General features: G+C 63.9%; 49 protein-coding genes (2 of these 49 cut by a window edge). 19 read left to right on the forward strand and 30 right to left on the reverse strand.

The genetic code is table 11. The annotated features are described in order from the left end of the window. Positions 1–1,815, reverse strand: the 5' portion of a protein-coding gene (locus ABIB95_RS11985; RefSeq protein WP_354239508.1) for a maltotransferase domain-containing protein. 132 nt of this gene lie to the left of the window's left edge; 1,815 of the gene's 1,947 nt are visible here — the first part of the coding sequence; its start codon is at positions 1,813–1,815; its stop codon lies beyond the left edge, outside the window. A 204-nt stretch (positions 1,816–2,019) separates the two neighbouring features. Here ABIB95_RS11985 and malQ point away from each other — a divergent pair, with 204 nt between their 5' ends. Together malQ and ABIB95_RS11995 are read left to right on the forward strand one after the other, a co-directional pair. Continuing rightward, positions 2,020–3,981 carry a 4-alpha-glucanotransferase gene (malQ, locus tag ABIB95_RS11990; RefSeq protein ID WP_354239510.1) on the forward strand — a complete coding sequence of 654 codons (1,962 nt, stop codon included), beginning with the start codon at positions 2,020–2,022 and terminating at the stop codon, positions 3,979–3,981. 30 nt (positions 3,982–4,011) lie between these two features. Continuing rightward, complete coding sequence (locus tag ABIB95_RS11995; RefSeq protein ID WP_354239512.1) at positions 4,012–5,814, forward strand: glycoside hydrolase family 15 protein; 1,803 nt, start codon at positions 4,012–4,014, stop codon at positions 5,812–5,814. 56 nt (positions 5,815–5,870) lie between these two features. Here the strand turns inward: ABIB95_RS11995 and ABIB95_RS12000 are convergent, their stop codons facing one another. The 6 genes from ABIB95_RS12000 to ABIB95_RS12025 are packed head-to-tail and all read right to left on the reverse strand — an operon-like array spanning position 5,871 to position 13,387. Next, positions 5,871–6,683 carry an HAD family hydrolase gene (locus ABIB95_RS12000; protein WP_354239514.1) on the reverse strand — a complete coding sequence of 271 codons (813 nt, stop codon included), beginning with the start codon at positions 6,681–6,683 and terminating at the stop codon, positions 5,871–5,873. A 25-nt stretch (positions 6,684–6,708) separates the two neighbouring features. Beyond that, entirely contained in the window at positions 6,709–7,239 is a 531-nt protein-coding gene (locus ABIB95_RS12005) for a gluconokinase (protein ID WP_354239516.1), read from the reverse strand. Then, the gene (pgl, locus tag ABIB95_RS12010; protein ID WP_354239739.1) at positions 7,226–7,975 is read right to left on the reverse strand and encodes a 6-phosphogluconolactonase; all 750 of its coding nucleotides are present in this window, start codon (positions 7,973–7,975) and stop codon (positions 7,226–7,228) included. Before pgl ends, ABIB95_RS12005 begins: the two co-directional genes overlap by 14 nt. After that, positions 7,975–9,486 (reverse strand): glucose-6-phosphate dehydrogenase, encoded by a 1,512-nt coding sequence (gene zwf, locus ABIB95_RS12015; RefSeq protein ID WP_354239518.1) that lies wholly within the window; start codon positions 9,484–9,486, stop codon positions 7,975–7,977. The genes pgl and zwf overlap by 1 nt, the downstream gene beginning before the upstream one ends. Before the next feature lie 40 nt (positions 9,487–9,526). Continuing rightward, the gene (gene gnd / locus ABIB95_RS12020; protein WP_354239520.1) at positions 9,527–10,525 is read right to left on the reverse strand and encodes a phosphogluconate dehydrogenase (NAD(+)-dependent, decarboxylating); all 999 of its coding nucleotides are present in this window, start codon (positions 10,523–10,525) and stop codon (positions 9,527–9,529) included. A gap of 12 nt (positions 10,526–10,537) precedes the next feature. Further along, complete coding sequence (locus ABIB95_RS12025) at positions 10,538–13,387, reverse strand: bifunctional transaldolase/phosoglucose isomerase (protein ID WP_354239522.1); 2,850 nt, start codon at positions 13,385–13,387, stop codon at positions 10,538–10,540. A 303-nt stretch (positions 13,388–13,690) separates the two neighbouring features. Here ABIB95_RS12025 and ABIB95_RS12030 point away from each other — a divergent pair, with 303 nt between their 5' ends. From ABIB95_RS12030 to ABIB95_RS12045, 4 genes are all read left to right on the forward strand, one after another. Then, on the forward strand, positions 13,691–14,365 hold the full coding sequence (locus tag ABIB95_RS12030) for an STM3941 family protein (protein WP_354239524.1): 675 nt from the start codon (positions 13,691–13,693) through the stop codon (positions 14,363–14,365). Positions 14,366–14,664: 299 nt separating this feature from the next. After that, positions 14,665–16,608 (forward strand): PrkA family serine protein kinase, encoded by a 1,944-nt coding sequence (locus ABIB95_RS12035; protein ID WP_063981411.1) that lies wholly within the window; start codon positions 14,665–14,667, stop codon positions 16,606–16,608. Between the two features lie 28 nt (positions 16,609–16,636). Continuing rightward, on the forward strand, positions 16,637–17,914 hold the full coding sequence (locus ABIB95_RS12040) for a YeaH/YhbH family protein (RefSeq protein ID WP_354239741.1): 1,278 nt from the start codon (positions 16,637–16,639) through the stop codon (positions 17,912–17,914). Next, positions 17,911–19,446 carry a SpoVR family protein gene (locus ABIB95_RS12045; protein ID WP_028147051.1) on the forward strand — a complete coding sequence of 512 codons (1,536 nt, stop codon included), beginning with the start codon at positions 17,911–17,913 and terminating at the stop codon, positions 19,444–19,446. Before ABIB95_RS12040 ends, ABIB95_RS12045 begins: the two co-directional genes overlap by 4 nt. Before the next feature lie 226 nt (positions 19,447–19,672). On the opposite strand, the gene ABIB95_RS12050 is transcribed toward ABIB95_RS12045, so the two are convergent. From ABIB95_RS12050 to ABIB95_RS12070, 5 genes are all read right to left on the reverse strand, one after another. Further along, positions 19,673–20,113: a DUF1801 domain-containing protein gene (locus tag ABIB95_RS12050; protein WP_354239526.1), complete on the reverse strand. Its 441-nt coding sequence runs from the start codon at positions 20,111–20,113 to the stop codon at positions 19,673–19,675. 2 nt (positions 20,114–20,115) lie between these two features. Then, entirely contained in the window at positions 20,116–20,334 is a 219-nt protein-coding gene (locus ABIB95_RS12055; protein WP_071910157.1) for a hypothetical protein, read from the reverse strand. Between the two features lie 44 nt (positions 20,335–20,378). Beyond that, positions 20,379–20,810 carry an SRPBCC family protein gene (locus ABIB95_RS12060; RefSeq protein WP_354239528.1) on the reverse strand — a complete coding sequence of 144 codons (432 nt, stop codon included), beginning with the start codon at positions 20,808–20,810 and terminating at the stop codon, positions 20,379–20,381. Next, the gene (locus ABIB95_RS12065; protein ID WP_028147048.1) at positions 20,807–21,130 is read right to left on the reverse strand and encodes an ArsR/SmtB family transcription factor; all 324 of its coding nucleotides are present in this window, start codon (positions 21,128–21,130) and stop codon (positions 20,807–20,809) included. The genes ABIB95_RS12060 and ABIB95_RS12065 overlap by 4 nt, the downstream gene beginning before the upstream one ends. 87 nt (positions 21,131–21,217) lie before the next feature. Then, a complete protein-coding gene (locus tag ABIB95_RS12070; protein WP_354239743.1) occupies positions 21,218–21,652 on the reverse strand; it encodes a DsrE family protein in 435 nt (144 codons plus the stop codon). Positions 21,653–21,878: 226 nt separating this feature from the next. Between ABIB95_RS12070 and ABIB95_RS12075 the strand changes: the two genes are divergently transcribed. From ABIB95_RS12075 to ABIB95_RS12085, 3 genes are all read left to right on the forward strand, one after another. Beyond that, positions 21,879–22,463, forward strand: coding sequence for an STM3941 family protein (locus ABIB95_RS12075; RefSeq protein ID WP_071910161.1), 585 nt, complete (start codon positions 21,879–21,881; stop codon positions 22,461–22,463). A 262-nt stretch (positions 22,464–22,725) separates the two neighbouring features. Further along, on the forward strand, positions 22,726–24,357 hold the full coding sequence (locus ABIB95_RS12080; protein ID WP_354119416.1) for an SUMF1/EgtB/PvdO family nonheme iron enzyme: 1,632 nt from the start codon (positions 22,726–22,728) through the stop codon (positions 24,355–24,357). A 17-nt stretch (positions 24,358–24,374) separates the two neighbouring features. Next, the gene (locus tag ABIB95_RS12085) at positions 24,375–24,821 is read left to right on the forward strand and encodes a DUF4399 domain-containing protein (RefSeq protein ID WP_354239531.1); all 447 of its coding nucleotides are present in this window, start codon (positions 24,375–24,377) and stop codon (positions 24,819–24,821) included. Here ABIB95_RS12085 and ABIB95_RS12090 read toward each other — a convergent pair whose 3' ends face one another. The 10 genes from ABIB95_RS12090 to pqqA form a co-directional block, all read right to left on the reverse strand. Then, on the reverse strand, positions 24,822–25,877 hold the full coding sequence (locus tag ABIB95_RS12090; protein WP_063981419.1) for a 2-oxoacid:ferredoxin oxidoreductase subunit beta: 1,056 nt from the start codon (positions 25,875–25,877) through the stop codon (positions 24,822–24,824). After that, positions 25,874–27,721, reverse strand: coding sequence for a 2-oxoacid:acceptor oxidoreductase subunit alpha (locus ABIB95_RS12095; protein WP_354239533.1), 1,848 nt, complete (start codon positions 27,719–27,721; stop codon positions 25,874–25,876). The genes ABIB95_RS12090 and ABIB95_RS12095 overlap by 4 nt, the downstream gene beginning before the upstream one ends. Then, positions 27,691–29,490, reverse strand: a complete 1,800-nt coding sequence (locus ABIB95_RS12100) for an FAD-dependent oxidoreductase (RefSeq protein WP_063981421.1) — start codon at positions 29,488–29,490, stop codon at positions 27,691–27,693. The genes ABIB95_RS12095 and ABIB95_RS12100 overlap by 31 nt, the downstream gene beginning before the upstream one ends. A 235-nt stretch (positions 29,491–29,725) precedes the next feature. Continuing rightward, the gene (locus ABIB95_RS12105) at positions 29,726–30,403 is read right to left on the reverse strand and encodes a hypothetical protein (protein ID WP_354239535.1); all 678 of its coding nucleotides are present in this window, start codon (positions 30,401–30,403) and stop codon (positions 29,726–29,728) included. Between the two features lie 143 nt (positions 30,404–30,546). Further along, positions 30,547–31,533: a prolyl aminopeptidase gene (gene pip / locus ABIB95_RS12110; RefSeq protein ID WP_354239537.1), complete on the reverse strand. Its 987-nt coding sequence runs from the start codon at positions 31,531–31,533 to the stop codon at positions 30,547–30,549. Continuing rightward, complete coding sequence (gene pqqE, locus ABIB95_RS12115) at positions 31,523–32,716, reverse strand: pyrroloquinoline quinone biosynthesis protein PqqE (RefSeq protein WP_354239539.1); 1,194 nt, start codon at positions 32,714–32,716, stop codon at positions 31,523–31,525. The genes pip and pqqE overlap by 11 nt, the downstream gene beginning before the upstream one ends. Next, positions 32,713–33,024: a pyrroloquinoline quinone biosynthesis peptide chaperone PqqD gene (gene pqqD / locus ABIB95_RS12120; RefSeq protein WP_028147039.1), complete on the reverse strand. Its 312-nt coding sequence runs from the start codon at positions 33,022–33,024 to the stop codon at positions 32,713–32,715. Before pqqD ends, pqqE begins: the two co-directional genes overlap by 4 nt. Before the next feature lie 12 nt (positions 33,025–33,036). Further along, positions 33,037–33,792 carry a pyrroloquinoline-quinone synthase PqqC gene (gene pqqC, locus ABIB95_RS12125; protein WP_249143149.1) on the reverse strand — a complete coding sequence of 252 codons (756 nt, stop codon included), beginning with the start codon at positions 33,790–33,792 and terminating at the stop codon, positions 33,037–33,039. Between the two features lie 20 nt (positions 33,793–33,812). After that, a complete protein-coding gene (gene pqqB, locus ABIB95_RS12130; RefSeq protein ID WP_354239543.1) occupies positions 33,813–34,742 on the reverse strand; it encodes a pyrroloquinoline quinone biosynthesis protein PqqB in 930 nt (309 codons plus the stop codon). A gap of 124 nt (positions 34,743–34,866) precedes the next feature. Further along, entirely contained in the window at positions 34,867–34,947 is an 81-nt protein-coding gene (gene pqqA, locus ABIB95_RS12135) for a pyrroloquinoline quinone precursor peptide PqqA (protein WP_007595659.1), read from the reverse strand. A 248-nt stretch (positions 34,948–35,195) separates the two neighbouring features. Between pqqA and ABIB95_RS12140 the strand changes: the two genes are divergently transcribed. The 5 genes from ABIB95_RS12140 to tarD all read left to right on the forward strand — a co-directional run bounded on the left by ABIB95_RS12140 (position 35,196) and on the right by tarD (position 39,106). Beyond that, a complete protein-coding gene (locus ABIB95_RS12140; protein ID WP_063981427.1) occupies positions 35,196–35,453 on the forward strand; it encodes a DUF6894 family protein in 258 nt (85 codons plus the stop codon). Between the two features lie 212 nt (positions 35,454–35,665). Then, positions 35,666–37,066, forward strand: coding sequence for an amidase family protein (locus ABIB95_RS12145; RefSeq protein ID WP_354239545.1), 1,401 nt, complete (start codon positions 35,666–35,668; stop codon positions 37,064–37,066). A 2-nt stretch (positions 37,067–37,068) separates the two neighbouring features. Further along, complete coding sequence (locus ABIB95_RS12150; protein ID WP_166343961.1) at positions 37,069–37,545, forward strand: glutathione peroxidase; 477 nt, start codon at positions 37,069–37,071, stop codon at positions 37,543–37,545. Further along, a complete protein-coding gene (locus ABIB95_RS12155; protein ID WP_015684132.1) occupies positions 37,542–37,799 on the forward strand; it encodes a DUF3297 family protein in 258 nt (85 codons plus the stop codon). The genes ABIB95_RS12150 and ABIB95_RS12155 overlap by 4 nt, the downstream gene beginning before the upstream one ends. A 137-nt stretch (positions 37,800–37,936) precedes the next feature. Further along, positions 37,937–39,106 (forward strand): D(-)-tartrate dehydratase, encoded by a 1,170-nt coding sequence (gene tarD / locus ABIB95_RS12160; protein WP_354239547.1) that lies wholly within the window; start codon positions 37,937–37,939, stop codon positions 39,104–39,106. Positions 39,107–39,402: 296 nt separating this feature from the next. Here the strand turns inward: tarD and ABIB95_RS12165 are convergent, their stop codons facing one another. From ABIB95_RS12165 to ABIB95_RS12180, 4 genes are all read right to left on the reverse strand, one after another. After that, positions 39,403–40,548, reverse strand: coding sequence for a DUF418 domain-containing protein (locus ABIB95_RS12165; protein ID WP_354239549.1), 1,146 nt, complete (start codon positions 40,546–40,548; stop codon positions 39,403–39,405). 189 nt (positions 40,549–40,737) lie between these two features. Then, a complete protein-coding gene (locus ABIB95_RS12170; protein ID WP_354239551.1) occupies positions 40,738–42,186 on the reverse strand; it encodes an MmgE/PrpD family protein in 1,449 nt (482 codons plus the stop codon). A 208-nt stretch (positions 42,187–42,394) separates the two neighbouring features. Further along, entirely contained in the window at positions 42,395–43,747 is a 1,353-nt protein-coding gene (locus tag ABIB95_RS12175) for a malonyl-CoA decarboxylase (RefSeq protein ID WP_354239553.1), read from the reverse strand. 268 nt (positions 43,748–44,015) lie between these two features. Continuing rightward, positions 44,016–44,822 carry an AraC family transcriptional regulator gene (locus ABIB95_RS12180; protein WP_502917815.1) on the reverse strand — a complete coding sequence of 269 codons (807 nt, stop codon included), beginning with the start codon at positions 44,820–44,822 and terminating at the stop codon, positions 44,016–44,018. Between the two features lie 53 nt (positions 44,823–44,875). On the opposite strand from ABIB95_RS12180, the gene ABIB95_RS12185 reads away from it, so the two are divergent. Then, positions 44,876–46,048 carry an MFS transporter gene (locus ABIB95_RS12185; RefSeq protein ID WP_354239557.1) on the forward strand — a complete coding sequence of 391 codons (1,173 nt, stop codon included), beginning with the start codon at positions 44,876–44,878 and terminating at the stop codon, positions 46,046–46,048. Positions 46,049–46,328: 280 nt separating this feature from the next. Here ABIB95_RS12185 and ABIB95_RS12190 read toward each other — a convergent pair whose 3' ends face one another. Then, positions 46,329–49,487, reverse strand: a complete 3,159-nt coding sequence (locus ABIB95_RS12190; RefSeq protein WP_354239559.1) for an efflux RND transporter permease subunit — start codon at positions 49,485–49,487, stop codon at positions 46,329–46,331. Positions 49,488–49,500: 13 nt separating this feature from the next. Further along, positions 49,501–50,694 carry an efflux RND transporter periplasmic adaptor subunit gene (locus ABIB95_RS12195; protein WP_354239561.1) on the reverse strand — a complete coding sequence of 398 codons (1,194 nt, stop codon included), beginning with the start codon at positions 50,692–50,694 and terminating at the stop codon, positions 49,501–49,503. 238 nt (positions 50,695–50,932) lie between these two features. Between ABIB95_RS12195 and ABIB95_RS12200 the strand changes: the two genes are divergently transcribed. Both ABIB95_RS12200 and ABIB95_RS12205 read left to right on the forward strand, forming a co-directional pair. Next, a complete protein-coding gene (locus ABIB95_RS12200) occupies positions 50,933–51,724 on the forward strand; it encodes an ABC transporter substrate-binding protein (protein WP_354131752.1) in 792 nt (263 codons plus the stop codon). Positions 51,725–51,737: 13 nt separating this feature from the next. Next, positions 51,738–52,256 carry a GNAT family N-acetyltransferase gene (locus ABIB95_RS12205; protein WP_354239564.1) on the forward strand — a complete coding sequence of 173 codons (519 nt, stop codon included), beginning with the start codon at positions 51,738–51,740 and terminating at the stop codon, positions 52,254–52,256. A gap of 39 nt (positions 52,257–52,295) precedes the next feature. On the opposite strand, the gene ABIB95_RS12210 is transcribed toward ABIB95_RS12205, so the two are convergent. Next, positions 52,296–53,471, reverse strand: a complete 1,176-nt coding sequence (locus ABIB95_RS12210; protein ID WP_354239566.1) for a lactonase family protein — start codon at positions 53,469–53,471, stop codon at positions 52,296–52,298. Between the two features lie 268 nt (positions 53,472–53,739). Here ABIB95_RS12210 and ABIB95_RS12215 point away from each other — a divergent pair, with 268 nt between their 5' ends. After that, on the forward strand, positions 53,740–55,479 hold the full coding sequence (locus tag ABIB95_RS12215; protein ID WP_354239568.1) for a phospholipase C: 1,740 nt from the start codon (positions 53,740–53,742) through the stop codon (positions 55,477–55,479). A gap of 16 nt (positions 55,480–55,495) precedes the next feature. Next, positions 55,496–56,839 carry a cytochrome-c peroxidase gene (locus tag ABIB95_RS12220; RefSeq protein WP_354239570.1) on the forward strand — a complete coding sequence of 448 codons (1,344 nt, stop codon included), beginning with the start codon at positions 55,496–55,498 and terminating at the stop codon, positions 56,837–56,839. Positions 56,840–56,952: 113 nt separating this feature from the next. Here ABIB95_RS12220 and ABIB95_RS12225 read toward each other — a convergent pair whose 3' ends face one another. Then, positions 56,953–57,671 carry the 3' portion of a hypothetical protein gene (locus ABIB95_RS12225; RefSeq protein ID WP_166343939.1) on the reverse strand. It continues 64 nt past the right edge of the window, so 719 of the gene's 783 nt are visible here — the last part of the coding sequence; its start codon lies beyond the right edge, outside the window; the stop codon is at positions 56,953–56,955.

A 57,671-nucleotide genomic window follows, 5' to 3' on the forward strand; every position in this document is an offset into this window, starting at 1 on the left:
GCCGACGTCGATGGTGAGGTCGCCCAGCGGCAACCAGACTTCGCGGACATGGCCCGAGAGGGCGATGACCGCGACGACGGTGTTGGCTGGACCGGCCGCCTCCTTGGCAAAGGCGATCGTCTCGTCATCCTCGACGCCGAGGAAGCGCAGATTCTCCGTTTGCTGAAGCGCGGCGTTATCGTTGCGGATGCGGTTGAGCGCGGCGATGTAGGGCTTGACGTTGCCGGGCCGGTCCCAGTCGCGCGGCTTGATCTGGTATTTCTCGGAATCGAGATATTCTTCGTGGCCGGGAATCGCGTCATGCTCCAGCAGCTCGAACCCGCTGTAGATGCCATAACTGCCGGACAGCGTCGCGGCCAGCGCGACCCGCGACTTGAACGCCCAGGGCTCGCCGCCCTGCAGATGATAGGGCAGCAGGTCGGGCGTGCTCACGAACAGGTTCGCCCGATAGAAATCGCGCTCGGGATAGCGGGTCAGCTCGCCCAGATATTGCTCCAGCTCCCACTTCGCCGTGCGCCAGGGGAAATGGCTGAAGGACTGTGCAAAGCCGAGCTTGGCGAGGCCCTTCATCAGCTTCGGCCGTGCAAAGGTCTTGGAGAACAGGATCACCTCGGGATGGCGGCGGCGGATGTCGCTGATCAGCCACTCCCAGAACGGCAGCGGCGCGGTGTCGTGATTGTCGATGGCGAAGATGGTGACGCCGTGGTCGATCCAGAACAGCATGGCATCGCGAAACGCGTTCCACAGCCCGGCCCGGTCGACGGAGGCGAAATCGGGGATGACGATGTCCGAATAGGGATCATCCGCAGTCCGCACCGAGCGGTCCGGCCGCCATTTGAACCATTCCGGATGCTGCCTCAGCCAGGGATGGTCCGGCGAGCATTGCACGGCGAAGTCGAGCGCGAGCTCGAGGCCGTATTCGAGACAGGTCGCGACCAGCGCGCGGAAATCCTCGATCGTGCCGAGCTCGGGATGCAGTGCATCGTGCCCGCCCTCGGTCGTGCCGATCGCATAGGGCGAGCCGGGATCGCCTTCGGTCGCCACCGGCGCATTGTTGCGGCCCTTGCGGCGGGTGCGGCCAATGGGGTGGATGGGCGTGAAGTAGAGCACGTCAAATCCCATCGCGGCGATGTCGGGCACGCGCGCGATGCAGTCACGGAGCGTGCCATGCTGGCCGGGGCTCTGGCTCTGGCTGCGCGGCATCATCTGATACCAGCCGCCGAAGCGCGCTCTGTCGCGGTCGACGATCAGCGGGAAGTTCTGCGAGCGGGTCAGGTCGGGCCGCGACTGGCTCTCAGCCATGGCCGCGCCGAGATCGGCTGCCAGCAGCGAGCCGACATCGCCGGTCTGAAGATAGTCCTCGCATTGCTTCACGATGACCGCCGCGGCGTCCTGCCGGGCGCCATGTGCCTTGGTCAGGAGGCCGGCGCCCTCGATCGCGTCGAGGCTGACGTCCGCGCCGGCGCGCCGCTTGCGCTCGACCCCGTGCGACCAGGTGGCGAATTCGTCGGTCCATGCTTCGATCGCATAGACATATTGGCCGGGCTCGACGGGGGTGAACGCGCCGGACCAGCGGTCATTGCCGTGATGGATCATCGGCTCGCTCCGCCATTCCCGGTCCTGTTCTCCTCGCCAGATCAGCGCAGCACCGATCACCGCGCCGCCGTCGCGATAGATGTCGGCCCAGACGTCGACCCGTTCGCCTGCAATCCGCTTCACGGCGAAACGGCCGCTGTCGATCGAGGGATAGATATCTTCGATGAGGAAAGCGCCGCCGGCTGCGGCACTCTCGACAGTTTGAATTGTCTTGTTCACGGTGATGCCATTGACAAGAAAGCAGGAGCCCGTTTCCCTTGTCGGGAACCTACGCTTGATACCAATATAGAAAGCCGCTTGTGTGTCATTGGTTCCCTTGGGAACGGCAGGCACGGTCTGCGAGTTAGCCCTGACTAACCTCTTCCACGACCTCGTTAAATTCCCTGCCCCCGGCCGGATGACGGCCTGCAAGCTGCGTGCCGAATGGATCTTTTAGCTCAAGCCCGGATCAAGGGCGTTCAGTCCGAATTCGTCGATGCCCTCGGAAAGCTGCGGGTCACCGATCCCGTGGCCCTCAAATCCATCCTCGAGGCCCTGCCGGAGAAGCGGGTTTACCGCTTCGTCGGCGGGCCCGTGGTGGTGCGCGCCCTGGGACATCCGCGTACCGAATTGACGACAATCGGCGCGCCGCCGCTGCAATGGACATTGCGCGCAAACGGCAATGTGATCGCGCAAGGCGAGACCCACGAGCCCGTGATCGCCTGGCCCGCCGGCCTGCCGCTCGGTTATCACCGGTTGACGCTGACCGATGCCAAGGGTGTTGCGGAAGAGGTGCCGATGATCGTGGCGCCCGAACGCGCCTTCGGCGGCGATTTCGCCCGAGGCTGGTTGCTCGCCGTGCAGCTCTACAGCGTCCGCTCGGACCGCAATTGGGGCATTGGCGATTTCACTGACCTTGCCGATCTCGTCCGCCTCGCCAGGCAGCTCGGCGCCGATGGCGTCGGGCTCAATCCGCTGCATGTCCTGTTCGACAACCACCCCGCCGATTGCAGCCCCTATTCGCCGAACAGCCGGCTGTTGCTCAACCCGCTCTATATCGACGTCGAGGCCATCCCGGAGTTTGCCGCCGACCTCGTCCCCGACGCGGCGGCGACCGCCGCGCGGCTGCGCGAAGGCGACCGTGTGCCCTATGCGGACATGGCGGCGCTGAAATGGCTCGGCCTGCGCGCCGCCTACAACAGTTTCGTGACGAGCGCGAGCGAGGCGCGCCGCAAGGAATTCGACGCCTTCCGCGCGGACCGCGCGCCGCTGTTGTCCCGCTTTGCCTGCTTCGAGGTGCTGCGGCATCGCTTCTCCGGGCCTTGGTGGGAGTGGCCGCAAGAGTGGCAGCAGCCGGATGAAGCCAAATGCGCCGAGCTCCGCAACGGTCCCGACAAGCGCGAGGTCGAGTTCGTCGAATTCGTGCAATGGACGGCCGATAGCCAATTGCAGGCCGCCAAGGAATTGGCCGGCCAGCTCGGCATGCGCGTCGGGCTCTATCTCGACGTCGCCGTCGGCGTGCAGTCCAACGGCTTCGACGCCTGGAACGAGCAGATGGCGATTTCGCGCCATCTCGCCGTCGGCGCGCCGCCCGACGTGCTCAACACCGTCGGACAGGATTGGGGCCTTGCCGGCTTCAATGCCGGTGGTCTGGAGGCGCAATCCTTCGTGCCATTCGCCGACATGCTGGCCGCCTCGATGCGCCATGCCGGCGCGATCCGGCTCGATCACGTGCTGGGCTTGAAGCGGCTGTATCTGGTGCCGCGCGGCTTCAAGCCGGACAACGGCGCCTATGTGCAGATGCCGTTCGAGGCGCTGCTCGGCGCCGTGGTGCGCGAGAGCGCGGCGCACAAATGCATCGTGATCGGCGAGGACCTCGGCACCGTGCCGGAAGGTTTCCGCGAGACGATGCAGGATTTCGGCATCTGGTCCTACCTCGTCATGATGTTCGAGCGCGACGATGCCGGCCGCTTCCGCAATGCCGACCATTACCGGCCCAATGCGCTGGTCACGCTGAACACGCATGATCTGTGCACCTATGCCGGCTGGCGCTCCTTCAGCGATCTCAAGATGAAGCGCTCGCTCGGGCTCGACCCCGGCGAGAACGACCAGGCGCGCTGGGATGCGCTCGGCAGGCTCGACGAGATCCTGCGCCAGAACGGCATCAACGCAAACGATCTCTATTCGGTGCTCGCGTTCCTGTCGCGGACGCCGTCGCGTCTTCTGGCGGTGTCGCTGGAGGATCTGCTCGGCGTGATTGACCAGCCCAACATTCCCGGTACGATCGACGAGCATCCGAACTGGCGCCAGCGCCTGCCGGTGGCGCTCGACAAGATCGCCGCCAAGGTCGATGTTACGGCCTTGAAGGCGGCGACGCGGGAACGTTCGTTGACCGGCGGGAGTTGAAACGGCGGATTTTCCGGGGCTCGTAACACATTGGCTCAGAGGATCGAGGACTATGCGCTGATCGGCGATTGCGAGACCGCAGCGCTGGTCGGGCGCGACGGCTCGATCGACTGGCTGTGCTGGCCGGCCTTCGATTCAGATGCCTGCTTTGCCGCGATCCTCGGCACGCACAAGAACGGCCGCTGGCTGATCGCGCCGGGCGAAGACACGACCTCCATCTCGCGCCGCTATCTCGGCAACACCCTCATCCTAGAAACGCGCTTCGAGACCAGGAGCGGCACCGTTGCGCTGATCGACTTCATGCCGCCGCGCGGCAAGGCCTCCGACATCGTGCGGCTGGTCCGCGGCCTCACGGGCACGGTGAAGATGCGGATGGAGCTTGTCATCCGCTTCGGCTTCGGCGTCGACATTCCCTGGGTGCGACGCATCGACCATTCGCTGCTGGCGATCGCCGGCCAGGACATGACGGTGCTGCGCACCCCGGTGGAGACCCGCGGCGAGGATCTCACCACGGTCTCCGACTTCGACGTGAAGGCGGGTGAGACCGTGCCGTTCGTGCTGACCTACGGCCCCTCGCATCTCGATCCGCCCGCGCCGATCGATCCGGAGATCGCCTTCCAGGAGAGCGAGAAATTCTGGAACGAATGGTGCAGCCGCTGCACCCGCGACGGTGATTATCACGATCTGATCGTACGCTCGCTGATCACGCTGAAGGCGCTGACCTTCGGCCCGACCGGCGGCATCGTCGCGGCGCCCACCACCTCGTTGCCGGAAAAGCTCGGCGGCGCCAGGAATTGGGATTACCGCTTCTGCTGGTTGCGCGATGCGACCTTCACGCTGCTGGCGCTGATGAACTCGGGTTACACCGAGGAAGCGTTGGCCTGGCACAATTGGCTGCTGCGCGCGGCGGCAGGCTCGCCGGCGGACATGCAGATCATGTACGGCATCTGGGGCCAGCGGCGTCTGCTGGAATGGGAAGCGGGCTGGCTCGACGGTTATGAGGGCGCCCAACCGGTGCGCGTCGGCAACGCCGCGCATGCGCAGCTCCAGCTCGACGTCTACGGCGAACTGATCGACGCCTTCCACCAGTCGCGCATGGCGAAGCTGAAGCTCGACGACGAGACGACCTGGGCGCTGGAATGCGCCGTGCTCAACCATCTCGCCGAGGTATGGGACCATCCCGACAACGGCATCTGGGAGCTGCGTGGACAGCCGAAGCACTACGTGTTCTCCAAGGTCATGACCTGGGTCGCCTTCGACCGCGGCATCAAGAGCGCCGAGACCTTTGGCTTCAAGGCGCCGCTGCTGCATTGGCGTGCCCTGCGCGAAGCCATTCATCGCGATGTCTGCAACAAGGGATTTGACGCAGAGGAGAATGCCTTCGTCGACTTCTATGGTTCAAAGCTGCTCGATGCCAGCGTGCTGCTGCTGCCGGCCGTCGGCTTCCTGCCGCCATCGGACCCGCGCATTCGGGGCACCATCGCCGCCGTCGAGAAACACATGATGCGCGACGGCTTCGTGCTGCGGCACGATCCGCGCGAAGTGTCCGAGGAGACGCAGCCGATCGAGGGCGCGTTCCTGGCGTGCAGCCTGTGGCTGGCCGACGCGCATGTGCTGGCGGGCGATCTCGACAAGGCGCAAGCCTTGCTCGACCGCGTGGTCGGCATCGCGAACGATGTCGGCCTCCTGGCCGAAGAGTATGATTCAGGCGCCCGGCGCCAGACCGGTAATTTCCCGCAGGCCTTGACCCACATCGCGCTGATCAACACCGCGCACAATCTCTCGGCCGCGAGGCAGGAAAGCGAAAAGCCGGCGGTGCAGCGGTCGAAGTAAGGGGGGAGGGAACGCACCTCCGTCGCGGCGCCAGTCGAGTCTCGTCTCATCAGATATCAGCCCACCCCGTTCCGCTTCAAAATCACCTCCATCGCCTCTGCAAAGCCGTCCTGCTCATTGGTTGCGGTGACGTGGGTGGCCTGGTCCTTGACGCTGTCGGTGGCATTGCCCATGGCGATCGAGGTGCCGCTGACGCGGAACATCGCAAGGTCGTTCTGCATGTCGCCGATGGTGGCGACCGCGTCGGTGGAAATCCCAAGGCGCTTGGCCATGGCCTGCACGAAGGTGCCTTTGTCGAAGCCGGGCGGGGTGATGTCGAGATAGTAAGTCTGCGAGCGCACCGCGGTGGCCGCGCTGCCCAGCGCCTCCTGCATCGCCTTCTCGCAACGCTCCAGGCCGGCGGCATCGGCGCTGGCGCCGACGATCTTGCAGGCGTTCGCAACGTATGGCGAGAAATCCGTCACGATGGTGGGATCGGAGCGGATCGTGTGCTGCTCGTGCGCGACGTATTTACCATCAGGGTGGTCGATCAGCCATTTGTCGGTGGTGAAGAGCCAGATGTCGGCGCCGAAATCCCGGAGGATCTGCAAGGACCGTTCGGCGGCGCTCGCCGGGATCAGGTGCTGCTCGACCGGATGCATCTCGGGATCGACGATCGAGGAGCCGTTGAACGGGCCGATCGGCAGCCAGAGCGCCAGCGGCTCGACCAGGAACCGCATGCCGATCGCGGGGCGGCTGGAGGTGATGGTGAAGCCGATGCCGGCCTTGTGCAGCCGCTGGACCGCGGACCGCGCGCGCTCCGTCAGCGTCTTGTCCTTGGTCAGCAGCGTGCCGTCGACGTCGGAGACGACCAGTGAGATTTTCGTCATGGCAGGACCTCAGGGTTTATCGGCCTCAGCGTTTCGCCCCGCTCAGTTTCAATTGCCGTACCACGCCGTCCACGATCGCCTCGACGGATTCGTCGATCGAGACGGTGACGACATGCTCGCCGGCCTCGGGCGGCTCCAGCGTCGTGAATTGGCTCGTCAGCAGTTCGGGCGGCATGAAATGGCCCTTGCGTTGCGCGAGGCGGGCGGCGATCAGCTCCCTGGTGCCCCTCAGGAAGACGAAGCGGACGTCGTCGCGTCCGCGCAGCAGCACGTCGCGATAGGTGTGCTTCAGCGCCGAGCAGGCGATGATCACGTGCTCGCTCTTGTCGCAAACCTGGGCGATCTCGTCGGCAATGGCGTTGAGCCAGGGCCAGCGGTCCTCGTCGGTGAGGGGATGGCCCGCCCGCATCTTCTCGACATTGCTGGCGGGGTGAAAGCTGTCGCCGTCCTCGAAACGCCAGCCGAGCCGCTGCCCGAGCGCCTCCGCAACCGTACTCTTGCCTGAACCCGACACGCCCATCACGATCAACGCACAAGGTGCTTCAACGCCCGCCACGGATTCCCTCCGGAAGCGCGGCCTGATCGACCAGCCAGACGGTCTCACCATTCGAGCGCGCGCGTACAGCCGGCAGAGTCTCGCCATTGAGCAGGCGCGTCAAGATCGGCTGCTTGTCGTGCCCGGCAATCTCGAACAGCATTTCGCGGCAGGAGGCCAAGGCGGGCAGGGTCAGCGAGACTCGCGGCACGAAAGGCGCGACATTGGCCCTGGGGACGCCGACCACCCAGCGCGTGGTCTCCTCGATCGCGGGGTAGCCGGGGAAGAGCGAGGCGGTGTGGCCGTCCGGGCCCGCGCCCATCAGGACCATGTCGAACAGCGGCCGTGCCGGATCGAGGCTTTTGGCGCCGTAGAAGGACTGAAGCTCGCGCGCATAGGCCTCGGCACCCGCTTCGGGGCTTTCAGCCGTGGTCGGGATCGGGTGAATATGCCCGGACGGCGCATTGCGGTCGAGAAAGGTCGCGCGCGCGACTGCCATGTTGTTGAGGGGATCGCTCGAAGGCACGAAACGCTCGTCACCGATGAACCAGTGCACGCGGTCCCACGGGATTTTGCCGCGATACGCGTCGCTGCCGAGCAATTGATAGAGCTTCTTCGGGCTGGAGCCGCCAGTGAGGCAGATCGCGATCCGCCCGGGATTGGCGGCGATCCGCGCCAGCACCCGGTCGGCTGCGGCCTGCGCCAGCGCCTCGGCGTCGGCCGCGACGATCAGCTTCGGCTGGTCGGCCGCTTCCATCACGTAAACTTCCGCCAGCTTCGTCCGTCACGCTTCAGCAGTTCGTCGGCGCAAGCCGGGCCGTCGCTGCCGGCGGGATAGGTCTCGATGCCGTTGGTGCCTTCACTTTTCCAGGCGTCCAGGAACGGCTGCACCGCCTGCCATCCGGCCTCGATGCCGTCGGCGCGCTGGAACAGGATGTTGTCGCCGATCATGCAGTCGTAGATCAGCGTCTCGTAGCCGGTCGAGGGATCGGCGCGGAAATAGTCGCCGTACCTGAACTTCATCTCGACGCCGTCGATGGTGATACTCGGCCCCGGGATCTTGGCGTTGAACTGCAGCTCGATGGTCTCGGTCGGCGCGATGCCGATGGTGAGGAAGTTCTGCGACAGGCGGTCGACATCCGTGCCTGAGAACATCGACAGCGGCGCCTGCTTGAACTTGATCGCCACTTCCGTGCGCTTGTGGCCGAGCGCCTTGCCGGTGCGCAGATAGAACGGCACGCCGGCCCAGCGCCAATTGTCGATCATCAGCTTCAGCGCGACGAAGGTCTCGGTGCTGCTGCCGGGCTTGACGTCCTCGGTCTTGCGATAGTCCGTGATCGCGTCGTCGCCGATGCGGCCGGCGAGATATTGCGCGCGCACCGAATTCTTCAGCGCCTCTTCCCGGGTCGGCTGCTGGATCGACGTCAGCACGTCGGCCTTTTCGGAGCGCACGGAATGCGCATCGAACCGCGCCGGCGGCTCCATCGCGACCAGCGACATCAGCTGGAACAGATGGTTCGGCACCATGTCGCGCAGTGCGCCGGTGGCATCGTAGAAGCCGCCGCGATGGCCGACGCCGAGCTTCTCCTCCACGGTGATCTGGATGTGGTCGATATGGTTGCGATTCCAGATCGGCTCGAACATGCCGTTGGCAAAGCGCAGCACCAGGATGTTCTGCACCGTCTCCTTGCCGAGATAATGATCGATCCGGTAGATCTGGTGCTCGTCCATGATCTTCAGGAGCTCGGCATTCAGCGCCTTGGCTGACGCGAGATCGGTGCCGAACGGCTTTTCGATTACGAGCCGACGCCAGGCGCCGTTCTCCTTCATCATTCCGGTGCGGCCGAGCTCCCGCGCGGTCGGTGCGAAGGCGGCGGGCGGGGTCGCGAGATAGAACAGTCGGTTGCCGCCGGTGTCCTGCGCGCATTCCAGCGAATCCAGATGCGTGCGCAAGCGGTCGAAGGACGGGGGATCCTTCGGATCGGCCTCGACGAAGGTCACGCATTCCAGCAGCTTCCGGGCAATGTCGTCGTCCACGGGCCGCGTCGCGAATTGCCGCAGGCCCTTCAGCAGGCTGTCGCGCAGCTCGTCATCCGACTGGCGGTTGCGGGCCACGCCGACGACGCAAAACTTCTCCGGCAACAGGTGCTCGGCGGCCAGATTGTAGAGCGACGGCATCACCAGCCGATGGGTAAGGTCACCGGTCGCGCCAAAGATGACGAAGGCGCAATTTTCGGGCTTGCGCTTGGCCTGCGGGTCTTTTGTCACGAATGATCGGCCTTCGCTCTGTTACTTGTTACTTCGGCTCTTATTTGGGTTTCGAAGCGCCCGGCTGCTTCGGCTCCTTGTGGCCGCCGAAACCCGCGCGCATTGCGGAGAGAATTTTTTCGGCGAAGGTGTGTTCCTTGCGTGAACGGAAACGTGTGTAGAGGGCCGCGGTCAAAACTTCGGCCGGCACGGCCTCGTCGATCGCGGCATTCACAGTCCAGCGGCCTTCGCCGGAATCCTCGACGAAGCCGGAATATTCCGCAAGGGCAGGGCTGTCGGCGAGCGCCGTCGAGGTGAGGTCGAGCAGCCAGGACGGGATCACGCTGCCGCGCCGCCACACCTCGGCGATGTCGGCAAGGTCGAAATCGTAGCGATGATCAGCCGGCAAGGCCTCGATGTTGGCATTCTTGAGGATGTCGAAACCTTCGGCATAGGCCTGCATCAGGCCGTATTCGATGCCGTTGTGGATCATCTTGACGAAATGGCCGGCGCCCACGGGGCCTGCATGGATGTAGCCCTGCTCGATGCGGGGATCGCGCCCCTCACGTCCTTCCGTGCGCGGAATGTCGCCGGCGCCGGGCGCAAGCGCGGCGAAGATCGGATCGAGCCGGTCGACCACCTGCTTCTCGCCGCCGATCATCATGCAATAGCCGCGGTCGAGACCCCAGACTCCGCCGGAGGTGCCGACGTCGACATAGTGGATGCCGCGCTCCTTGAGCGCCTTGCCGCGCCGGACGTCGTCCTGCCAGAACGTGTTGCCGCCGTCGATGATGACGTCGCCTTCCTGCATCACGCCCGCGATGGTGTCGATCGTGGTCTCGGTGATGTGGCCGGCCGGCAGCATCACCCAGGCCGTGCGCGGCCGCTCGAGTTTCGAGATGAATTCTTCGAGCGTCGTTGAGCCCACAGCGCCGTCTGCGGCGAGACCCGCGACGGCCTTGGCGTCCTTGTCGTAGACCACGGTCGTATGACCGCGGCGCATCAGGCGGCGAACGATGTTGCCGCCCATCCGGCCGAGGCCGATCATGCCGAGTTGCATCGAGAGATTCCCTTAGTTCAGCGCATCGTTAAGCGCCGCGTTGAGCGCCGCGAGACCTTTCTTGAGCCCGCCCTTGAGGTGGACCCTGAGCGCGCGCCGGCCGCGCTCGGTGAGCACGTCGAAGTCGCCGCGCGCCTGCGCGGCCTTGATCACGCCGAAGCTCGCCTTCTGGCCCGGCACCGACAAGTCCTTGGCATCGTCGGCCGTGATCTGGAGAAACACGCCGCTGTCGGGCCCGCCCTTGTAGGCCTGCCCGGTCGAATGCAGGAAGCGCGGTCCGAACTCGGCGCAAGTCGCGACGTGACGCTTCTCGCGCACTTCGAGACGCATCGTCTGGAGTGCGTCGATCGTCGCCTTGTCGCGCGCGATGTAGCCGAGCAGGGCGACATAGTCGCCATGACCCGAGCGGGAGAGATGCGCTCTCAGCCACGAGGTGAGGTCGCCGTTGGCGCCGGCGGCGCGCAGCGCCGTGGCGTTGGCCTCGTCGGTGTAGAGATCGGCCTCGTCGGTGCTGACCACCGGCTGTTCGGCCGGCAATGCACCGGTCTTCTCGAACGACGCGGTGAGCTCGCGGGTCTTGATCTTGGCCGCTTCCACGTCCGGCTGGTCGAACGGGTTGATGCCGAGGATGCTGCCCGCGACCGCCGTCGCCATCTCGAAGCGGAAGAACTCCTGACCGAGATGGTCGATCGATTTCATCACGATGCGCACGACGGGATGGCCGGCGGCTTCGACCGCGGCGAGCTTGGAGTCATGCGCGGCGTCCGCTTCGCCTTCGGTGCGAATGTCGATGAAGAAGCGGTCGTTGCCGTAGAGCGCGGGCTCGCCGAGCGGTTCGCCGGCGATCGGGATCAGGCCCTTGCCTTCCTTGCCGGTCGATTCCGCGATCAGCTGTTCGGCCCAGGCGCCGAAATCGGCGATCTTCTTCGACGACAGGATCGTCACCTTGTCGCGCCCTTCGAGGCCGGCGAGGCCCATGGCAAGGCCGAGCTGGACGCCCGGGTTCTCACCTGGCGGCACGTCGGGTCCGCAGGAGCGGGCCATGGAGAGCGCGTGCTTGATCAGCGTCTTGACGTCGATGCCCGCGGTCGCCGCCGGCACCAGGCCGAACGGCGAAAGCACCGAATAGCGGCCGCCGATCGAGGGTTCCCCATGGAAGATGCGGGCGTAGTTGAGGCTCTTCGCCGCCTTCTCCAGCGACGAGCCGGGATCGGTCACCGCGATGAAGCGATGGCCGGTCTTCACTTTCGGCCCGACCGCCTGTGCGACGCGTTCGTGGAAATAATCCTTCATCGCGTTCGGCTCGGTGGTCCCGCCGGATTTGCTGGACACGATGAACACGGTGTTGGCGATGTCGATCCTGGCCTCCATGGCCCGGACCTGTGCCGGATCGGTGGAATCCAGCACGTGCAATTTCGGGAAGCCGGACTTCCGCGCAAAAGTCTCGGCCAGCACCTCGGGGCCGAGGCTCGATCCGCCCATGCCGAGCACGACGGCATCGGAGAACTTTTGGCCCTTCACGCGGCTCGCATAGTCCTCATAGTCGGCGACGTCGGCCTTCGCCGCGCTGTCGAGCCAGCCCAGCCATTTGTCCTCATCGGTGCCGGTCCAGACCGATTTGTCGCGCTGCCACAGCCTGCGGATCTTTGCCGAGGCGCGCCATTCCTCGGTGCTCTTGGCCACCGCCTTGCCGAGGCCGTCGCCGAGCGAGAGAAGCTGGTGGTCGATCGCGGGCCCGAGCACGGTTGCCCGCTTGTGGGCGACGGCGCCATAGAGCTTGTCGGCGGCATCGGCGAACTGCTTGACGCCGTCCTTGACGAGCTCCTCGGTGATTGCCTCGAGCGAGACGCCGGAGCGCTCCAGTTCTTCCAGCACGCGGCGGGCGTCGTCGACGTTCTCTTCCAGGCTGTCGCGCGGCTTGCCGTGGTCGCGGAACGCGTCGAGCGTCGCCGGCGGCACGGTATTGATGGTGTCGGGACCGATCAGCTCCTCGACATAGAGGACGTCGCTGTAGTCCTTGTTCTTGGTGCCGGTGGAGGCCCACAGCATCCGCTGCGGCTTGGCGCCCTTGGCAGCGAGCTTGTCCCAGCGCGGGCCGGAAAACAGGCGCTTGTAATCCTGGTAGGCGACCTTGGCGTTGGCGATCGCGACCTTGCCCTTCAGCGCGGCGAGCCGCTCCTTCTCGGATGGATCGTTGGCGCGGGCGATCTTCTCGTCGAGCTGCTTGTCGACGACCGAGTCGATGCGGCTGACGAAGAAGCTCGCGACGCTCGCCACGTGCGACGGGTCGCCGCCGCCGGCGACGTATTTTTCCAGACCGGCGAGATAGGCCTCGGCAACCTGGAGGTAGACGTCCCTGGCGAACAACAGCGTGATGTTGATGCTGATGCCGTCGCCGATCAGCGTCTCGATCGCCGGCAGGCCCTCCGGCGTCGCCGGCACCTTCACCATCAAGTTCTTGCGGTCGACATCCTTCCAGAGCCGCCGCGCCTCGGCGACCGTGCCGGCGGTGTCCATCGCCAGATAGGGCGAGACTTCCAGGCTGACATAGCCGTCGCCGCCCCTCAGGCGGTCATAGACCGGGCGGAGCACGTCCGCGGCGTTCTGGATGTCCTCGATCGCGACGGCCTCGAACAGGTCGGCCACGGTCCGGTCGCCGCGCTTCAGCGCCTTGCCGATCGGCGCATCATACTCGTCCGAGCTGCCGATCGCCTTCTCGAAGATCGACGGGTTGGAGGTGACGCCCTTGACGCCGTCGGTGTCGATCAGCCGCTTCAGGTCGCCCTTGGCGATGAAGCCACGGGCCAGGAAGTCCAGCCAGACGGCTTGTCCGTGCTTTTCCAGTTCTTTGACGGGATTCATGATGTTTATTTATCTCCAAGCCTGCGGGCGAGGGGTTTCCGCGCCGGTCCTGACGCGCTATCCTCTAGCCTACATGCTCCCGGGAGGGAACCAATCAAGGGGATAGGCGTCTTACCCTCCAGTGTAACTCCGTCGCGATCATGGCGATCCAGGCGGAAGTAGCCGTGTTGCGTAAAAAGTCGTCGGCCGGAGCAGTGGCCAGGGGCTCGTTACCAACGTAGCCGCTTCGTCTCGTCAGCCCAGTCTGCGTGGAGTGTCATCAGCGGATTACGGTCCGCCTGATAGATCGTCGCTCGGCCGCGAATGGCCATGCTGGGGAAAAGCATGCACGCACATCATGACCGCCTGACGCTCGCTGTTGCCGACAGCCCGCAATCGGTCGCGCCGGCCGCATGCATCGATGCGACCCACGATCTCGAAATCAGTCCATGTACGACCCAGCTGCGGCTGCTGGTCGCGGCGGGTTTCGCATTGACCCTGTTCAGCGCGACCCTTGCCTTCGACTGGTGGGACGGTCTGGGCGACTACGATACGACGGTCGGCTATGCCGGCGTCGTGCTGTTCGGCCTGGTGACCGGCCGGCTGATCTGGCTGCTGCCCGCCGAGCGGGGACCGGTGGTGATCGTCACCCCCTATGGCATCCGCGACCTCCGCATCGGCAACGAATTTCTGCTGTGGGACTCGATTGCGGAGATTTCGGCTGAGGAAGGCCGCGGCCACAAGGCGATCGTGCTGACGCTGACGCCAGCCTTGCAGCGGCAGCTCTGCACCATCAGCACCTTGGTGCCCCGTGCGCAGAATGAACGGCAGAATGAACGGCAGAATGAACGGATTGTCATCCGCTCCGAGGGTTTGGCGACCGATTTTGATACACTGCTGCGCGCTTGCCGCGATTGTCATGCTGCGAGCGCTGCGCGCACCGCATTGCAGCAGGAAGATGAACGCGGCACGCAAGGCTTCGCCGTACAAGCGTCATAAGATTGCCGCTCGCAGATCGCTCCATGTTGCAGTGCCGGATGGGCTCATCCCCGGTAATGCCCGGATGTTGCGACCAAGTGACATTTTCTGGAAATGAGCGAAGATAGATACAGATTCGCACAAATTACAGGCATGTGCCTGTTCGTAACTCAACGAGTGCCTACGTTGTGCGTTGCGTCGTGTTGGCACCAGGGTGTCCAATGATCGTCATGTGCTCACGCTGATTCGAAATGGCCTGAGGAACGGTCCGGTAACTGCTTTCGTTTCAGCTTGTGGCGGAACTCACGCGGAGAGGGATCATGTATAACGATTCTCTATTCAACGCTTTCGCTAAGTCGTTCGAGGCGAGAAGCCAACACGACATGTCGATGGCGGAATATCTGGAATCGTGTCGAAGCGATCCCATGAAATACGCGAACGCGGCCGAACGACTGCTAGCAGCGATCGGTGAGCCTCAGACGATTGACACGGCCAAGGACCCACGCCTTGGCCGTATTTTTTTGAACCGCACCATCCGGACCTATCCGGCCTTCGCCGGCTTCTACGGCATGGAAGAAACCATCGAGCGCATCGTCGGTTTCTTCCGTCACGCGGCGCAGGGCCTGGAGGAGCGCAAGCAGATCCTCTATCTGCTCGGCCCCGTCGGCGGCGGCAAATCCTCGCTCGCCGAGCGGCTCAAGTCGCTGATGGAAGTGCAGCCGATCTACGTGCTCAAAGCCGGCGATGAATTGAGCCCGGTGTTTGAAAGCCCGCTCAGCCTGTTTGATCCCGATCATCTCGGACCGATGCTGGAAGAGAAGTACGGCATTCCGCGCCGTCGCCTCACCGGCCTGATGAGCCCGTGGTGCTACAAGCGGCTGGAAGCCTTCGGCGGTGACATTTCTCAGTTCAGAGTCGCAAAAATCCAGCCGTCGCGGCTGCGCCAGATCGCGGTCTCCAAGACCGAGCCTGGTGACGAGAACAACCAGGACATCTCCTCGCTGGTCGGCAAGGTCGATATCCGCAAGCTCGAGACCTACGCGCAGAACGATCCCGACGCCTACAGCTATTCGGGCGGCCTCAACCGCGCCAACCAGGGCATCCTTGAATTCGTCGAGATGTTCAAGGCGCCGATCAAGATGCTGCACCCGCTGCTCACCGCAACGCAGGAGGGCAACTACATCGGCACCGAGAATATCGGCGCGATCCCGTTCACCGGCGTGATCCTCGCGCACTCGAACGAAGCCGAGTGGTCGAGCTTCAAGGCCAACAAGAACAACGAGGCCTTCATCGACCGCATCTGCGTGATCAAGGTGCCGTACTGCCTCCGGGCCACCGAAGAGCAGAAGATCTACGAAAAGCTGATCCAGGGCTCGGAGCTGGCGGCCGCGCCGTGCGCACCCTCGACCCTGGAGACGTTGGCGCGGTTCTCGGTGATGTCGCGCCTGCGCAAGCACGAGAACTCCACGTTGTTCGGCAAGATGCGGGTCTATGACGGAGAGAGCCTGAAGGAATCCGATCCGAAGGCACGGAGCGTCCAGGAATATCGCGATGCCGCCGGCGTCGACGAAGGCATGGACGGCGTCTCCACCCGATTTGCCTTCAAGATCCTGGCTGCGACCTTCAACCACGATCCGCAGGAAGTCGCAGCCGACGCCGTGCATCTGATGTACGCGCTGGAGCAGTCGATCCGCCGCGAGCAGCTCCCGGAGGAAGTCGAGAAGCGCTATCTCGAATTCATCAAGGCGGACCTGGCGCCGCGCTACGCCGAGTTCATCGGCAACGAGATCCAGAAGGCCTATCTCGAATCCTACTCGGATTACGGCCAGAATCTGTTCGACCGCTACGTCGACTACGCCGATGCCTGGATCGAGGATCAGGACTTCAAGGATGCCGACACCGGCCAGCTGCTCGATCGCGAGCTTTTGAACCAGGAACTGACCAAAATCGAGAAGCCGGCGGGTATCGCCAACCCGAAGGACTTCCGCAACGAGGTGGTCAAATTCTCGTTACGGTCGCGGGCCCAGAACGGCGGCAAGAATCCGACCTGGATTTCCTACGAGAAGATTCGCGACGTGATCGAAAAGCGGATATTCTCGCAGGTCGAGGACCTGCTTCCGGTCATCTCCTTCGGGTCGAAGAAGGACGGCGAGACGGAGAAGAAGCACGGCGAGTTTGTCGCACGCATGGTGGAGCGCGGCTACACCGAGCGTCAGGTTCGCCGGCTCGTCGAATGGTACATGCGTGTGAAGCAGGCCGGTTGAGGCGGATGGAGCGGATGGAAAAGTGCCCATTCACATTATTGACAGGCGCCTGAATCCAGGCGGCAAGAGTCTTGAGAACCGGCAGCGGTTCTTGCGTCGGGCCAAATCCCTGGTGCAGGGCGCCGTCAAGAAGACCTCGCAGGAACGCGACATCAAGGACGTCCTGGAGGGTGGTGAGGTCACGATACCGCTCGACGGCATGCACGAGCCGCGTTTCCGCCGTGAAGGCGGAACGCGCGACATGGTGTTGCCCGGGAACAAGAAGTTCATCGAGGGCGATTACCTCCAGCGATCCGGCCAGGGCAGCGCCAAGGATTCCGGTCCCGGCGAAGGCGACAGCGAGGACGCGTTCCGCTTCGTCCTCTCCCGCGACGAGTTCGTGGATCTGTTCCTCGACGACCTCGAGCTGCCGGATCTTGCCAAGCGCAAGATCGCGCAGACCGAGAGCGAGGGTATCCAGCGCGCCGGCTACACCACGTCCGGCTCGCCCGCCAACATCTCGGTCAGCCGGACGGTGAAGCTCGCGCTGGCGCGCCGCATCGCGCTCAAGCGTCCCCGCAAGGAGGAGATCGAGGAGCTGGAAGCCGCGATCGCGGCATGCACCGACGAGGACGAGCGTGTGGTGCTGCTCGCCGAGCTCGAAAGGCTGAAGGCGAGGACCAAGCGCATTCCCTTCGTCGATCCGCTCGATATCCGCTACCGCCGCTACGAGAAGGTGCCGCGGCCGGTCGCGCAGGCGGTGATGTTCTGCCTGATGGACGTCTCCGGCTCGATGTCCGAGCACATGAAGGATCTCGCCAAGCGCTTCTACATGCTGCTCTACGTGTTCCTGAAGCGACGCTACAAGCATGTCGAGATCGTCTTCATCCGCCACACCGACCGCGCCGAGGAGGTGGACGAGCAGACCTTCTTCTACGGTCCGGCCTCGGGCGGCACGCTGGTCTCGAGCGCGCTCCACGCCATGCACGAGATCGTGCGCGAGCGCTTCAACCCGGCGGACTGGAACATCTACGCCGCGCAAGCCTCCGACGGCGACAATTCCTATTCCGACGGCGAGCTCACGGGCATGCTGCTGACCGACAAGATCCTGCCGGTCTGCCAGTTCTTTGCCTATCTCGAGGTCGGGGAGTCCGGCGGCAGCGCCTTCGATCTCTCTGACTCCTCGCTCTGGACCCTCTACGACCGCCTGCGCAACGGCGGCGCACCGCTCTCGATGCGCAAGGTCAGCGAGCGCAGCGAGATATTCCCGGTGTTCCACGATCTGTTCCAGCGCCGCGAAACTTCCCAGGAGAAAGCCGCTCCATGACGGAACGCTTGTTCGAAGGCGCCGATTGGGATTTCCACACCTTGCAGCGCATCACCGATGCCTGCGAGGAGGTGGCGACGAAGGATCTCGGGCTCGACGTCTATCCGAACCAGATCGAGGTCATCACCGCCGAGCAGATGCTGGATGCCTACTCGTCCGTCGGCATGCCGCTGTTCTACAAGCACTGGTCGTTCGGCAAGCACTTCGCGTTCCACGAGGCCTCGTACCGCAAGGGCCTGATGGGGCTTGCCTATGAGATCGTGATCAACTCCTCGCCTTGCATCTCCTATCTGATGGAGGAGAACACGGCGACGATGCAGACGCTGGTGATCGCCCACGCCGCCTTCGGCCACAACCATTTCTTCAAGAACAACTATCTGTTCAAGCAGTGGACCGACGCCGACGGCATTCTGGACTATCTCGACTTTGCCAAGAACTACGTGATGACCTGCGAGGAGCGCTACGGCCGCGTCGAGGTCGAGCGCACCCTGGATGCCGCGCATGCGCTGATGTCGCACGGCATCGACCGCTATCCCGGCAAGAAGAAGCTGGATCTGCGCGCCGAGGAGAAGCGGGCAGGGCGCCGCCGTCAGCACGAGGAGGAGGTCTTCAACGACCTCTGGCGCACCGTGCCGAAGGGGGCGTCGAAGACCCGCTCCGCGCTCAGCATCGAACGCCGCCGCAAGCTGCTCGGCCTGCCGCAGGAAAACCTGCTCTACTTCCTGGAGAAGAGCGCGCCGCGGCTGGCGCCCTGGCAGCGCGAGCTTTTGCGCATCGTCCGCCACATCGCGCAATATTTCTATCCGCAGAGCCAGACCAAGGTGATGAACGAGGGGACGGCGACCTACGTCCATTATCGCATCATGACCAAGCTGCATCAGCAAGGCCGCATCTCCGACGGCAACTTCCTCGAATTCCTGCAATCGCACACCAACGTGGTGTTCCAGCCCGAATTCGACGATCCGCGCTTCTCCGGCTTCAATCCCTATGCGCTCGGCTTTGCCGTGATGCAGGACATCGAGCGCATCGTCACCCGGCCGGAGGACGAGGACCGCGAGTGGTTCCCCGACATTGCGGGCAAGAACGACGTGATGGGCGTGCTGCGCGACGTCTGGGCCAACTACCGTGACGAAAGCTTCATCGCGCAGTTCCTGAGCCCGAAGCTGATGCGGCACTTCCGCATGTTCCACCTGCACGACGATCCCGAGGAGCGCGCCGGCATCCGGGTCGATGCCATCCACGACGATCGCGGCTTCCGCCGGGTGCGGCGTGAGCTGGCGCGGCAGCATGATGTCGGCTTCATCGACGCCAATATCGAAGTGGTCGACGTCGATCTCTCCGGCGACCGCCGGCTGATCCTGCATCACCACGTCATCAAGGGCTCGCAGCTCAACGAGACCGACGCCAAGCGCGTGCTCCAGCACCTCGCCGATCTCTGGACTTACGACGTCTCACTGATCGAGGTCGACGCCAACGACAAGGTCCTGCGCGAATATGTCGTAAGCCCGCGCCCGATCCCGGCGGCGGCCTGAGACGGCTGGTAGCTGCTGGAACATCGACGTGGCGGTAGCTCGCCCGCGGCCCATCCTTCGAGGCGCCCGCCTCTGGCGGGCCCTCAGGATGAGGACGGAGTGTGCGGGAGCTATGTCGACAGACAGCGCTTCTGCTTAGCCTCATCCTGAGGAGACCGCGGAGCGGTCGTCTCGAAGGACGAGGCGCTTGCTCTGGCCGTCACCAAGAATTTGCATTTGACGTGGTCTAAGTCGATCGCTTCTTCGCCGGCTTCTTCTTGGACCCATTCAGCTCCACAGCCGCGCGAATGAGCGCCTTCAACGCCCTCTCGTTGATCTTTTCGCCTTCGCGAATGTCGATCGCGCGGCGCACGTTTCCCTCGAGGCTGGAATTGAACAGGCCGGCCGGGTCGTCCAGCGCCGCGCCCTTGGCAAAAGTCAGCTTCACGACGGCCTTGTAGGTCTCGCCGGTGCAGATGATGCCGTCGTGCTCCCACACGGGAACGCCGCGCCATTTCCATTCCTCGACGACGTCAGGATCGGCCTGCTTGATCAGGCCGCGGATGCGCCCCAGCATCTCGCCGCGCCAGTCGCCGAGCTCCTTGATCCTGCCGTCGATCATCCTGGAGGGCGAAGTGGCGTCCGTCTTGGTCGCGCTGCTTGTCTTCGCGGTCACGGCCTTCTTCATGATCACGCCTCTTGCCGCGCGCCGCTGCGACGGCTGACATAGGGCAGCGCGAACATGTAGAGCCCGGTAGCGAGCAACGGAATCAGCGGGACGAATGCCAGCAGCCCGATCCACGTGGCCTGGATTTGCAGCGTCAGGGCAACAATGTTCGCGATCACCGCGAGCGTGAAAGCGATGGACAGCCAGCGATGGATTTGTCGAACCCACATATTCCCGGTCAATGAAACCTCCTCTTGAGATGATCGAATGAAGGCCGGCGACGGACCTAGTCAGCCCGCGCCAGCACCTCGTCCAGCTTGGCGAAAAACTGCTTCCAGCCGGCATGCGCGCCGCCATAGGCCTGCTTCTGCGTCGGGCTGAAGCCCGCCTGCTCGACGCGCAAATGCGTGCCCGCGTTCGTCGGCGTCAGCGTGAAGGTCACCACGCTTTTCAGATCGAACGCCGCGTCCTCATGCGAGAAATTCCAGGTATAGGCGAGCGCGCGCTGCGGCTCGATGGTGAGGACCTCACAGTCCAGCACGCCGCCCCATTCGCCGCGAAGATTGAAGCGATGACCGACGACCGGCTTGAAGTCGTTCTTCATCAGCCATTCCTCGATCAGATGCGGCTGCGTCAGCGCGCGCCAGATCCGCTCGGCCGGAAAGGAAAATTCGCGCTCGATCACCACGGAGCGCATCTCGGCGGCAGCTTCGGTCATTGGTCCATCCTCTTCAGGAGATCGTCGAGAGCATCGAGCCGGTTCTGCCAGAAGCCGGCCATCTGGCCGGTCCAGTCGATCAGCGGATTCAGCGCGCCGGGCTGCGCGCTGTAATGGGTCTGGCGTCCTGCATGGCGGTCGCGCACCAGCCCGGCCTGCTTCAGCGCGCCGAGATGTTTTGAGACTGCCGGCTGGGAAACGCCTGACGTCGCGGTCAGTGCCCCGACCGTCTGCTCGCCCTCCCGGCACAGCCGCTCGAAGATTGCCCTCCGGGTCGGATCGGCGAGCGTCCTGAACAGAAGATCGTGCGCGGCGGACATGTGGAATCCATAACCCATAAGTTATGGATAAACTCATAATCGTAGAGTTATGAGTAAGTCAAGCCCGAGAATGGAAGACTTCGACGCCTAGGGCCGCAGGTAGAGATAACCCTGCGACTGGAGTTCGGCCAAACGGACCACGCCGCCTTTCTCCGCGCTGACGAAGCCCGGCAGCAGACCCGTCAGCGTGACGTTCTGCGCCTTCATGGTGTTGGCGCACGCCGCGAGCTCGACACCGTCCTTGGAGAAATCGCCGACGCGCTTGCCGACGTCGGGGTTGGCCTGTGCCCGGTGAAACGCCTTCAGCGCCGGCCCGTGAATCACCAGCGCGATGGTGACGTGTTGGGGGCCGCCGACGCCGTCAATGTGGTTCTGGATGTTGCCGAGTACGAAATTGACCTTCTCGGCGTCGCTGAGGTGATAGACGACCTTGAGCTTGTTGCCTGTGCCGGCTTCCGTCGTGGCCTTCGCGCTGGAGCCGCCAAGCGCCGCGCCCAGGGCCGAGACGGCGCTCCACAAGATGCTCCGGCGGTTTTCATGATCGCACCGGGCGCGTGAACCATTGACGGCCGCATCGGAGGGGGGTGAGAGCCGACTGGCGGTTAGTCGCAAGCCGAACGCCGCGTGTTCAAGTGCCGATGCCTTGCATTCCCGTGGGCAGCCTCGCGCAAGGTTCCAGTCCTAATAACTCGGGAGAAGGGGCGTTCGTAAACCCAGGGTTGCTGCAAAAGGCTGGTGGCGGTCGAACATGTCCGTAGGTCAGAACTTGCCCAACATTACGATCGGCTATTCCCGGGGACGGCTGCTGGTGTTTTTCGGCGCCGGTCTGCTGCTGACGCTGCTCTGCGCTGCGCTCGCATTCATGTGGCAGCAAGGCAAGAACATCACCACGTTCGAGGTCGCCGCCTGCTATGTCGGTGCGGTGTTTTTCGGCCTCGCCACCTTCAGGATGCTCTGGAGGTTGATCTCGGCCAGGTCGCCGGTCGTCTTCATCAGCCGTGTCGGCATTCGCGACCTCAGGCTCGCCGACGAGACCATCGCCTGGAGCTCCGTGCGGAAGATACAGATCTGGGAGCAGCGCCTGCAGAAGTTCGTGGTGCTCAAGCTCGATCCCCTTGTCGCCGGGCGATTCTCCGGGGGCTTCCTGAGGCGTGCCTTGTCGCTGATGAACAAGACGCTTGGCGCTGACAGCGTGATCGTCAATGCGGGCGGCCTGACCATGGACGTCAAGACATTGCTCGAGACCTGCAAGCAATATTGGGGCGCCGGACGGCCGGCCCCTTCGGACCACTCCGTGCCGGAGCCTGAACCGGCGCCCGAGGCTGTCAGCTGAAGCGGGCGAGGATTCGCCTGCATCGGGTAAGATGCCGCGCATCGCAGCGGCGGTCGAAGCAGGCATAGGCTGCGCTGCCGGGTGGTCGCGCGAGCCTTAGTCCGCTGTCGGTCCGCGAAGGTTCAATCCTTGCCGCGATTCCGCCCGGGAACTCGGCGCCGCTGATTTCTGCGAGATTGTCGCGGATCATCAATGTGATAGTCTTCACAGACAGCTGAAATTCGATGTCGTAAGCTCACCCGCGTTTGTGGAGTTCCCCGCAATGGGCGAGATTCGTAACTTCAGATCCGGAAATCATGACGAGCCGCCTCCACACGGCTCGATGCCTCGTCGTCTCGCCGCAATCATCGTCGGTGACATCGCTTCCTACAGCCGCTTGATGCAGGCCGACGAGGAAGGCACGCATGTTCGCGTCAAGCGGATCGAGCGGGATCTCATCGAGCCCAGCATCGTCGAACACCATGGAACGTTGGTGAAGACGACGGGAGACGGCTTCATCGCGATCTTCGACAGTCCGGTCGAGGCCGTTCGCTGCAGCATCGTCATTCAGCAGAATCTCGTCGGGCGCAACGCTTCGCTTCCGAAGGACTCCCGGATCGAATATCGGATTGGCGTCAATCTCGGTGACGTCATCGTGGAGCCGGACGACGTCTACGGCGACGGCGTCAACATCGCCACGCGCATCGAGGGTATCGCCGAGCCCGGTCAGGTCTACATCTCCGGCGCGATCTACGAGCAGATCAAACACAAGGTGGTGTGCGGCTATGAGTCGCTCGGCGACCGCAAGGTCAAGAACATCACCGATCCGGTGCGTGTCTATCGCGTGCTGCCGGACGCAGATGCGGTCGGGAGGACGCGAGGCCGGCGCGAGAATACCCTGATCTTCCTTCTGGGCATCACGCTCCTCGTGATCGCTTCCGGTGTGTTGTGGTATCTGCTGGCGCAGCCGTCGGGCAGGGTGAACCAGCAGGCCGCCGCGCCGACTGCGGCTCCGGTCGCATCACCGAGCCCGCAACCTGCACCGCGAGAAGCCGCGACACAAACGCCGCAGCCGTCTCCTTCATTGGCGGCATCGTCTCCATCGCCCGCTCCGGCGCCAAGTGCTCCGGCGCCAAGTGCTTCAGCGTCGAGTGCTCCGGCGCCAAGTGCTTCCGCGCCAAGTGCTTCGGCGTCAAGTGCTTCGACGTCAAGTCCAGCACCAAGCCCATCGGCCACGCCGTTCCGCGAACCCGAGATGATCGCCATTCGCGGCGGCAGCTTCGCGATGGGAAGCAATGACGATCCGACCGAACGTCCCGTCCACCAGGTCACGGTCAAGCCGTTCTCGATCGGAAAGTATCCGGTGACCGTGCAGGAATGGAACGAATGCGCGGCTGCAAAGGCGTGCGGCTTCACCGCCATTGGCAAGGACGATGCGCCGATCACCAATGTGAGCTGGACCGACGCGCAGCAATATGCGGCCTGGCTCGCGCGGACCACAAAGAAGTCGTATCGGCTTCCGAGCGAAGCCGAATGGGAATACGCCGCGCGCGGCGGGACGCAGACGAAATATTGGTGGGGCGACAAGCTCCAGCCGGGCATGGCGGGATGCAAGGATTGCGGTGACCTCGCGGCCGAGCAGCCGGCGAAGGTCGGCAGCTTCAAGCCGAACCCGTTCGGCCTCCACGACATGGGTGGCGGTGTCGATCAGTGGGTCGAGGACTGCTGGCGCAGGACCTATCAGGGCGCACCCGGTGACGGCTCGGCATGGACCGGCGGGGACTGCTCGTCGCATGTCCTGCGCTCGGGTTCATGGAAGAACGATTCGAGATATGTGAGGCCGTCCAACCGCGATGGCTACGATACCAATGTTCGTTATCCGACGCATGGATTCCGCGTTGCGCAAAGTCCTTAAGTGGTGGAGTCATTTCGATGCAGATCATTCGTTGCGCCGCCTTGGCGGCGGCGCTCGCATTGCTTCCAGGCGTCGCCTATCCGCAGGGCAATACCGCTCCCAAGGATGCCAAGCTTTATTTCATCACCCCGCGTGACGGGCAGAAGGTTCGGGGCGGGTTCTGGGTCCGGTTCGGCTTGCGCAATATGGGCGTGACGCACGCCGGCGACGAGTACCAGAACGCCGGCCATCATCATTTGCTGGTCGACGTCAACGATCCCATCGATCCCAAGGAGCCGATCCCGCAGGACAAGTCGCATCTGCACTTCGGGGCGGGGCAGACCGAAACCCTGCTCGAACTTCCACCCGGGATGCACACGCTGCAGCTGGTGCTGGGCGACGCGAAGCACTATCCGTTCGAGCCGCCTGTCGTATCGGAGAAGATCACCATACGTGTCAGGCAGCCGGTCGAGCGCGGTCGATGATCACCGCAGGCTGGCGTTGAACTTGTCCAGCGCAGCCGAGCCCGGGCACAGCGTGTCCGCCTCCAGCGTATTGAGCGGCGTCTCGACCGTGTTGAGATGCGTGTGCAGGTCTTCCGCATCGGGATCGACGTAGAGCAGACCGGTGACGATCTGGCCCTTGGCGGCGTGCTTCTGGAGGAAGGTCTGGGCGCCGAGGCGGTCGTGCGGGTCGTAATCCGCGTCGATCTTGCGCAGCGCGATCTTGCTGCCGTCGTGCTGCTCGACCACCTGCACCGTTCCCGGCGCATACTCGACGGCGATGGGATCGCGGCCGACCAGCACGTCGAGCCGGTTCACGGCGTCATTGTGCTCCCGCACATAGTCGAAGCTCTTGGTCGATCCGGCGTGGTTGTTGAAGGCGATGCAGGGGCTGATGACGTCGATGAAGGATGCGCCCTTGTGGCCGATCGCGGCGGCGATCAGCGGCACCAGCTGGCTCTTGTCGCCGGAGAACGAGCGCGCGACGAAGGTGGCCCCTAGCTGCAGCGCGATCGCGACGAGGTCGATCGCGTTGTCGGTGTTGGTCACGCCTTTCTTGGACTTCGAGCCGCGGTCGGCGGTCGCCGAGAACTGGCCCTTGGTCAGGCCGTAGACGCCGTTGTTCTCGACGATATAGGTCATGTTGACGCCGCGCCGGATCGAATGCGCGAACTGGCCGAAGCCGATCGAGGCGGAATCGCCGTCGCCGGAGACGCCGAGATAGATCAAATCGCGGTTGGCGAGGTTGGCGCCGGTCAAGACCGACGGCATGCGGCCGTGCACGGAGTTGAAGCCGTGCGAGTTGCCGAGGAAATAGTCCGGCGTCTTCGACGAGCACCCGATGCCCGAAATCTTCGCGACCCGATGCGGTTCGATCGAGAGCTCGTAGCAGGCTTCGATGATCGAGGCCGTGATCGAGTCGTGGCCGCAGCCGGCGCACAGGGTCGAGATCTTGCCCTCGTAGTCGCGGTGCGTGTAGCCGAGCTCGTTCTTCTTGAGGCCCGGATGATGGAACTTCGGCTTGGCAATATAGGTCATGACACGGCCTTGCGGAGCGGGGTCACCTTGAGGTGATCCTGGTGGTCGCCAATGGCTTTTGCGATGTAGCGGGCGGTGATCGGGGTGCCGTCATAATGCACGATCGGCACGAGGCGCACCGGGTCGATGCCGTTCTCGTTGACGATGAGCTGGCGGAGCTGGGCGTCGCGGTTCTGCTCGACCACGTAGACGAAGTCGTGCTCGGCGAGGAAGCTCGCCACGCTCGAGTGGAACGGGAAAGCGCGGATGCGCAGGCGGTCGAGCTGATGCCCGCGCGCCTCCAGCAGGCCGATCGCCTCGTCCATCGCGGGCGAGGTCGAGCCGAAATAGATCACGCCATATTTGGTCGGTCGTTCCGCGTTGGCCTGGAGCGGGCGCGGGACCAGGTCCTGCGCGGTCTCGAACTTGCGCACCAGACGCTGCATATTGTCGGCATAGACCGAGCCTTCCTCGGAGTAACGCGCATAGCGGTCGCGCGAGGTGCCGCGGGTGAAATAGGAGCCCTTGGTCGGATGCGTGCCGGGATAGGTGCGGTAGGGAATGCCGTCGCCGTCGACGTCGAGATAGCGGCCGAAGTCGCGGCCTTCCTCCAGCATCTCCGTGGTCATCACCTTGCCGCGGTCATACTGTTTCGCGTCGTCCCACTTCAGCGGGCGGCAAAGACGGTGGTTCATCCCGATGTCGAGGTCGAGCATCAGGAAGATCGTGGTCTGGAGCCGTTCGGCAAGATCGAATGCGGCCGCCGCGAACTCGAAGGCCTCAGCCGGATCTTCCGGGAACAGCAGCACGTGCTTGGTGTCGCCATGCGAAGCATAGGCGCAGGCGATGATGTCGCATTGCTGGGTGCGGGTCGGCATGCCGGTCGAGGGACCGGCGCGCTGGATGTTCATGATCACGGCCGGGATCTCCGCGAAATAGGAGAGGCCGATGAACTCGGTCATCAAGGAGATGCCGGGGCCGGAGGTCGCGGTGAAGGCGCGGGCGCCGTTCCAGGAGGCGCCAATGACGATACCGATCGAAGCCAGCTCGTCCTCGCCCTGCACGATCGCGTATTTCGCCTTGCCGGTCTCAGGGTCGTGCCGGTACTTCTTGCAGTGGGCGGTGAAAGCCTCCGCCACCGACGAGGACGGTGTGATCGGATACCAGGCGCACACGGTGGCGCCGCCATAGACCGCGCCGAGCGCGGCGGCGCTGTTGCCCTCGATGAAGATGCGGTCGCCGACCTTGTCGGTTTTCTTCACCCGCAGCCCGATCGGGCATTTCAAGTTCTGCAGCGCCCAGTCGCGGCCGAGATGCAGCGCATGGACGTTGGAGGAGAGCAGCTTCTCCTTGCCCTTGTACTGCTCGCCGATCAGCTGCTCGATCAGCTTCGGGTCCATGTCGAGCAGCGCCGAGAGGCTGCCCAGATAGATGATGTTCTTGAACAGCTGGCGCTGGCGCGGATCGGTGTAGGTCGAGTTGGTGATCGCGGTGAGCGGCACGCCGATCACGGTGATGTCGTCGCGGAATTTGGTCGACGGCATCGGCTTGGTGGAATCGTAGAACAGATAGCCGCCGGGCTCGATGCCGGCGACGTCCTTGTCCCAGGTCTGCGGATTCATCGCCACCATCATGTCGACGCCGCCACGGGCGCCGAGATGGCCGTCTTCCGTCACCCGCACCTCGTACCAGGTCGGCAGGCCCTGGATGTTGGAGGGGAAGATGTTGCGGGGGGAGACCGGAACGCCGTGGCGCAGGATCGCGCGCGCGAACATCTCGTTGGCGCTGGCCGACCCCGAGCCGTTGACGTTGGCGAAACGGACGACGAAGTCGTTTACGCTGCTGAGCGGCTTTTTGTCGGACATGTCGAACCTGCGTAAGTCATCTCGATGAAATATTTCTGCATGTCCCAGGCTCCGGTGGGACAACGCTCGGCGCACAGCCCGCAATGCAGGCAGACGTCCTCGTCCTTGACCATCACGCGCCCGGTCTTGAGGTCGCTGGAGACGTAAAGGTCCTGGTCCGGATGCGGCGAGGGCGCCTTCAGCCGCTGGCGCAGGTCGCTTTCCTCGCCATTGTCAGTGAAAGTGATGCAATCCATCGGACAGATGTCGACGCATGCGTCGCACTCGATGCAGAGCGAGGTCGAGAACACGGTCTGGACGTCGCAGTTCAGGCAGCGCTCGGCTTCGCCCAGCGCCAGCTTGACGTCGTAGCCGAGCTCGACCTCGGTTCGGATGTCCTTCAGCGCAATCACCTTGTCGCGATGTGGAACCTTGAAGCGCTTGTCGTTGGAGATGTCGTTGTCATAGCTCCATTCGTGGATGCCCATCTTCTGCGAGGAGATCTGCACCTCCGGCAGCGGCCGTTCGGTGATGTCATCGCCCGAGAGCATCTTGTGGATCGACAGCGCGGCGTCGTGGCCCTGCGCCACGGCCCAGATGATGTTCTTCGGGCCGAACGCGGCGTCGCCGCCGAAGAACACTTTCGGATTGGTCGAGACGAAGGTCTTCGGATCGACCTTGGGCATGTGCCATTTGTCGAACTCAATGCCGCAATCCTGTTCGATCCAGGGGAAGGCGTTCTCCTGGCCGACCGCGACCAGCACGTCGTCGCAGGGAATGGTCTGATCGGGGTCGCCCGAAGGCACCAGATTGCGGCGGCCTTTGGCGTCGTATTCGGCTTTGACGTGCTGGAAGGTGACGCCGATGAGCTTGCCGGCGACATGCTTGAATGCCACCGGCACCATGTAGTTGAGGATCGGAATGTCCTCGTGGATCGCGTCTTCCTTCTCCCAGGGCGAGGCCTTCATCTCCTCGAAGCCGGAGCGCACAATGACTTTCACGTCTGCGCCGCCGAGGCGGCGCGCGGTGCGGCAGCAATCCATCGCGGTGTTGCCGCCGCCGAGCACGATCACGCGCTTGCCGATCTTGTCGATGTGGCCGAACGACACCGAGGACAGCCAGTCGATGCCGATATGGATGTTGGCGGCAGCTTCTTTCCGGCCGGGAACGTCGAGCTCGCGTCCGCGCGGTGCGCCGGAGCCGACGAAGATCGCGTCGTATTTCTCCGCGAGCAGCGCCTTCATGCTCTCGATGCGGTGGCCGCCTTTGAATTCGACGCCGAGATCGAGGATGTAGCCGGTCTCCTCGTCAATGACCGAATTGGGCAGGCGGAATTTCGGGATTTGCGTGCGCATCATCCCGCCGGCCTCGGGATCGCCGTCGAACACGGTGCAGTGATAGCCGAGCGGGGCAAGATCGCGCGCCACCGTCAGCGAGGCGGGGCCGCCGCCGACGAACGCAACGCGCTTGCCGTTCTTAGGCGAGGGGCGCGGCAGGCGTTGCCTGATGTCGTCCTTGAAATCAGCGGCGACGCGTTTGAGGCGGCAGATCGCTACCGGCGTTTCCTCGACGCGTCCGCGACGGCACGCCGGCTCGCATGGACGATCGCAGGTGCGTCCCAGAATTCCGGGAAACACGTTCGATTTCCAATTGATCATGTAGGCGTCGCTATAGCGGCCTTGTGCGATCAGTCGGATGTATTCGGGAACCGGGGTGTGTGCAGGACAGGCCCACTGGCAATCGACCACTTTGTGAAAGTAGTCGGGGGCCGCGATATCGGTCGGTTTCATTCCTACCCTGTCCGCACAGGCCCAAAGACCCGGCGGCCTTTTCTTGAGCTTGGCGAACGCTAATGCGCGTCGATCTGGTTTATGAATGACGTCATTGGGTTAGCTTATTAGAACCGTTCCGAAGTACAACGGCAAATTTAGGCGATCACCTGCTTTCATAGGTGCTGCGCGCGCTCAGCATTAACGGCCGCGCGCAAGATGCGTGCGGTGCAATATGTTGCGTTGCGGATGGCCGCTAGCCGGGCGCGATATCGCTCTTCGCGAGATCCCACATCAGGCTGTAAGTGCCGACGGAGACGGGAAGCGGGAAGGGCGATGCGGCGGGGCCGGTGAAGCGTTCGGCAATGACAGCGGAGACCGCGCCGACATGCGTGCCGTCGATCAGCACGAACCAGTCGCGCGCGCCCTCATTGCGCACCGCTGGAATGTCTGCGGTCGCGCCCGACAATTCCGGCTCGCTTTCGAGCAGATGCATCGAGATGATGCCCTCGCGCTCCCCCGGCGTCAGGTTTTCGTGCAGTGCATCACGCCATGTCCCGGCGTTGTCGGCGCTCGGCCGGAGCCGCACCAGCCCGAGTGCAGCGCCGCGACCGGTGCCCTTGCTGATGGTGATGCGCGCGACCACGCGCAGCATGTTCTTGAAATGCGCCATGGTCCGCCGCGACCATTCGGTCTGGTTGGCGAGGCGGGCCCGGTAGGCGGGACTGTCGAGCACGTCGAGCGTCGCGGTCGAGTACAGCGAGAGATATTTGGGATTGGCGGCATGCGCGACATAGCGCCGCGCCTCCAGGAACCCCTCGATCGCGACGCGCTCTTCCAGATGTTCGCGATCGTACCAACGGTTGAAATCGGCTTCATCTGGAACGTCGATGTTCATCGACGTCAGCAGCATGCCTTGCCCGGCGAGCGGCATTGTTCTTGTCCTTCCCATTCAGACCCTCATGGTGGGGAGCCACGAAGTGGCGTCTCGAACCATGAAGGCCCCGCTGCTAGATCCGGGCCTTATCCTTCGAGACGCGCTCCTTTTGGAGCGCTCCTTAGGATGAGGAGATCGATCTAGCGCGCGGCTTTCGACGCGAGATCGGCAATCGACTTCATGACCGCGTCCCGCACCCCGGCATCATAGAGCGAATGTCCGGCTTCTTCCACGATCCGAATCTCGGAACCCGGCCAAACTTTCGCAAGCCGCTCGGATGTCTCAGGAGGGCACAACAGATCGTAGCGGCCCTGTACGATGATGCCGGGAATGCCAGCGAGCTTGCCCGCATTCCGCAACAGCTGGTTGTCCGTCATGAAGCTGTCGTGGACGAAATAGTGCGCCTCCATGAATGGCGTCGCCGGCAGCGTGCGCCACACGTTCAGCGATGCGAGGTCCAGCCGCGTCTTGGCCGCCTTGTGCTCAGACAGGACGCGCTCGGTGTCGTGCCAGGCCCGCGCTGTGGGACCATGCACGGCCGGATCGGCATCGAGGATGCGGCGCCAATAGGCGTCCACCGGGTGTGCGCGCTCATCGGGCGGCAGCACGCTGAGAAAATCCTCGTAGAGCGCTGGATAGAATTGTGACAGGCGCGACGTGAAAGCGGTTTCGACCTCGGCGCGGGTGCCCAGGAAGGTTGCACGGAGCGCGATGCCGGAGACGCGCTCGGGATGGGCCTGCGCATAAGCCAATGCCAACGTCGCGCCCCAGGAGCCACCGACGACCATCCAGCGGTCGAAGCCGAATTTCTCGCGGATCTTCTCCATGTCCGCGATCAGATGCTGCGTCGTGTTGTGCTCGCGCGATCCCTTCGGACGGCTGCGGCCGCAGCCGCGCTGGTCGAACAGAACCGCGCAGAAGCGTTCGGGATCGAACAGCTTGCGATGGTCGGGCTGGCAGCCAGAGCCGGGCCCGCCATGCAGGTAGACTGCGGGAATGCCATCGGCGCGGCCGACGCTCTCGACATAGAGCTCGTGGCCGTCGCCGACGTCGAGCATGTCGGAGGTCAGCGGCGCAAAGGGATCGGCGCGTTTGGCCGCTGCGGCCGCGTCGGCGTCAGGCATCATTCCCGGATTCCAGAGTGCCGCCGGCGAAATTGCGATAGAGGAAGCGGCTGGTCTCGCCCTCGGCTTCGCGCTCGGCCTGCTTGAAGATGGTCTCGTGCAGCGGCGACAGCGCGCAGGCCGGATCGGTGTTGGCGGCGTCGCCCGTCAGCGCAAAGGCCTGGCAGCGGCAGCCGCCGAAATCGATCTCGCGGAATTCGCAGGACTTGCACGGCTCCTTCATCCAGCCGGTGCCGCGATAGCGGTTGAAGGCATCCGAGTTCTGCCAGATCCAGGCGATCGAATGATTGGAGCGCACGGATTCGAAGTCGAGCCCGGTGATGCTCTCGGCGGCGTGGCAGGGCAGCACCTTGCCGGCGGGCGAGATGTTGAAGAACTGCCGGCCCCAGCCGCCCATGCACTTCTTCGGCCGCAGCGCGTAATAGTCGGGCACGACGTAATCGATGGCGAGCGTGCCCTTCAGCCGCTCGCGCGCCTCCTCGACGATGCGGGTGCATTCATCTAACTGCGCCACGGTTGGCATCAAGGCGGCGCGGTTCTTCAGCGCCCAGCCGTAATATTGGACATTGGCGACCTCGAGCCGGTCGGCGTCGAGGTCGATCGACATCTGGATGATGTCGGAGAGCTGGTGCAAATTCTGCCGGTGCATCACCGCGTTCACGGTGAGCGGCAGATCGAGCTCGCGGGTCCATTTCGCCACTTCGAGCTTCTTGCGGTGTCCGTTCTTGTAACCGGCGACGCGGTCGGCGAGGCCTTCCTCGACACCCTGGAAGCTGATCTGCACATGGCAGAGGCCGGCGTCCGCGAGCGCGCTGAGCCGCTCGCGCGTCAGCAGCACGGCCGAGGTGATCAGATTGGTGTAGAGGCCGGCGTCGCTGGCATGCTTGACCAGCTCGACGAGGTCTTTCCGCGCCGTCGGCTCGCCGCCAGAGAAATGCACCTGGAGTACGCCGATCTCGGCGAGCTCGCTCAGCACCTTCTTCCATTCGTCGGTGGTCAGCTCCTTGCCGGAGCGGTCAAGCTCGACGGGATTGGAGCAATAGGGGCATTGTAGCGGGCAGCGATGGGTGATCTCGAGCAGCACCGCGAGCGGAATGCCGAACGTCTCCGCTGTCGAGCGTTGCTTCTCCAGCACCGCGAGGCTGTCGCTGATGTCGGCCGGAAGATTGCCGAGCAGGTCGCTCATGACGTCTTCTCCCGGGCTTCGGTGAGAAAGCCCTTGTCGGCGAGATCCTGGAGCATGACAATGACGTCGGCCAGGATCGCTTCGCGCGGCGCGGCGTATTTCGCGGCCAGCTGGTCCGCGACGTCCCCGACATTGCGCTCGCCGTCGCAGAGCTGCAAGACCTCGACCGCGATCTCGTCGGGCGCCAGCACCCGTTCCGGCGCCAGGATCACCCAGACCTTGCGCGTCTCGTCATATTTCAGTTTGGCATGCCGCGGCAGCACCGGGCGGCTTGCCTCGCTGACGCTGATGTTCCGCGGCCCGGCCATTGCGATTGTCCCTCAGCTCGCTTTGGGCACAAACGCGCCCGGCGGAATGTGGCCCTCGACATAGGCGTGCTGGAGTGCGTCGAGCTGCACCCACAGCACGTTGGTCTTGAAGATCAGCGCGTTGCACACCTGCGCGCGCTGCTCCGGCGTCGTGGCGTGCGCCTTGACGTAGTCGAGCGCGAAGCCGGCATCGCGCGGCGCCTGCGCCAGCCGCCGCTTGAAGTAGCTCATGATATCAGGATTGACGAAGTCGTAGTGCTCCAGCATGCCGGAGATGCGCTCCTCGTGCAGGTTCGGCGCGAACAATTCGGTGAGCGAGGAGGCGATCGCCTCCAGCGGGCTCTTCTCGCGGCAGTAATGGACATAGGCTTCGACCGCGAAACGCGTCGCTGGCAAGATGCCTTCGGTCGATTCCACATAGGCCGTGTCGAGACCGAGGCCTTCGGTCAGCTTCAGCCAGCGCTCGATGCCGCCCTCGGAGCCGACGTCGCCGTCATGGTCCTCGATGCGGTGGCGCCATTCCAGCCGCGTGGCGCGGTCGCGGAAGCGCGAGATCACGACGGCGTCCTTGATCGGGATCGTGCTCTGGTAATAGTAGCGATTCAGCGCCCAGGCCTGTACCTGGCCCTTGTTCAGCTTACCGCCGTGCAAGAGCTTATGGAACGGATGCAGGCTGTGATAGCGCGTCGCCCCGATATGGCGCAGCGTCGCCTCAAGCTCCTCGGCCGAGTTGAGCCTGATGTCCTTGCCGATCGAGAGCGCGGTCATTCCAGTCATGGACGCGGCATTCACAGCACGATCTCCGTTCCGTCGGCGGGTATCCGCCAGCCCGCGGCCTCGAGCGCTTTGCGCTCGGGCGTATCGGGCAGCAGCGCCGGATTCGAGTTATTGATATGCAGAAACATCTTCCTGTCGAGAGTGAGGTCGGCGAGGCGCGAGATCGCGCCATCGTGACCGGACATCGCGACATGGCCCATGCTCTTGCCGGTCTTGTGGCCGAGCCCGGCCTTGATCATCTCGTCATCCTGCCAGACCGTGCCGTCAAAGAACACCAGCGCGGCGCCGTCGATCTCGGCCTTGAGCGCGTCGGTGACCTCGGCGCAGGCGGCGATGAAGTAGAAGCACTTGCCGGTTGATTTGTCCGTGATCTTGAGCCCCAGCGTATCGCCGTCGCCGCTCTCACCGCCGGGATGCGCCTTGCCTTCCAGATACCAGGCCGACTTGCCCGGCACCGCGAAGGGCAGCACCTCGAGGCCCGAGCGCGTGCCATCAGGCAGCCGTGGCTCGAACGGCTCGTGGATAGAAATCGGCTGGCGCTGTACGTTCTTCTCGTTCAGCACGTTGAAGATGCTGTTGCTCTTCAGGATCGCCAGCACCTTCTGATGCGCATAGACCGTGAAGGGCGAGCCCTCGCGCATCGACAGCAGGCCCGCGACCGCATCCACCTCGCTGTTGGTCAGGATCACGCCTGCAACAGGCGTATGGCGCAGCGCGCCGGCCTTGGGATGCAGCTGCGGCGTGGCGTTCAATTGCTGGCGAAGATCGGGGGAGGCGTTGATCAGGAACCAGTGCTCGCCGTCGCCACTGAAAGCGACCGAGGCCTGGGTTCTCTGAAGCTCCTGGCCATTTTCACGGGCCGCCCGGCAGCCCTCACACCCGCAATTCCATTGCGGGACTCCGCCGCCGGCCCCGGCGCCCAGGACGACGACGCGAAGCATAATACGTCTCCTGGAGGGAACGTCGCGAGGTGGATCTCAGGCCGACACGGACGCCGACAAAGTTCGTGTCTTCCGGAAACCGATCGTGACCGAAAGATCCACCTGCGCAGAAACCACCAACCGCTTACTTGCGGGTGGCGCTCACATACATGTTGATTTCCATGCCACAGGGCACTTCGACGATCTTCGGGGCTTTCCAAGCCATTTTGGCTCTCCATTTTCACGAATTCGGACGTATCCGCCCAACGGTTAAAGTAATGCGAGCGGAAAAGTTCGCTAGTGAAATCTTCCCGAGAAAGCCATGTTGCGCCGCGAAAATGATGTTTGAACATCACTTCCCGTGATGCTGCCTTGCGCGTGGCGCATTCGGTCGCGAACCCTGTCCTGATAAAGCAGTTGTGAGTGCAGTGCAGCTTTCAATCCGGTACAGGCCTCCCAATTTGGACCCTCGTGATGCCCAGATACTTCTTCAACACCCGCATCGGCGACGAATTGATCGTGGATCCCGACGGAGAGGACCTGCGTAACCCCGATCGCGCCTGGGAGGTCGCCCGCCAGATGATCCTGGAGGTGGTGAAGTCGGAGGGTGCCCAGCCGGCGCTCATGGAGGCCGTCATCGAGGTGACCGACGACGACGGGGAGATCGTGCTCGAATTCCCGTTCACCGAGGCCCTGCTGGACATCCCGGATCAGTCCGCGACCAGGCATTGAGGCCCCCGCGCTCTCCCCCGTCATTGCGAGGAGCCCTTGCGACGAAGCAATCCAGACGGTCTCCGCGGAGGGATTCTGGATTGCTTCGCTGGGCTCGCAATGACGGAGAATGAGGCACCACCCGACGCCAAACCCGCTCTTCCTTCCCGCGAAATCCGCATGGCTTTGCTGCGTTCCCGGCGCTAAAAGACGCCGGTTAAACGGAGCAAGCCATGCAAGATCTCTGGCGCCTGTCGGCCGCCGACCTCGCCACCCTCGTCAAATCCAAAAAGGTCTCCGCCAGGGAGGCGGCCAAGGCCGGTTTGGCCCGCCTGGACGCCGTCAATCCCCAGCTCAACGCGGTGATCGACCACCGGCCGGAGGACGTGCTCAAGCAGGCTGACGCCGTCGATGCCGCCATCGCCCGGGGAGAAGATCCCGGTGTGCTCGCCGGCGTGCCCGTCACCATCAAGGCCAATGTCGACCAGGAAGGCTTTGCCACCACCAACGGCCTGAAACTCCAGCGCGACCTGATCGCGCGCGAGGACAATCCGGTGGTCGCCAATTTCCGCAAATCCGGCGCCATTCTGCTCGGCCGCACCAATTGCCCGGCCTTCTCCTATCGCTGGTTCACCACCAATCTGGTCCATGGCGACACCAAGAACCCCCGCGACGCCTCGCTGACGCCGGGCGGCTCGTCCGGCGGCGCCGGCTCGGCGGTCGCGGCCGGCATCGGCCATATCGCCCACGGCACCGATATCGCCGGCTCGATCCGCTATCCCGCCTATGCCTGCGGCGTTCACGGCCTGCGCCCGACCTTGGGCCGCATCCCCGCCTTCAACCCGGCACTGCCGGAGCGTCCGATCGGGCCGCAGATCATGGCCGTGTCGGGCCCGCTGGCGCGCACGGTCAACGATCTCAGGATCTCGCTCGAAGCCATGTCAGCCCGCGACATCCGCGACCCCTGGTTTGTGCCGGCGCCGCTGGAGGGCCCCGCGCGGCCGAAGCGCGCCGCGCTTTGCCTCAACCCGGACGGGCTTGCCACCAAATCGGAGGTGAAGGCCGCCGTGACTGACGCCGGCAAGCGGCTGGAGCGCGCCGGCTGGACTGTCGAGGTCATCGAGAACACGCCGCCGATGCGCGAGGCGGTCGAGTGGCAGAGAAAACTCTGGCTTGGCGACGGCTATGAGGCGCAGCTGGAGATGGCTGAGCGCGAAGGCGATCCCGGTGCGCTGGCCTGCCTGCGCGGCAATCGCGCCAAGGTCACGCCGATGGACCAGGCGGACTACGCCAAGGCGCTCACGCGCCGCGCCACGCTGACCCGCGACTGGATGCTGTTCTTCGAAAAATATGCAGTGGTGCTCACGCCGGTGTCCGGCGAGTTGCCGTTCCCGGATCATCTCGACCGCAAGGACAACGAATCCTTCGAGCGCGTCTGGGAGGCGCAGATGCCGCAAATCGCGACCCCGTTCATGGGACTGCCGGGCCTCGTGGTCTCCACCGGTCTGGTCGGAAAGGCGCCGGTCGGCGTGCACATCGTGTCCGGCCGCTATCGCGAGGATCTGTGTCTGCTCGCAGGCGAAGCGATCGAGGCGGGCGGCGTGCCGCCGTCGCCGATCGATCCCGTGGGTTAGCGATGTCTGTGATCTACGACTTCAAGGCCAACTCGCTTCTCGGCGAGGAGGTGCCCATGCGCCGTTTCGAAGGGCAGGTGCTCTTGATCGTCAACACCGCGAGCAAATGCGGCTTCACGCCGCAATATCGCGGGCTCGAGGATCTCTATCGCGACCTCTCGCCGCGCGGCTTCTCGGTGCTCGGCTTTCCCTGCAACCAGTTCGGCGCGCAGGAGCCGGGGCCGGCGAGCGAGATCCAGGCCTTCTGCTCCACCAACTACGACGTCACCTTTCCCCTGTTCGAGAAGATCGACGTCAACGGCGCCCACGCGCACCCTCTGTATGAGTACCTGAAACGCCAGCAATCCGGCCTGCTGGGTGCCTCCATCAAATGGAATTTCACCAAGTTCCTCGTGGACCGTGCCGGCAAGGTGATCGCGCGCTACGCGCCGACCGCACGGCCGGAAGGACTGCGGAATCAAATCGAGACCCTGTTATGAGCGAGACAATCATGAGCGACGAATTTCCGGACCGCCTGTCGGTCGACCCGAACAGCCCCTATTACAACGCGGATATTCTCTCGCGCGACGTCGGCATCCGCTTCAAGGGTGTCGAGAAGACCAATGTCGAGGAGTACTGCATCAGCGAAGGCTGGGTCCGCGTCACCGCCGGCAACGCCAAGGACCGCCACGGCAATCCGCTGACGATCAAGGTGCATGGTCCGGTCGAGCCGTATTTCAGGGATAAGAAATAAGCGCTCGCATACTCTGTCCTCGTCATTACGAGGAGCGCAGCGACGAAGCAATCCAGGGTCTTTCCGCGGTGACAGTCTGGATTGCTTCGCTCCGCTCGCAATGACGAACGTCTCTCACCGTTAGCGAAAGCCACCCCATGTCCGTCCGCATCGTCGACGTCCGCGAGATCACAAAACCGATCTCATCGCCGATCCGCAACGCCTATATCGACTTCACCAAGATGACGACGAGCCTCGTCGCCGTCGTCACTGACGTCGTCCGCGACGGCAGGCGCGTCGTCGGCTACGGCTTCAATTCCAACGGCCGCTACGGGCAGGGCGGCCTGATCCGCGAGCGCTTTGCCTCGCGCATCCTGGAGGCCGATCCGAAGTCGCTGCTGAATGCGGCCGGTGACAATCTCGACCCCGACAAGGTCTGGGCCGCGATGATGACCAACGAGAAGCCGGGCGGCCATGGCGAGCGCTCGGTCGCGGTCGGCACCATCGACATGGCGGTGTGGGACGCGGTGGCGAAGATCGCAGGCAAGCCGCTGTTCCGGCTGCTCGCCGAACGTCACGGCGTGAAAGCAAATCCGCGCGTCTTCGTCTACGCCGCCGGCGGCTACTACTATCCCGGCAAGGATCTCTCGATGCTGCGCGGCGAGATGCGCGGCTATCTCGATCGCGGCTACAACGTCGTGAAGATGAAGATCGGCGGCGCGTCGATCGAGGACGACCGCACCCGCATCGAGGCGGTGCTGAAGGAGATCGGCAAGGACGCGCAGCTCGCGGTCGATGCCAATGGCCGCTTCGATCTCGAGACCGGCATCGCCTACGCCAAGATGCTGCGGGACTATCCGTTGTTCTGGTACGAGGAGGTCGGCGATCCCCTCGACTACGCGCTGCAGGCCGCGCTCGCCGAATTCTATCCGGGCCCGATGGCCACGGGCGAAAACCTGTTCAGCCACCAGGACGCGCGCAACCTCATCCGCTACGGCGGCATGCGTCCCGACCGCGACTGGCTGCAATTCGACTGCGCGCTATCCTACGGCCTCTGCGAATACCAGCGCACGCTGGAGGTCCTGAAAACCTACGGCTGGTCGCCGAGCCGCTGCATCCCGCACGGCGGCCACCAGATGTCCCTCAACATCGCAGCCGGCCTCGGCCTCGGCGGCAACGAGAGCTATCCCGACCTGTTCCAGCCCTACGGCGGCTTCCCGGATGGTGTGCGCGTCGAGAACGGCCACATCACCATGCCCGACCTGCCGGGCATCGGCTTCGAAGGCAAGTCGGATCTCTACAAGGAAATGAAGGCGCTGGCGGAGTAGGATTGGGCTCGACGGCCGCGCCGACACCCTCCGTCATTGCGAGCGCAGCGAAGCAATCCAGAGTCTTTTCGCAGAGGCAGTCTGGATTGCTTCGTCGCTGCGCTCCTCGCAATGACGGCGGGGAGAGCGGCGCCTCGCGCCGATACCCCGCGCAGACCTCGGCCAGCGATTGCGTCAGGTGCTGCCACACACTCCGTCTTTGCGAGCGCAGCGAAGCAATCCAGAATCTTTCCGCGGAGGCAGTCTGGATTGCTTCGTCGCAAGTGCTCCTCGCAATGACGGCGGAGGGACCTTGGTCACTGCACGCCCTCCACCCGTGACAACAACATCGGCTGCAGTGCACCATACATCAGCGTGCGCCACAGCCATTCGATCGGGCCGTATCGGTAGTGGCGCAGCCACCATGCGCTGAACAGCACCTGTCCGACGTAGACGGCGATGCCGATAGCGAGGGCCTGGGTGATGCCGAGCCGTCCGAACAGGCCAAGGCCGTAGCCGTAGAAGATCCAGCCGAAGATGAGCGATTGTGCGACGTAGTTGGTGAATGCCATCCGGCCGAGCGGCGCGGCCCAGCCGAGCAGCCTCTTGCCGCGTCCGAAACTGGCGATGAAGAGGATGGCGGCACCATAGCCCAGCGCCAGCAGGATGTTGCCGAGCGGCTCGATGCCGACGTAAAGCAAGGCCGCGCCGAGACAGATAGCCGGAAGCGCGATGACGAGCAGGCCGCGGGCATTTTGCAGAATGCCGCTCCGCCAGGCCAGCGCTCCGACGAGAAACAGCCCGATCGTGCGCAAGAAGACGAACGCGTGCAGGGACGCGATGAGAGGAATTTCGCGGAGACGAAACGCCAGCACGTCGAGGAAGCCGCCCGTTGCATAGATGCGATTTGCATCCATGACGTCCCGCCAGATCGCGGTCCTGCCGGGAAACAACCCCGCGGGCGGAAAGGCCTGCATGGCCAGATACAGCGCGAGAGACGCCAGCGCGGCGAGCGTCAGCAACCAGCGCGGGCCAAACAGGAACGGCAGTACGATGAATCCCGCCAGTGCATATTCGGTGAGGATATCGCCGTTCCAGATCAGGCACAAATGAATGACGCCGAACACCAGCAGCACAGCGAGCCGCCGCAGGAGCAGGAAAGTGCGGCGCTCGCTGTTCGCGAGCCGGTCGAATTGAATGGCAAGGCCTGCGCCGAACAGCAGCGAGAACAGCGCAAACGCCTTGAGCTCCACGGCCTGCGTCAGGATCGTTTCGACGGCGCGATCAACCGGCGAAGCAAGCGTTCTGGCACCAAGAAACTGCTCGAAGATCGAAATGCGAAATTCCATGACCACGTTGATGGCCATGACGCCGAACAGGGCAATGCCCCGCAGCACGTCGATGGCGTCGATCCGGTCCGAGGGGCTTATTGGCCGAGGAGACGCGGCACCATCGGATGTCATGGAAGAATTCCAATTGTAGCTCAACGACGCGTGGCGCGGGGCGAGATGCCTGCCACAGGCTCCGTCATTGCGAGCGCAGCGAAGCAATCCAGAATCTCTCTGTGGAGGCAGTCTGGATTGTTTCTTCGCAGGAGCTCCTCGCAATGACGATGTGGCGAAAGTCTGCCATCCCTTACGAAATTTCGCTCCTCACACGCGTTGCAGCAGCGGCCGCAAGCTGCGGATGTCGGTCACAGCCTCAATCTCATACACCGACTTGATCAACCGCTCGGCCTTCTCGCCGCCGACCACTGGGGCAATCAGATCGCGCGCCTTGTCGATGACCTCGTCGCGCGTCATCGGGTTGCGCGGCGTGCCGCGCACGGCGGTGACGCGTTCGGAGAGGCGGCTTCCATCAGTGAGCTCGATCTCGACGACGGCGACGCGCACCGGCAATAGTTTGGCCAGCTCCTCGTCGCGCACCAGATTCACCTTGGCGCGCTCCTTCAAAACCGCCGCGTCCTGCATGCGCGGCTTGTCGTGCGCGGCGTGGAACGAGGCGGTTTTGTCGAGCAGCATCACGGCGACCATGTGCTGGAGGCAGATGTCGGGGATGTCGCGGTTGTCCACGACCTCGGCGACCGACGGCGCAAGACGTACGGTGACGCGCTTGACCTCTCCGGCCTCGAACGCATGCTTGCTGCGGATGGCGTAGACCGCATCGAGCGGTCCCTGGATCGGTGAACCCACCGTCCATTTCTTGATGTCGGTGCCTGCGATCTCGTAACGCTCGCCAAGCTTCTCCACGAGTTTGCCGGTCGCAGCCTTCGGCGCATAGGCCAGGAAGTAATTGTCTGGCCCTGAGAACACGTCGTCGACGCCGTTCCAGTCCGAACGCACCAGCAGTGCCGACGTCACGCCGTTTCGGGCCGGCATGCCGGCGAACACAAACCCTTTCTCGATATGGTCGACGTCGCGCCGCCACACGATGAAGCCGGAGGATTGCTGCGCGGCATAGTCGAGCACCCAGCGCATCCGGCGCGCATCGAAGCCGGCGACGCTGGCCGCCGCAGCGGAAGCGCAGAACGTGCCGGAAATGCTGTGCGTGCTCAGCACGCTTTCATAGCTGAAATCGGCCCCGCCCATCGCCATCACCACGCGCGTGCCGACGTCATAGCCGAGCGTCACCGCACGCAGAAAATGCGCGCCGTCGATTCCGAGGTGTTCGCCGAGCGCAAGTGCCGCTGGCACAGTCGAACTGCCGGGATGCGAGCGCGACGGGCTGTGCGAATCGTCGGTCTCGTCGGCATGCGCCATGACGCCGTTGGCAAGCGCAGCCTCGACTGGCGACGCGGTGAGCGATGTGCCGGCAATGGTCGATGTCCCCTGCGCAGCATTGGCGCGAATGTAACGCTGCGCCGCCTGACCGGGCGGCAGCTCCGATCCTGAGATCATCGACGCCAGCGTGTCGAGGATGTGGTGCTTTGCTTGTTCGACGACTTCGGGCGGCAGCGCGCGGGTTTTCGCAGCGCTCATGTAGTCGCACAGCGCCGTCATTTCTGGCCCGGAGCCAGATCCCTCCGCGAAACTGCGTGCGGGCGAAAGCGAGAGGCCGGTTGCCGCCGCTGCGGTCAGCCTGAGAAAGTCGCGTCGTTTCATGGTGTCCCGTCTTTGGTGCAGGAACTGATGAAACGGATAGCGCCTGGGATAGCGGTATGTCCAGTAGCCGCCGCGCTCCGCTGTCATGCCCCGCGCAGGCGGGGCATCCAGTACGCCGCGGCGGATGTGGTCAGAGCGAGTTTCTCCAACGCCGGCCTCTGGAATACTGGATCGTCCGCCTTCGCGGACGATGACACCGCAATTGTCCCTACGACAGCCGCATATCCAGCAGCCTGCGCCCCTCGCCCTTCAGCAGCTTCTTCACCGCGCTCGACGCCACGACCTCGCCGTCATTGGCGTAGGCTTCGTGGTTCTTCTCGATGTCGTCGAGGCGGTAGAGGTAGTTGACCATCACGCCGGCGGACTCGCGTGCGCCTTTCGGCGAGAGGTCGCCGAGCCAGTTGATGCGCTCGAGACGTGCGCCGTTGCCGAGGTGGAAGCGGGCGACGGAATCTATCAGCTTGCCCTTCGGCGTGCGCGCCTTCAGGAAGTAATAGGCGGCGAGCGGTTCGATCACGGTGCGGAGCAGCGTCGTCGTCTCGGGGTTCTCGAACCATTTGGGATCGTCGAGGCGCTTCAGCACCTCGCGGTCCTCGTCCGAGAGCGGCAGGTCCCTGTCCTGCTTCACCCATTGCATGAAGCCCGGCACCGGCGACAGCGTTACGAAGGTGTCGAGCTTTGGCGTCTCGCGGCGCAACTCTTCCACCACCTGCTTGATCAGGAAGCTGCCGAAGGAGATGCCGCCAAGGCCGCGCTGGGTGTTGGAGATCGAATAGAACACCGCGGTGCGCGCGCGCTCGATCGGCAGATGCTGACGGTCGACCGCCAGCAGCGGCGCGATCGCACCGGGGATCGTCTCGGTCAGCGCCACCTCGACGAAGATCAAGGGTTCGTCGACCATGGCGGGATGGAAGAAGGCGTAGCAGCGCCGGTCGACCGGATCGATGCGGCGGCGCAGATCGTCCCAGTCGCTGATCTCGTGCACGGCTTCGTAACGGATGATTTTTTCGAGGATGTTGGCCGGGGTCGACCAGTCAATCCGGCGCAGCACGAGAAACCCCCTGTTGAACCACGACGAGAGAAGATGCGAGACATCACGATCGAGCGCGGCGAGATCGGTGTGACCGTTCATCATGCCGAGCAGATCGGCGCGCATGTTGACGAGATCGCCGGTGCCGCCCGGCGCGCGGTTGAGGCGGCGGATCAACTCCTGCCGGCGCGGCTCGGAGGCGAAGTGCAGCGAGCTCGCGTCTTCGTCACTGGGCTTGGCGCGCCATTTTTCGATCGCCTTGGACAGGCGTTCGCGATCGGGGCCGAAATCGCGCACCAGGGCTTCGAAGAAGGCGCGGCGTCCTGCCGCATCCAACTCCTGGTAGATGTCGAGCACCTCACGCGCCATGGCAGTGCCCGAAGCTTCGCCGCGACCGGACAGCAGCGCACCGCAGAGCTCGATCAGCCCGTCGGCATCGTGCTTGGCGTCGGCGGAGTCCCCGCGGCGCAGCAGCGTGCGGCCGCGATCGGAGATGGTGGCGAGCAGGTCTGAGAAGAAGGCGTTGGCCATCTGGTCGTTTCGATTCCGGTTTGTGCGCTGCGGAAGCTTACACGGGATTTAGGCGGAAGCCGATCACAATCAAGCAGGGGAATTTTGTATCTTTCGTGGTGCCATGCGCCACCAGGAAAGCTGTCATGCCCCGCGAGGCCGAGAGTGCCACCAAAGCTGTCATGCCCCGGCTTGACCGGGGCATCCAGTACGCCGCGGCCTCTCGGCTCAATCACGGCCGTCTCTGGAATACTGGGTCGCCCGGTCAAGCCGGGCGACGACACCGTGACTATTTCCCCGCAAACTCCGTCGGCGTCCGCCCGGTCACCTGACGGAATGCCGCCGAAAACGCCGGCACGCTGGCATAACCGAGCTGGGTGGCGAGCTGCTTCACCGACACATTGGGGTCGGTCGACAGCCGCTGGATCGCTGCCGCAACCCTTGCGCGCTGGCACCAGCTCTTGAAGCTCAATTGCGTCTCGGTCGAAAACAGCCGCGACAACGTACGCGCGGAGGTTCCGACCTCGCGCGCCAGCGTGTCGATGTCGTGCAGACCGGTGGGATCGTCAAGCACGATCATCGCGGCGCGCCGGCAGCGCGGCTCATGCGGCAGCGGCACGAAGGTCGCGGAATCCTCCGCCTGGTGCAATTCCAGCATCACCAGGCGGACCAGCAGCTCGGTCCGCTCCTCGGTGTTGCGCGCGTCGAACAGCGCCAGGATCGCCTGGTTGAGCAGCGGCGATACCCGCACCACGAATTCCTTGGTCAGCCCCTCATAGCGTTGCTCGCGCTTGAGCCAGGGCAGGTCGAAATACAGCGTGCGCATCTCGATGTCGGCGAGCAGGTCGATGGCATGCTCGAGCCCGGCCGGCACCCAGACGGCGCGGTCCGGCGGCACCAGCCAGCGTCCCCCGGGCGTCGTCACCTGCATCGTGCCCTTGGCGGCATAGATCAGCTGCGCCTCGCGGTGCATGTGCAGATCGATCCGCATGCCCTTGGGATAGTCGCGGGCGACGAGGTGCACGCCCGCGGGCGAGCGATGGTTGCTCCGGACCTCCCTGAGAATTGGCGTTTCCAAGACAGTCATTGGCAGCATCCCGTCATGCCCAGGACATATAACTCATTTCGGAGCAGGAGAGGATTCGGGAAATGAACAGCCCCAGCCGGGTGATCAGTTTCGTCAACGCAGGCCATTTCATCGACCATTATGCGATGCTGATCTTCGCCGCCGCCGTCATCATCATGGGGCCGGCGCTCGGCATGGCCTATTCGGAACTTCTGCCCTATGCGACGCCGGGCTTCGTCGCCTTCGGCGCCGGCTCGCTGCTGACCGGCTGGCTCGGGGACCGCTGGAGCCGCCGCCACATGATGCTGATCTTCTTCGTCGGCATCGGTGCTTCCATGATCTCGGTCGGCTTCGTGCAGACCCCGGCTCAGCTTGGCGCGGCGCTGTTCGCGATCGGCATTTTTGCCTCGATCTATCACCCCGTCGGCACCGCGATGATCGTGTCCTATGCCGACCGGCTCGGCCGCGAGATGGGGATCAACGGCGTCTGGGGCAATCTCGGCGTCGCGTCGTCCGCGCTGGTCACCGGCGTGATCGGCCAGTATCTCGGCTGGCGTTTTGCCTTCATCGTGCCCGGTGTCGTCACCATCATGATCGGCATCGCCTTTGCGATGATGGTCGTGCATGAGGATCGCAAGGGCTCGAAGCAGGCAGCGGCGCAGGCGCGCGTGGCGAAGAAAGACATGTGGCGCGTGATCCTGTCGCTGCTGATCGTCGTGATCGCGATCTCGACGACCTTCAATGCCGTGACCGTCGCGCTGCCAAAACTGTTCGCGGAACGGCTTGCCGACCTGACGAAGAGCCCGGCGCTGCTCGGCGTCATCGCCGCCTGCGTCTACGTGTTCGGCGCGATGACCCAGTACACGATCGGCCGGCTGCTCGACCGCTACTCGCTGAAGACGGTGGCCCTGCCGCTGTCCTTCATGCTGGCGCCGTTCCTGTATCTCGCCGCGAGCCTGTCCAATCTGCCGCTGATCCTGGTCTCGATCGGCATCGTCATGGGCGCGTTCGGGCAGGTCACGGTGAACGATGCCATGGTCGGCAAATACACCAGCGAGGAATGGCGCTCGCGCGCCTATGCGGTGCGCTATTTCATCGGCTTCACCGCCGCGGGCGCCTCCGTGGGCCTGGTCGCCTGGCTCTACGAGCAGGGCGGCTTCGTCACTATGCTGCACGCCTTCGCCGCGCTTTGCCTGCTCGCAATCGCCGCCGCGATCATCCTGCCGCGCGAGATCAGGACGCCGGCGGCGGCGTGAGGACAGCGCTCTCTCCGCTCGTCATTGCGAGGAGCGTAGCGACGAAGCAATCCAGACTGTCTCCGCGGAGGGACTCTGGATTGCTTCGCTGCGCTCGCAATGACGGGGGATGGACCGGCGCATCGTGCACCCCGCCCACAATGCCATTCTGCCGGTGTTTTGCCCGACGTGTCAAAGCACTGGAACGCTCCAAAAACTCCAATGCCATCAACGCCGTTCTACGGTGCATGGGGTTGTTTTCGACTTTTTTGTTCGTCGGCAGCCCGCCTCCGCGGAAAAACTACGGCTTCACCTCGGCCACCGTCTTTGCCTTCGGCGCCTTCTTCGACGCACGCCAGTTCTCGAAGCGCTGCACCACCACGAAGAAGGCCGGAACGAACAGCACCGCAAGGCAGGTCGAGGCCAGCATGCCTGAGAACACGGTGATGCCGATCGACTTGCGGGCGCTGGCACCGGCGCCGGTCGCGATCACCAGCGGCACCACGCCGAGGATGAAGGCGAACGACGTCATCAGGATCGGGCGGAAACGGGCGCGCGCCGCCTCGATCGCGGATTCCAGCACCGGCTTGCCGTCGCGGCCGTGCAGCTCGAGCCCGACCTCGACGATCAGGATCGCGTTCTTGGCCGACAGCGCGATCAGCAGGATCAGGCCGATCTGGCAATAGAGGTTGTTGTCGATCTTCAAGGCGTTGAGGACGAGCATGGGCCCGATCAGCGATAGCGGCACCGCGAGGATCACCGAGATCGGCGCGTACCAGCTCTCGTACTGGCCGGCGAGCACGAGATAGACCAGCAGCATGGCAAGGCCAAACACCCAGTAGATCTGGTTCGAGACGGCCTTCTCCTGGTAGGACATCGCGGTCCACTCATAGCCCGTGCCCGGCGGCAGCGTCTTGTCCGCGATCTCCTCCATCAGCTGCAGCGACTGGCCGGACGAGTAGCCCTGCGCCGGCAGGCCGACGATGGTCGAGGAAGGGTAGAGGTTGTAGAGGCTGATCAGCGACGGGCCGGTGGCCGGCGTGATCGTGGCGACGGTGCCGATCGGGATCATGTCGCCGTTCGAGTTGCGTACCTGCATGTTGGCGATGTCGCGCTCGGTGACGCGGAATGCCGGATCGGCCTGGGTATAGACCTGGAACACGCGTCCGAACTTGTTGAACTGATTGACATAGGACGAGCCGAGATAGGTCGACAGCGCCGCGAACACCTGATCGGTGGTGACGTGCAGCGTCTGGGTCTTGATGCGGTCGATCTCGACGTTGAACTGCGGCACCGACGAGCGGAACGAGGACGATACGCGCTGCAGCGCGCTCTGGCTCTGGGCGTTGGAAACCATCGCGCCGGTGATGGCCTGGAGCTTTGCAAAATCGCTGTTGCCGTCGCGCAGCTCGACCTGCATCGAGAAGCCGGCCGCGTTGCCGATGCCCTGGATCGGCGGCGGCGGCAACACCAGGGTGCGCGCCTCCATGATGGTCGCGAGCTTGTCGTTCAGCCCGTAGACCAGCGAACGCAGATCCTCGCCGGGCCCTTTGCGCGCCGACCAGTCCTTCAGGATGATGTAGGCGACGCCGGCATTGGCAAGGCTGGCGCTGTTGTCGAGCGCGGAGATGCCGGCGATGGTGATGACCTGCTGGACACCCGGCGTGTCCTTGATCAGCTCGCTCGCTCTGTCGAGCACCGTCTGGGTCCGCTCCAGCGCGGCGCCGTCGGGCAGTTGCACGGCGGCGATCAAATAGCCCTGGTCCTCGATCGGCAGGAAGCCGGTCGGCACCCGCGACAGGCCGTAGCCGCCGATCCCGATCAGCACCAGTGCGAATGCGACCGAGATCGTGCTGTTCCTGCACAGCACGCCGATGAGGCGCGTGTAGCCCCGCTCGACACGGTTATAGACGGCGTTGAAGCCGCGGTAGAAGAAGTTGCGCTGCTCCGGCGGCACCGTGGGCCGCAGCCAGAGCGCGCATTGCGTCGGCTTCAGCGTGGCCGCGTTGATGGCGGATAGCAGCGCGGTCGCCGCGATCACCAGCGCGAATTGCGAATAGATGCGCCCGGTGAGGCCGGCGAGGAACGAGGCCGGCAGGAACACCGAGATCAGCACCAGGGTGATGCCGACGATCGGCGCGAACAGCTGGTCCATTGCCCTGATCGCGGCGTCGTGGCCGTTCATGCCCTGCTCGATGTTGTGCGCGGCGCCTTCGACCACGACGATGGCATCGTCGACGACGATGCCGATCGCGAGCACGATCGCGAACAGCGTCGACATGTTGATGGTGAAGCCGAGCGCCGCCATCGCCGCGAACGCGCCGATGATGGTGACGGGCACGGTGGTCGCCGGCACCAGCATTGCGCGCCAGTCCTGCAAGAACACCAGGATCACGACCAGCACCAGCAGGCCGGCCTCGATCAGCGTCATGTAGACCTCGTGCACCGAGGCTTCGACGAATTTGGTGGTGTCGAACGGCGTGTCGTATTTGATGCCTTCGGGGAATCGCTTTGCAAGCTCCGCCATCTTCTTCTCGACGGCCTGCTCGACCTGGAGCGCGTTGGCGCCCGGCGACTGGAACACGCCGATGCCGGTGGCCGGCTGATTGTTCAGCGAGAAGATCTGGCTGTAGGTCTGCGCGCCCAGCTCGACCCAGCCGACGTCGCGCACGCGCGTGACGTCGCCACTGGTGCCGGTCTTGACGATGATGTTCTCGAACTGGGTGGTGTCGTCGAGCCGGCCGTTGACGTTGAGCGTGTACTGGAACGCCTGTCCCGGCGGCGTCGGCGGCGCGCCGACCTGGCCGGCCGAGACCTGCTGGCTCTGCTGCTGGATCGCCGTGACGACGTCCGACGGCATCAGTCCGCGGACCTGGAGCTTGTTCGGATCGAGCCACACCCGCATCGAATACTGGCCGGCGCCGAACACCGTGACGTTGCCGACGCCGGGCAGGCGCGAGAGCTCGTCGCGGATGTTGATGGTGGCGTAGTTGCTCAAATAAAGGCTGTCGAACGTCTTGTCCGGCGAGGTCAGCGTCACGAACAGCAGGATCGAGGTCGATTTTTTCTGGACGGTGACGCCCTGGTTCTGCACGGAGGTCGGCAGCTGCGACAGCGCGCTGGAGACACGGTTCTGCACCAGCACCTGTGCGAAGTTGAGGTCGGTGCCGATCTTGAAGGTCACGGTCAGCGTATAGGTGCCGTCGGAGCCGCTGTAGGACTGCATGTAGAGCATGTCCTCGACGCCGTTGACCTGCTGCTCGATCGGCAGCGCGACGGTGTCGATCACGGTCTTGGCGCTGGCGCCGGGATAGCGCGTGGTGACCTGCACCGTCGGCGGCACCACGTCGGGATATTGCGCGACCGCGAGGTTGAACAGCGCGACGCCGCCGATCAGTATCATCAGAAGCGCGATGACGTTCGAGAGGACCGGCCGTTCGATGAAGAATTTCGAGATCATGGCTGGCGACCCCTCACTTGGCCGACGCCTGCGGCTGGTCGATCTTCGTCGGTTGCGGATCGATCTTCTGGCCCGGGATCACGCGCAGTAGCCCCGCGATCACCACGCGGTCGTCCGGCTTCAAGCCGCTTTCGATCACGCGCAGGCCGTTGTCGACCTGACCGATCTGCACCTTGCGCTGCTCGACAATGTTGTCGCTATTGACCACCAGGAGATAGCGGCCACCCTGGTCGCTGCCGAGCGCGGTGTCGGGGACGAGGAGGGCGTTCTTGTCCTGGTCGAAGGGCACCCGGACCCGGACGAAATAGCCGGGCAGCAGCGCTCGCTTGCCGTTGGGCAAGACGCCGCGTACCGCGAGCGTGCCCGTTGATGTATTGAGGGTCGGCGAGACGTAGTCGAGGTGGCCTTCATGCGGATAGCCGGTCTCGGTCTGGAGGCCCACCTGGATCGGCAACTGTTTGAGGTCGGCCACGGTCAGCCCGCGACGGGCCGCTTCGGCGCGGATGCGAAGGACGTCCTGCTCACTGACCGTGAAGTTCACCCAGATCGGATCCAGCGCGACGATGGTTGCGAGCTGGGTCGGGGAGGAGACGCCGACGAGCTCGCCGATCGAGACCAGGTGCGCGCTGACGATGCCGTCGAACGGCGCGCTCACCTTGGTGTAGCCGTAATTGACCTCGGCGAGCCTCGTTTTGACCTGGGCTTGCTGGAGACTGGCCTGGGCGTTGTCGCGGGTGGATGTTGAGGTGTCGAGAGTCGCCTGCGAGACAGCCTGGCGCTGCACGAGGTCGACCTGCCGCTTGAAATCGGCCTCGGCCTGCTTGAGCGTGGCCTGCGCGCCGACCTCGGCCGCCTGCGCCTGCTCGAGCTTGAGCTTGTAGGTCTCAGGCTCGATTAAGAAAAGCTGGGTGCCCTGCTTGACGAAGCTGCCGTCCTGATAGTCGATCGATTGCAGGAAGCCCTGCACGCGCGCCACCAGATCGACGCTCTTGACCGGCGCGGTGTTGCCGGTGGCTTCGACATAGCGCGTCACCGCGCGCTGCACGGGCGCCGCCACGTCCACCTTCGGCGGCGACGGCGCCACGAACGTGTTCTTGTCCTCGCAGCCGGCGAGCGCCACCACGGCCGCTGCGGCAACGAGTGCCCGCCCGACATGTCTCCACGCTCCGTTCCGTTGTGCGAGATCAGCGGGATTCGCGCAGGTCATTCGGTGGCCCCCGATTATTGTCTGTCGGTGTGGCAGGCTACCAACAAATGCCCGGCCGTGGAACACCATAGCCATGGCGGTCACCAGCCTTGCACTGCAAATGGCGCAGTGGCCTTTGACACGTTTGTCATGGCAAACCGCTTTTCATCGTGCATGATCGACCAGAATTGTGTCAAAGGCCGAGTGACGGAAACGAAGCGGTCGAGAAGCAGAGAAGAAAAGGTGAGGAGAACATGACATGCCCACGTCCCTCCAGGCGGCCCTTGCCGGCCTCGTTTTCGCAGCGGCAGTCGCCATGCCCGCGCTAGCCGATGGCCTGAAGGACGAGATCGCGCCGACCGGCAAGCTGCGGGTCGCGATCGCGATCAGCCCGGCGGGCGGCGCGTTCTGGTCGACCAAGACCGAAGCCGGCTATGCCGGCGTGCCGGTCGACCTCGGCAAGGAGATGGCCGGCCAACTCGGCGTGCCCGTCGAATATGTCGTGCACCAGAATTCCGGGCAGATCACCGACGCGGCCGGCAAGGGGACCTGGGACGTCACTTGGCTGCCAAAAGATCCCGAGCGCGAGACCAAGATGATGTTCGGCCCGATCTACGAGGTCGCGGATGCCACCTACATCGTCAAGCCCGGCTCAGCCGTCACCAACTTCGCCAGCCTCGACCAGCCCGGCATCAAGGTCGCGGCCGTCAATGCCACCACGACCATGCGCGGCGCGATCGCGCACCTGAAGAATGCGAAAGTCACGGGCTATCAGACCTATGACGAGATCTTCGGCTTCCTGAAGAGCGGCGAGATCGACGCCTTCGCGCTGTCGCGCGACCAGCTCAACAAGATGGCGCAGAAGATCCCGGGCACGAAGGTGCTGGACGAGACCTTCAAGAAAACGATGACGGCCGTCGCCGTCCCGCTCGGTCATCCCCAGGCGCTGACGTTCGTTTCCAGGTTCATGACGGAAGCCACGACGAACGGCACCTTGCGCAAGGCCTATGACAACAACGGCCTGAAGGACACGCCGATTCGGACTGAGTAAGGGCGCCGCCTCCATGGCAAGCGAGATTCGGTTCCGCGCTTTCTTGCTGGCCGATGCGGCCGCCGTGCGCGAGCTGTTCATCCAGGTCAATCGCCTGTTGGCGCCGGTGCATTTGGCGGAGGCGTTTGAAGGATACATCACCCGCTCCCTCGCGGAGGAGATAGATCGTCTCGCCGATTATTATTCGGATCGGAGCGGCGGTTTCTGGGTCGCCGTCGATGACGATGAAATCGTCGGCATGTTTGGACTGGAGGCCTCTGGCGAACACGCGATGGAGTTACGGCGCATGTACGTTGCTCCCGGCGCGCGGCGCCGGGGTATCGCGCGAACGATGCTGGCGTTTGCTGAGGAGGAATGCCGCCGCCGCAATCGGCTGCAATTGCAGCTGAGTACGTCCGAGCTTCAGCAGGACGCGCTGGCGCTGTATCGAAACGCAGGATACGAGAATGTGCGCGAGGAGATCGCCGATGCCGCCAGCAACAAGACATTGGGCGGCGGCATTCGTCGCTACCATTTCACCAAGCGGCTCTGACGGCCATTCCAGGCTCTTCGCCTGCTGTTACGACTGGCCTCACGGCTCCGCGGTGCGAATGCCTGCGGGGCTCACCTGCAGCTTGAGTGTGGACGTCCTGGTCAGCGTCTTGCCGTCGAACGAGAACGCGATCAGCTCGTTCTCGACCATGCACTGCGCCACGACATGTTTTGAGTCCTTTGACCACACCATGCCCTGGCACCAATGGCCGATCTTGGCCTCCGCCACCGGCGTGAGGTCGGTGCCCGAGATCCTGTAAACCTTGAGCAGGCCGAAATCGTTGAAGAAGGGCGAGGCCGATGGCTTGTTCGAGCCGTTCATGACGGTGACGGCGACATGGCTGCCGTCCGGCGACATCTTCACGGCCTCAGGTGTCTGTCCAACGGTAACCGTCGTGACGACGCGGATCGGCTTGGCGGTCATGTCGATCAGACTGATCGTGTCACTGTCGCCGCTGCTGGCACCGACATTGCCGACGACGGCCACCGCGCTGCCGGTGAGGTCGATGTCGTAGGGGCGGATGCCGGCGGAGAGGTCGCGCTTGGTGTATTCGACCTTGGTCCCGTCCACGCTCAGAAGCGAGATCTTGCTGTCGCCGTCGCGGGTGACCAGCGCGGTGGCTCCGTCGCGGGAGAACACTACATGGCTGGGGCCGGACTTGGCATCGCCGAGTTGAATCTTCCCGCCTGCGGTCAGCGTATTGCCGCTGATCGCGAAGACCGAGACGGTGCCTTCGCTGCGGTTGGCAACCAGCGCCAGCGTGCCGGCACGGTTGATCGAGACGCCGGCGGCGCCTGGGCCGGCCTGCAATGTCGCGAGCACCTTTGGCGGGGTGGATTTGAGGTCGATCACCGAGAGCTTGTCGTCGGGGACCGTCTTGGTTGTATCCGCGGGATCGAGCTTCATCGCACCCGTGACCAGCGCAAGCGAGCCGTCCGGCGCAATCGCGACGCTCGGCGGCGGCCCGACTACGCTGGCGGGTGCCGGCACCTCGCCCAAAAGCTTCAGCGCGCCATCGGTGAGATCGATGACGCTGACCGTGTCCGGCAACGGCTGCTTGCGCACCACGGCATTGCCGTTCTCCAGCATCATCTTGCCGTCATTGGCGGTGACGACGATCTCGGCATGAGCGGCGAAATTTGCAAAGCCGGCAAAGGACGTTGCGACCAGGGCTGACGCGGCATGGCGCGTGCGCCTGCGAAGAGCGGCTTTCATGTTTCCCCCTGAGACTTTGTTCTTGTCCGGTCAAGCTAAATGCAACCGGGGGCATTGCGCAACAATCTGAACGCGATCATTTTTGCCTTCGCCCTTGGAATAAAACGGCAAGACGCGCTTCGGCACGGCCGAAGCGGGTGGCTGCATAAAAAATATGCCTCGACCACTGCGCAAAGTGTCTCGTGCGTCAAACTGACACGGCTCTGTCACTCGCGATGTTTAGAACATTTCTGATCGTAAACATCCACATTTCCGGGGCGTCAAAAAAATGAAATCGAGACTACTGACGACGGCTGCGATTGTCGCGGCCGCGAGCGCGCTCGCGTGCACTCTTCCCGTCCTTGCGGACGATTTCGGCCGTGACCGCGATCACGGGCATGATCAAGGTCGCGACAACGATCACGACCGTGATCATCACCGTCATCCGCATGACATCCACACCGAGACGCCGATCAAGCATCTCGTGATCATCTTCAACGAGAACCGCTCGTTCGATCATTACTTCGCGACCTATCCGAACGCGGCCAATCCGTCGGGCTCGATCCCCTTCGTGCCGAAGCCGCATACGCCGAAGGTCAACAATCTCGCCAACGCGCATTTGCTGGTGAACAATCCGAACAACGGCGCGGCCAACGGCACCGGCGCAACGGATCCGTTCCGCCTCGACCGCACCCAGGCCAACACGCGCTCGCAGAACCACTCCTACACGCCCGAGCAGCAGGCCGTGGACAACGGCAAGGAAGACCTGTTTCCGAAATTCACCGGCCGCGGCACCGCCGGCGGCGCCGGTGCGTTCGGCACCAACGGTCAGGTCATGGGCTATTTCGACGGCAACACCACCACCGCCTTCTGGAACTACGCCCAGCACTTCGCCATGAGCGACAATGCCTGGACCGACACTTTCGGTCCGTCGACGCAGGGCGCGCTCGCGGTGATTTCCGGCCAGACCAATGGCGCGCAGAACATCGTCGGCACCTCGGCGTCGATCGCCGACGGCCAGGGCGGCCTGACGCTGATCGGCGACACGGACCCGGCCTACGATTCCTGCTCGAGCACGAGCAGCACCGTGCTGATGACAGGCAAGAACATCGGCGACCTGCTCAACGACGAGCGCATCAGCTGGGGCAGCTTCATGGGCGGCTTTGACCTGACGCTCAAGAATGCCAACGGCACCACCGGCTGCGCGCGCACCACCTTCTCCAGCAACGTGAACGGCACGATCGTGGACTACAGCCCGCACCACGCCTGGTTCCAGTACTACAAGTCGACCGCCAACCCGACCCATGCGCGGCCGAGTTCGGTCGATGCGATCGGCCACACCTACGAGAAGGGCGGCAAGACCGTCGATCCGGCCAACCACGCCTACGACCTCGAGGACTTCTACGCCGCCGTGAAGGCCGGCAATTTCCCGGCCGTCTCCTACATCAAGATGTCGGCCTACCAGGACGGTCACGCCGGCAACTCCGATCCGCTCGACGAGCAGGTCGGCAACGTCGAGCTGATCAACTTCCTCCAGAGGCAGCCGGAGTGGCGCGAAACCGCGGTCATCATCACCTATGACGACTCCGACGGCTGGTACGACCACCAGTACGTTGCGCCGAAGACCGCCTCCTACGATCCGACCGCCGATCAGGTCAACGGTCCGGGCCTGTGCGGCCTCGGCCCGCAGAAGCAGCCGGCACCGAAGGGTCTGGGCGGCAAGCCGGTGAACGGCCGCTGCGGTCCGGGCACGCGCATTCCGTTCATCGTGGTCTCGCCCTACGCCAGGACCAACCACGTGAGCAGCACCTACATCTCGCAGGCGTCCGTGGTGCGGTTCATCGAGGACAATTGGCTGCGCGGCCAGCGTATCGGCGGCGGCTCGTTCGATGCCAGCTCCGGCTCGATCATGGACCTGTTCGACTTCGATCAGGATCACAGCCATGACTACCGGACCGACGCGCTGTTCCTTGATCCGACCTCCGGCACGGCGATCACCAGCCCGCCGGGCGAGCACCACCACCACTAGTCCGACGGGACGCTTGATGAACAGCCGCACCATGTGGCTCCTCGGCGCCGGCCTGCTTTGTCTGGCCGGCGCCGTCTTTGCGGCCGGGACGCAAGGACTTGCGGAGACGAGCCAGCTCGGCGCGAACCCGAATCCGGTTCGCCTCATGCGCCCGCCCGTCACGCCATTGTCCGCGATGGCGCAGCTCGGCAAGGAGATCTTCTACGACGCATCGCTGTCGTCGTCCGGCGCGCTGTCCTGCGCATCCTGCCACAGCCCGGATCACGCCTACGGCCCGCCCAACGACGGGCCGGTGATGCTCGGCGGCGCCGCCCTGTCGCGGCAAGGCGCGCGCGCGGTGCCATCGCTGACCTATCTCGATCGCCATCCCAATTTCAGCATCGGCCCCGACAAGGGCGACGACGACAACGTCATCGATCTCGCGCAGATGGCTGCAATCGGCCAGCAGGCCGCGCGGACGACGAAGACCGCCGGCGGCAGCGGCGCATCGGCGAACATCGTGCCGCAAGGCGGCCTGTTCTGGGACGGCCGCGCCGACACGCTCCAGGACCAGGCGCTGTTCCCGCTGCTCGACCCCAACGAGATGGACGGCGGCAGTGCCGAGATCGTCGCGGACAAGCTGCGCCGTGCGCCTTACGCCTATCGCTTCGTCGAGCTGTTCGGCGCCGGCGTGCTCAGAAATCAGCGGCTCCTGATCGCGGAGGCGATGTTCGCGGTGGCGCGTTACCAGGTGGAGGAGCCGAGCTTCCATCCCTACACCAGCAAGTATGACTACTGGCTCGAGGGCAGGGCGCGGCTCACCGAGACCGAACTGCGCGGCCTGCAAGCGTTCAACGATCCTGACAGGGCCAATTGCGCCGGCTGCCATACTTCGGCGCCGACCCGCGACGGCCTGCCGCCGCTGTTCACCGATCACCAATACGAGGCGCTCGGCGCGCCGCGCAATGCCGCGCTCGCCGGCAATCGCGATCCCAGCCATTTCGATCTAGGCGTCTGCGGCCCGCAGCGCACCGACATTGCCGAGCAGACGCAATATTGCGGCATGTTCCTGACGCCGACGCTGCGCAACACGGCGACGCGCCACGCCTTCTTCCATAACGGCGTCTTTAGCACCCTCGAGCAGGTCCTGGATTTCTACAATTTTCGCGACACCAATCCGGAAAAGGTTTTTCCGCGCGGCGCCGACGGCGCGGTGCGGAAATACGACGACCTGCCGCAAAAATATCATGCCAATGTCGACGTCACCGATCCGCCCTTCGATCGCCACCCCGGCGACAAGCCGGCAATGACGGAGCAGGGCGAAGCCGACATCATCGCGTTCCTGAAGACGCTGACGGACGGCTACAAGGCGGAGAATTAGAGTGCCGACGAATTAGAGTGTCGACGCATGATTCCGGGATGCGGATGCGGCGAAAAAGTCAGTCATCGCCTGCATGAACACTCCTGCCGCCGTGTCGGATCGCGTGGCCGTATTCAAAAGAACTCAAGCGAAGGAAAGTGATTGACCAGTCTGTCCCAGAGCGAGGACGGCGGCCGTGGCTGCCTTTTGGCATCCTGGAGGGACAGGCACCGCGGTGCCAGTCTCATTCCATAATAGAGGTTCGCTCCAGAGAGGCTCTGACCGCCCTGTATGCTGACAGTCGGATCGAAATTATTCCTTATCAAGTCCGTCGTTTGCTCCACGGAGCCCGCCGCTGAATTGTCATAGGCCGCGACGTATTTCGTCGACGCCTTGAGAACCCGCTGTCCCTGGCAAACGTATTCCCCGTTTTCCAGATAACGTTTCACTTCCCGATCGCAGGACTCGCGGCGGAACAGCTCCTCCGCGATGATTGATAGATCTTCAAGTGAGATTTCCAACACTTGAACGTCATCAAGCTCGAGCTTTACAGCTTCTGCCAATTTTGCATCGGTATGTGACTGAATCGAACGCACGACTTTTGAGTCGAGCGAATACTGTGTCTTTCGTAGCTCCGAAGTGACCTGGGTCGCTGAAGATGAAGTACGAGTGACGCCGACCAGCCGATCCGGCGAGACTTCGCACAGCATGTCGTAATCCTGGCCGTTCGGAGAGACATGATAGATGGAGCCTGGAGCGCGCAGGAGGACCGGTGGCGTTATCGGGTGAAAGCCGATAGCGGTGATTGCTTCGTTGAGCCGATTTGGGGGCGTGCGTAGATGTATCGCGGCCA

This window comes from Bradyrhizobium sp. LA2.1 (assembly GCF_040547725.1).
Classification (GTDB): domain Bacteria; phylum Pseudomonadota; class Alphaproteobacteria; order Rhizobiales; family Xanthobacteraceae; genus Bradyrhizobium; species Bradyrhizobium barranii.

Coding starts and splice junctions, on each gene's coding strand:
- ABIB95_RS12140 (WP_063981427.1), top strand. CDS start 35,196: ATGCCCAGATACTTCTTCAACACCCGCATCGGCGACGAATTGATCGTG.
- pip (WP_354239537.1), bottom strand. CDS start 31,533: ATGATGCCTGACGCCGACGCGGCCGCAGCGGCCAAACGCGCCGATCCC.
- ABIB95_RS12075 (WP_071910161.1), top strand. CDS start 21,879: ATGTCCGTAGGTCAGAACTTGCCCAACATTACGATCGGCTATTCCCGG.
- pqqB (WP_354239543.1), bottom strand. CDS start 34,742: ATGCTTCGCGTCGTCGTCCTGGGCGCCGGGGCCGGCGGCGGAGTCCCG.
- ABIB95_RS12155 (WP_015684132.1), top strand. CDS start 37,542: ATGAGCGAGACAATCATGAGCGACGAATTTCCGGACCGCCTGTCGGTC.
- ABIB95_RS12105 (WP_354239535.1), bottom strand. CDS start 30,403: ATGCCGCTCGCCGGGCAAGGCATGCTGCTGACGTCGATGAACATCGAC.
- ABIB95_RS12165 (WP_354239549.1), bottom strand. CDS start 40,548: ATGACATCCGATGGTGCCGCGTCTCCTCGGCCAATAAGCCCCTCGGAC.
- gnd (WP_354239520.1), bottom strand. CDS start 10,525: ATGCAACTCGGCATGATCGGCCTCGGCCGGATGGGCGGCAACATCGTT.
- pqqC (WP_249143149.1), bottom strand. CDS start 33,792: ATGACCGCGCTCTCGATCGGCAAGGACATCAGGCTCAACTCGGCCGAG.
- ABIB95_RS12000 (WP_354239514.1), bottom strand. CDS start 6,683: ATGACGAAAATCTCACTGGTCGTCTCCGACGTCGACGGCACGCTGCTG.
- pgl (WP_354239739.1), bottom strand. CDS start 7,975: ATGGAAGCGGCCGACCAGCCGAAGCTGATCGTCGCGGCCGACGCCGAG.
- ABIB95_RS12175 (WP_354239553.1), bottom strand. CDS start 43,747: ATGGCCAACGCCTTCTTCTCAGACCTGCTCGCCACCATCTCCGATCGC.
- malQ (WP_354239510.1), top strand. CDS start 2,020: ATGGATCTTTTAGCTCAAGCCCGGATCAAGGGCGTTCAGTCCGAATTC.
- ABIB95_RS12025 (WP_354239522.1), bottom strand. CDS start 13,387: ATGAATCCCGTCAAAGAACTGGAAAAGCACGGACAAGCCGTCTGGCTG.
- ABIB95_RS12170 (WP_354239551.1), bottom strand. CDS start 42,186: ATGAAACGACGCGACTTTCTCAGGCTGACCGCAGCGGCGGCAACCGGC.
- pqqA (WP_007595659.1), bottom strand. CDS start 34,947: ATGGCTTGGAAAGCCCCGAAGATCGTCGAAGTGCCCTGTGGCATGGAA.
- ABIB95_RS12080 (WP_354119416.1), top strand. CDS start 22,726: ATGGGCGAGATTCGTAACTTCAGATCCGGAAATCATGACGAGCCGCCT.
- ABIB95_RS12215 (WP_354239568.1), top strand. CDS start 53,740: ATGAAATCGAGACTACTGACGACGGCTGCGATTGTCGCGGCCGCGAGC.
- ABIB95_RS12045 (WP_028147051.1), top strand. CDS start 17,911: ATGACGGAACGCTTGTTCGAAGGCGCCGATTGGGATTTCCACACCTTG.
- ABIB95_RS12085 (WP_354239531.1), top strand. CDS start 24,375: ATGCAGATCATTCGTTGCGCCGCCTTGGCGGCGGCGCTCGCATTGCTT.
- pqqE (WP_354239539.1), bottom strand. CDS start 32,716: ATGAGCGACCTGCTCGGCAATCTTCCGGCCGACATCAGCGACAGCCTC.
- ABIB95_RS12065 (WP_028147048.1), bottom strand. CDS start 21,130: ATGTCCGCCGCGCACGATCTTCTGTTCAGGACGCTCGCCGATCCGACC.
- ABIB95_RS12050 (WP_354239526.1), bottom strand. CDS start 20,113: ATGAAGAAGGCCGTGACCGCGAAGACAAGCAGCGCGACCAAGACGGAC.
- ABIB95_RS12220 (WP_354239570.1), top strand. CDS start 55,496: ATGAACAGCCGCACCATGTGGCTCCTCGGCGCCGGCCTGCTTTGTCTG.
- ABIB95_RS12060 (WP_354239528.1), bottom strand. CDS start 20,810: ATGACCGAAGCTGCCGCCGAGATGCGCTCCGTGGTGATCGAGCGCGAA.
- ABIB95_RS12195 (WP_354239561.1), bottom strand. CDS start 50,694: ATGACCTGCGCGAATCCCGCTGATCTCGCACAACGGAACGGAGCGTGG.
- ABIB95_RS12190 (WP_354239559.1), bottom strand. CDS start 49,487: ATGATCTCGAAATTCTTCATCGAACGGCCGGTCCTCTCGAACGTCATC.
- ABIB95_RS12035 (WP_063981411.1), top strand. CDS start 14,665: ATGTATAACGATTCTCTATTCAACGCTTTCGCTAAGTCGTTCGAGGCG.
- ABIB95_RS12185 (WP_354239557.1), top strand. CDS start 44,876: ATGAACAGCCCCAGCCGGGTGATCAGTTTCGTCAACGCAGGCCATTTC.
- ABIB95_RS12030 (WP_354239524.1), top strand. CDS start 13,691: ATGGCCATGCTGGGGAAAAGCATGCACGCACATCATGACCGCCTGACG.
- tarD (WP_354239547.1), top strand. CDS start 37,937: ATGTCCGTCCGCATCGTCGACGTCCGCGAGATCACAAAACCGATCTCA.
- ABIB95_RS12150 (WP_166343961.1), top strand. CDS start 37,069: ATGTCTGTGATCTACGACTTCAAGGCCAACTCGCTTCTCGGCGAGGAG.
- ABIB95_RS12200 (WP_354131752.1), top strand. CDS start 50,933: ATGCCCACGTCCCTCCAGGCGGCCCTTGCCGGCCTCGTTTTCGCAGCG.
- ABIB95_RS12180 (WP_502917815.1), bottom strand. CDS start 44,822: ATGCTGCCAATGACTGTCTTGGAAACGCCAATTCTCAGGGAGGTCCGG.
- ABIB95_RS12145 (WP_354239545.1), top strand. CDS start 35,666: ATGCAAGATCTCTGGCGCCTGTCGGCCGCCGACCTCGCCACCCTCGTC.
- pqqD (WP_028147039.1), bottom strand. CDS start 33,024: ATGGCCGGGCCGCGGAACATCAGCGTCAGCGAGGCAAGCCGCCCGGTG.
- ABIB95_RS12100 (WP_063981421.1), bottom strand. CDS start 29,490: ATGAAACCGACCGATATCGCGGCCCCCGACTACTTTCACAAAGTGGTC.
- ABIB95_RS12210 (WP_354239566.1), bottom strand. CDS start 53,471: ATGAAAGCCGCTCTTCGCAGGCGCACGCGCCATGCCGCGTCAGCCCTG.
- ABIB95_RS12090 (WP_063981419.1), bottom strand. CDS start 25,877: ATGACCTATATTGCCAAGCCGAAGTTCCATCATCCGGGCCTCAAGAAG.
- ABIB95_RS12205 (WP_354239564.1), top strand. CDS start 51,738: ATGGCAAGCGAGATTCGGTTCCGCGCTTTCTTGCTGGCCGATGCGGCC.
- ABIB95_RS12095 (WP_354239533.1), bottom strand. CDS start 27,721: ATGTCCGACAAAAAGCCGCTCAGCAGCGTAAACGACTTCGTCGTCCGT.